We start from the raw sequence: 57671 nt of genomic DNA, 5'->3' as shown, positions 1-57671 counted from the left end.
GAGGACGGAGGGTCTTCGCGGCCTGCGGGTCGAGAAGCTCGACCTGCTCGACGCCTACGACGTCACGCGCGCAATCGGCTGGGACTTCGACATCCTGGTCAACAATGCCGGCATCGGCGAGGGTGGCCCCATCGCCGAGATTCCGCTCCCGCTGGTGCGCCACAATTTCGAGGTCAATGTGTTCGCGCCGCTTGCCCTTACCCAGCAGGTCGTCAAGAAATGGGTCGTCGGCAAGGTGCGCGGCAAGATCGTCTTCACCTCGTCGATGGGCGGTCTGTTCAGCCCACCGGGCTTCTCCGCTTATGCTGCAACCAAGCATGCGCTCGAGGCCATCGCCGAGGCGATGCAGCAGGAACTCAAGCCTTTCGGCATCCAAGTCCAGACGATCAACCCCGGCGCCTATCTCACGGGCTTCAACGAAGCGATGGCCGAAAATGCCTTCCGCTGGCTCGACGACGACCTCAACTTCACCAAGCGCGCCGCGATGCGCGGCATGGTCGAAGCACTGATCGGGTCGCCACAGGGCCGCCTCGATCCCGCCGACATGATCGCCAGAATGATCGAAGTCATCCCGGCGCACACCGGAAAATTCCGGAACATCCAACCTGCTTTCGTCGAGACGGCGCTGAAGGATCACCAGCGCGAGATGTTCACGCGGGAGATCTAGAAGGTCGCGTCGAGCTTCGGTCGTTGGCGATATCGTTTTGATTCCAAGATAAGATTCGGAGTTTGGCGAAACTGCCATGGCCCCAATCCTCGTCGAGGTCGCCGGACGGTTTCGGTGACAGCGCAATGAGGACATATCGAAATGAGCAAGCAAGAAGACAATAAGGCCGTCGTGGGCCGCTGGTTTACCGAATTCTGGGGCAAGGACGTCAATCTTGCGGTCATCGACGCGATCGCAGCACCGGACATGCTACTCAAATACTCGCTGCACGAACCTCGCCAGGGTCGTGCCGACATCAAGGCGTTCATGACCGGTTTCCGCACGGCGTTCCCGGATCTCAATTTCTGGGGAACGGCGGATCTGATCGCAGAGGGCGACTATGTCGTCGGCCAGTGGGAAGGTGGCGGCACCCACACCGGTCCGGCTTTCAACGACTTTCTGATCGGCGGTCTGCCGGCTGCGACCGGCCGCAAGATGCACTTCACGGGCACCACGGTGCTGAAGGTGTTCGAAGGCAAGATCGTCGAGGAGATCGGCCTCGACGATGGCGTAACCGCGTTGACGCAGTTGGGACTGATCAAACCCGCCTGAGCGTAGCCGATGGACAGCAAGCGAGGTCTGCATGGCGACGTGTGGACCTCGTCTGCTTTCGGCGTGCCGCATCGATATCGGATTTGAAAGCAAGAGCCGGAGCGTCAGTAGGCGTGGCATGAGGTTTCATCCCGACTGGGCAATCAGAGAGAGAGCCGATGTCGGAAGAAGTCGAAACCGTGCCAGCCGCGAGTAGCAGGCTAATGCTGCGCCTCCCGGAGACGCGTCGCGTCGAAAGTTTCAGCGACGGGGCGTTCTCGATCATCATCACGCTGCTCGTGCTCGAAATCCATCGTCCGAATGCGATGCCCGGCGCGCTGGGTCACGAACTCGTGGCGGAGTGGTCATCCTATTTGGCCTATGCGGTCGCGTTCATCTATGTCGGGGTCATCTGGCTCAACCACCATTATCTGTTCGAGCGACTCTGCCGGGTTGACTTGACCCTCAACTGGATCAATCTCGGCATCATTGGGACAGCGGCATTGATCCCGTTTCCGACGGGCGTGTTGGCAGGCGCCTTCCGGGACGGTGACCTCTCGGATCAGAAAGCGGCCGTCGCTTTGTACGCCGCGATTGCAAGTTTGATGTCGGCGGCGTGGCTGCCTGTGTTTCCGTACCTATATCGCCACCCTGAACTACTGAAGCCGCAATTGCCGGCAACCATCTTTGCGTCCGAGATTCTGCGACCGAGCGTCGGTATCGTGCTTTACGTCGTTGCAGCCGCCGTCGGCGGATTTGTCCACCCGATTCTTGCGGTTGGGATTTTTGTAGCTGTCGTCGGTTACTACGCATGGACCAGCCAAGGTATCCATTCCACGCCATGAGGTGATCTTCCGGCGGCTCAATCCGGATTTGAGCGCAAGGATCGGAGTGATGGCGGCGCAATTTGGGGGCACTCTCAATTGGCACAGCATGAGAAGCTAAGAAGATGACGAGAACCGGCACGATCCCGAAACTTGCGATGCGATCGGTGGTGGACGACCCGCGCTGGACCCGGATCGCCGCGCGCGACAAGAGCGCCGACGGCCACCTCTGGTACTCGGTCGCCACCACAGGCGTCTATTGTCGACCATCCTGCCCCTCACGTCTTGCCAATCCGGAGAATGTTCAACTTCACGACAATCTGGAAAGTGCCAAAGCGACCGGGTTTCGCCCTTGCCGCCGCTGCAACCCGGACGGACCCACGGTCGATGCCGAAAATGCTGCCCTGGTTGCCAAGGCGTGCCGGACTATCGAGCAAAGCGAAGAAGAACCTTCACTCGAACAGTTGGCGGACGCTGCCGGCCGCAGTCCGGGCTACTTCCATCGTCTGTTCAAGGCGACCACCGGACTGACGCCAAAGCAATATGCCGCCGCGCATCGCGCGAAGAAGGTTCGCCAGGGGTTGGCTTCCGGCAACAGCGTTACGGCGACGCTCTACGACGCCGGCTTCAATTCCAGCGGTCGTTTCTACGAGAAATCGACGGAGATGCTTGGCATGACGCCGTCGCAATATCGCGCCGGCGGCATCAACGAGGAGATCAAATTCGCCGTGGGGCAGACCTCGCTTGGCGCGATCCTTGTCGCCTCGAGTGGGAAGGGGATCGCGGCGATCCTTCTCGGCGACGATCCGGACAAACTCGTTCGCGATCTACAGGATCGCTTTCCGAAGGCGCGTTTCATCGGCGGCGACCGCACATATGAGGAGATGGTCGCTCGGGTCGTCGGTTTCGTAGAGGCACCGAAGATTGGCCTCGATCTCCCGCTCGATGTCCGCGGCACGGTCTTCCAACAGCGTGTATGGCAGGCGCTTCGGGAGATTCCCGCAGGCAAGACCGTCTCTTATGCCCAGATCGCCCAGCGCATCGGAGCGCCCAACGCGGTGCGCGCGGTCGCCGGCGCCTGCGCCGCCAACAATCTCGCCGTCGCGATTCCTTGCCATCGCGTGGTCCGGACAGACGGTTCTCCGTCAGGCTATGCCTGGGGCGCGGAGCGCAAGCGCGCGCTGCTCGATCGCGAAGCTCCCGGAAATGGGTGACCCGTGGCTCCCGATTCACGTCCTATGGGCCAAGACCCCGCCAGAGCACTCGTGATGACGTGTGTCGGCCAGTTCGTCGCCGATGGCGTCGCCGACTGGGACAAGCTCGACAATGGCGACATCCGGCTCCGCTTCAACACGGGCGAGACGTTTCTTCTCTCCAAGACGGCGATCATCCGCCTTGGCGAAGAGGCCTCTACATGAAAGCTCGATTGTCCGTCTTCTCCGCCGCTTCGGCGGTCGGATCCGTCGCGGATTGGGTCGCGGCCTATGACTGGCGCGCGGTCATAAACGAACTCGATAGCTTTGGCTGCGCCGTCTTGCCAAAGCTCCTCGCACCCTGGGAATGCAACGCGATTGCAGAACTTTATCCCGACGAGAAGCATTTTCGAAGCCACGTCCATATGGCGCGGCACGGTTTCGGCAAGGGCGAATATCGCTACTTCAAATATCCGCTGCCGGACCTTATCGGCGGCCTGCGAACCGCTCTCTATCCACATCTGGCCATAGTCGCCAACGAATGGAACGAACGAATGGGAATAGACGAACGCTATCCCCGGAATCATGCATCGTTCCTCAAGCAGTGTCATGACGCCGGCCAGACGCGCCCGACGCCGCTCCTCCTTCAATATATGGCAGGCGATTTCAACTGCCTGCATCAGGATCTGTACGGCGACCTCGCATTTCCCATTCAGGTCGCAATCCTGCTCTCTGAGCCGGGCTCGGATTTCACGGGCGGCGAGTTCGTCCTGACCGAACAGCGGCCGCGTATGCAAAGCCGGGCCGAGGTCGTGCCGCTTCAGCAGGGCGACGCCGTGGTCTTCGCCGTCCATAACCGTCCTGTGCGAGGCGCCAAGGGAAATTACCGCGTGAACTTACGCCACGGTGTGAGCCGTCTCCGTTCCGGCAAGCGCCATACCGTCGGGATCATCTTCCACGACGCAGCCTGACCGACGGCATCTTTCGACTTGAAGGGAACGGATCGGTCGCATCGTCGTCGGCGCGCGATATTCTCTATGTCGACAAAGCATGGGATGCATGCACCAGCGCGCGGAGAGAGACGAGGAGGTACAGTAAGAATTTAAGTCCCTGAATTTGCTATGAACGGTATTCAACGCGATTGAATGCAGAAGTCAGGACTTCTTTGGCTTTTTGGACGGGAGCCGTCTTGTCTTTTACGACATTGCGCGGGGCCGGCCCTCCGACCCACATCCACACATGCTCATCGCCGGTAACCGTTAATAGTAATCATAGTGATTGGTCGTGGATGCATTGCAGGCGCGACGATTATAGAAACGCACGGCGCGAGCTTTGGGCGATTGCGTAGCGTACGCGTCGTGACGTCGAAAGCTCCGCGCGGTGTGGGGGAATCAAGCAATGCTGCGCGTGTGCTGTGCGAATTTGCATAGCGAAGCCTGCATACTCGCGAGCGGTTCCCAGCACGGCACAGCCGATTTACGGCGTTTGAAAAAGCCACCGGCGCTTGGCGCCGCGGGCTCTCGATGGTGACACTATGGTGAACGAGAAGAAGTCCGCTCACAGACTAATGCGCTTGCGCGTCCGTACCGCCGTAATGCTCGGCGTTTCGCTGCTCGGCCTCCTGGCCTCGCCGGCGATGGCGGTCACGGCGACCTTTACCGGTAACGGCGCCTCGAACAACTGGTCAGACGCCAACAACTGGTCGCCGGCGGGCGTGCCGGGCGCCCACACCGATATCACCCTCGCGCAGAGCGGAACCCACGCGCCGTCCAACTTCGATATCAGCCAGACCTTCTCGTCGCTGACGATCCAGACGCCGTCCAATGCGACGACCCTGGCCAATGGCTATGTGGTTAACGACGGCGGCGGGATATTCACCATGATCGACAATTTCGTCCTCGTCGATCAGTCGAACACGTCGGCGGCCACGCAACTGAACATGAAGATGGTGCTCGGCGGAGAGACCGATGTCCATCTGACGACGAACGCGCACGATCTCATCCTGGGCGGCGATATCTCCGGCGGCGGCGGCCTCTTTATCTTCAGCGGCAGCAAAGACATCATCCTGAGCGGCGCCAACACCTATACCGGCGGCACGACCATCAGCCAGGGCACCCTGTCGGTCGGCGCCGATGCCAATCTCGGCGACGATGCGGGCGGCGTCGAGATCAAAAACGGCAGCACGCTCAAGCTCACCGCCGGCTTCACCACGTCGCGCAACATCGCCCTGGACACCGGCACGCAGAACATCGACACCGAGAGCGCCCCGAACGCCAGCTACATCGTCTCCGGCCTCATCTCCGGCGACGGCGGCCTGAACAAGACGGGCGCCGGCACGCTCGTGCTCACCAATGACGAGACTTATACCGGCGGCACCACGATCGCGGCCGGTGCGCTCTCGCTGGGCGACCTGGCCGGCGGCACGACCGGTTCGGTCGTGGGCAATATCGCCGACAACGGCACGCTGTTCTTCAACCACACCGACGACGTCACCTTCTCCCACGTCATCTCCGGCAGCGGCTTCGTGGTGAAGGACTTCGACAGCAAGCTGACCTACACCGCCGACCAGACCTATGCCGGAACGACGCTGGTCACGCTCGGCACGCTGCAGCTCGGTAATGGCGGCACCGGCGGCATGGTGGCCGGCGACATCGCGCTCGGCGGCACGGTCGATCCCGTCACCCATGTGGTCACCGACCCGTCGGCGCTGGTCTTCGACCACTCCAACGACATCACCTTCAGCCACAACATCTCCGGCATCGGCCGGCTCGAGAAGGACGGGTCCGACACGCTCATCCTCACCGGCAGCAATTTCTTCACCGGCGGCACCACGATCGCGACCGGCGCGCTGCAGATCGGCAATGGCGGCACGGCGGGCACCATCGCGGGCGATGTCGCCATCGCCAGCGGCGCTACCTTCGCCATCGACCTCGACAACGCGGTATCCGCCGGCCCGCCGCCGGTCATGATACCGACCGTGCTCATGCTGAACGGCACGATCAGCGGCCAGGGCACGCTCCATCAGATGGGCACCGGCACGACCGTCCTCACCGGCACCGACACCTATACCGGCGGCACGGTCATCGACCAGGGCACGCTGCAGATCGGCAATGGCGGCACGACCGGCTCCATCGTCGCCAACACCGACGGCTCCAATCCCGGCACCCTCACCGACAACGGCGCGCTCGTGATCGATCTCGGCAGCACGACCGTCTCGGCCGGCCCGCCGCCGGTCACGGCGCCCGTCGTGCTGACCCTCGCCGACGCCATCACCGGCACCGGCTCGCTGAGCCAGATCGGCAGCGGCACCACGATCCTGACCGGCGACAGCACCTATACCGGCGGCACCACGATCTCGGACGGCACGCTGCAGTTCGGCGACGGCGTCGCAGCGACAGGCTCCGTCACCGGCGACATCACCGACAACGCGGTGCTGGCGATCGACCGCACCAACGCGATCGACCTCGCCGGCGTCATTTCCGGTAGCGGCAGTGTCAGCATGATTGGCTCAGGCGTCCTCACGCTGGGCGGCGTCAACACCTATGCCGGCGGCACGAATCTTTCGAACGGCACGATCACCCTGGCGGCGCCGACGGCGCTCGGCACCGGCGCCATCACGATCACCAACGACGCGGTGCTGGCTTTCAATGGCGCCGCGGATTTCACCAACGCCATGGTGCTCGGCGCCGGCGGCGGCACCGTCGTCGTCAGCCCCAACACCGTCGATCGCTGGTCGGGCGCCATCACCGGTGCCGGCCTGCTGACCAAGGTGGACGCCGGCACGCTCGTCATCGACGGCGTCGACAGCGCCACTGGCGGTACGACGATCGCGGCGGGCACGCTCCAGATCGGCTTCGGCGGAACCTCCGGCTCCATCGCCGGCGACATCCTCGACAACGGCATCCTGAGCTTCGACCGCAGCGACAACATCGACTTCGGCGGCGTCGTCTCGGGCAACGGCGTGGTGGAGCAGGGCGGTGGCGGCGTGCTCACGCTGAGCGGCACCAACATCTACAGCGGCGGCACCAACATCGACGCCGGCACGGTCAGCATCTCCAGCGACGCCAATCTCGGCAATGGCGGCACGGTCGCGATGGCGGCGGGCACGACGCTCAGGATCACCGCCTCGGGCACCTACACCCACAACGCCACGCTCGACGGCGATCCGACGTTCAGCATCGCGTCGGGCACGACCTCGGTGTGGAGCGGCGAGATCGACGACGGCGCCACCCCCGGCACGCTCGAGATCGCCGGCGGCGGCACCTTCAATCCCACCAACACCGCGAACTCCTATTCCGGCGGCACGGTGGTCAAGGGCGGCAGCACGCTCCTGATCGATGCCGACGGCGCGCTTGGCGCGGCCACCGGCGGTCTCACGCTCGGCGACGCCACCACCAAGGGCACGATCGAAGCCGGCGCGGACGTCACGCTCGCAGCCGCCCGCACGGTGACGCTGGCTGCCGGCGGCGGCACGATTTCCACCGACGCCACGCATGTCTTCACCATCGGACAGGGCATCGGCGGCACGGGCGCGCTGACGGTGGCGGGCGGCGGCACGCTGGTCCTGACGGGCGCCAGCACCTATGCCGGCGGCACGACGGTCACCGGCAACCTCCAGCTCGGCGACGGCACGACCGCGGGCACGATCGCCGGCGATGTCGCCGACAACGGCACGCTGACCTTCGAGGAAAACTCGGACCAGACCTTCGCGGGCGCGATCTCCGGCACGGGCTCGCTGACACAGGACGACGCGGGCCACACCCTGACGCTGACGGGCGCCGACAGCTATACCGGCGGCACCACGATCACCGCCGGCACGCTCCAGGTCGGCGACGGCGCCACGAACGGTGCGATCGCGGGCGACGTGACCGACAACGGCGCGCTGGTCTTCGACCGCTCCGATGCCGTCACCTTCGCAGGCATCGTGTCGGGCGGCGGTATGCTCACCCAGGCCGGGACCGGCACGCTGGTCCTCACGGGCGATAGCACCGCGACGGGCGAGACGATCATCACGGCCGGCGCGCTGCAGCTCGGCAACGGCAGCACGAGCGGCTCTGTCGTCAGCACCGCCATCGTCGACGGCGGCACGCTGGCGTTCGACCGCTCGGATTCGTTGATCGAAGCCGCGCTCATCAGCGGCGGCGGCACCGTGCAGCAGGCCGGAAGCGGCACCACCATCCTCACCACCGACGAGACCTATACCGGCGGCACGACCATCACGGCCGGCACGCTGCAGCTCGGCAATGGCGGCACCTCCGGCTCCGTGCAGGGCGCCGTGACCGACAACGCGACTCTTGCCATCGACCGTTCGGATACGATCACGCTGGGCGTCGTCGCGGGCACCGGCACACTCAACCAGGCGGGCACGGGCACGACGATCGTCGACAGCACCGAGACCTATAGCGGCGGCACGACGATCTCGGCCGGCACGCTGCAGATCGGTGCCGGCGGCACCACCGGCGCGGTCGCCGGCGATATCGTGGACAACGCGACGCTCGCCTTCGACCGCTCGGACGCCGTGACCTTCGGCGGCGCGATCTCCGGCACCGGCGCGCTCCGCCAGATCGGCGGCGGCACGCTCATCCTGACCGGCAACGATACGTATACCGGCGGCACGACCATCGCGTCCGGCACGCTGCAAGTCGGCGATGGCGGCACGACCGGCGCGATCACCGGCGATGTCGCGGACGACGGCACGCTCGTCTTCGACCGCAGCGACGCCGTCACCTTCTCCGGCGCGGTCTCCGGCAGCGGCAGCCTGCGCCAGGCGGGCGGCGGCACGCTGATCCTCACCGGCGACGATACCGCCGCGGGCGGCACCACCATCGCCGGCGGCACATTGCAGATCGGCGACGGCGGCACGACCGGCAGCGTCAGCGGCGCCATCGCCGATGGCGGTGCGCTGGTGTTCGACCGCTCGGACGCGATGACGTTCGGCGGCGCGATCTCGGGCAGCGGCAGCGTCACCCAGCTCGGCATCGGCGTCACGACGCTCAGCGCGACCAACACCTATACCGGTCCCACCAATGTCAACGGCGGTACGCTGCTGGTGACCGGCTCGATCGCGTCGTCGGCCACGACGATCAACACCGGCGGCACGCTCGGCGGCACCGGCACGGTCGGCACGCTCACCTTCGGGGGCGCCGGCGCCGTGGCGCCCGGCGTGAATGGCATCGGCACGCTGCACGTCAACGGCAACGCCACCTTCTCCTCGTCGGCCATCTATCTCGCCGACGTGACACCGACCACGACCGACTTGCTCAGCATCTCCGGCCAAGCGGCGCTAGGCGGCACGCTGATGGTGAACCCGACGGGCTCGGGCTACACCTACGGCCAGAAGATCACCGTGCTGACCGCTGCCGGCGGCGTGACCGGCACCTTCTCGGCTCTTATCGCGCCGAGCTTCGGCCCCAATCTCGTGGCCCTCCTGGGCTATGACGCGGACGACGCCTTCCTGACGCTCGCGCCGGCCTCCATCGCGCCGTTGCTGCCGGCAGGCGCGACCAACAACCAGGGCAATGTCGCGAGCGCGGTCGATTTCGCCATCGCGCACGACAACGGTGCCGCGGCCTTCGCCGGCTTCGGCTCGCTCACCCCGGATCAGATCACGACCGTGCTGTCGCAGATGTCGGGCGAGGAAGCGACGCAGGCACAGCTCGCGGCGGTCCATGCCACGGACTCGTTCCTGGGCACCATGCTCGATCCGGCGGTCGGCGGACGCGGCGGCCTCGGCAATCCCGGCGGCGCGCTGACGCTGGCCGACAATGAGAGCTTCGACCAGCTGGCCTCCAACGGCGACGCACCGTACCAGCGCGCCAACCGGCGCGCCCTGATGCTGTGGGGTGCTTTCCACGGCGGCGTCGCCAAGTCGGGCGCCGATCCGCTCGCCGGCTCGCACAACAGCAACGAGACGGCCTATGCCGGCGATATCGGCCTCGACTTCACGCCGCGATCGGGTAACGCCGCGGTCGGCATCGCGGTCGACTTCGGCCAGCAGAACTGGTCGCTGTCCCAGGATCTCGGCAAGGGCAGGGCCAGCGGGATCCAGGCCGGCGCCTATTACTCGCGGCGCTTCGGCAGCGAGCGGAAATTCTACTTCGATGCCGCGGCGTCCTACGGGCACTTCGACGTGAAGACGGACCGCACCGTCGTGTTCGGCGGCACCAACGCCTATCACGCGGACTTCACGGCGCAGGACATCGCGGCACGGTTCGAGTTCGGACGCACCTTCGAGACCTCGGACGGGCTCCTCACGCCCTATCTGCGCTGGCAGGGCAGCGACATCGGCATGCCGACCTATGCAGAGTCGACGGTCGCGGGTTCGTCGGCCTATGCGCTGACCTACACCAGCCGCCACCACTTCGATTATTCGTCGGAGATCGGCTCGTCCTGGGATCAGCGCGTTGCCGAGGCCACCGACCTGCACGCGCGGCTGGGTTGGGTGCACGACTATGCCGACGGCATCCAGGACGTGGCGACGTTCTCAGCCTTCTCCGGCGCGTCCTTCACGGTGACCGGCGCGGCGCCGGCGCGCGACGCGGGACATATCTCGCTTGGCGTGCAGCATGACACGGACAACGTCTCGCTGTCGCTCAAGGCCGACGCGCTCGTCGGCGCACAATCGCAAAGCTACGGCGGCACGGCAGCCGTCTCGATCAAATGGTAGGTCCCGTGAAGCGCGGGTTGGAGGGGCATATGATGAAGATATCCATCGCAGAGCGTGTGGCTGGTTCGGACAGGCCGCAAAAGCTGCCTCGCGCGTTCCGTGCGCTGAGCCTGGGCACGGTGCTCACCGTGACGCTCTGTGCGCCCGGCTGGGCGGATACGGTGACCACGATGCCCGGCACGCCGTCCAGCGCGACCATCCACACGCTCACGACCTCGACGGCCGCCACCCATAACGCCGTCGGCCAGGGCGGTTGCGTCCAGCAATATCAGGGCGCGATCAATGCGCTGCAGGACGCCGCCAATACGGCCAATGACGTGGGCCTGGCGGCCCAGGCTGCCGGCGTCGCGACGCAGATCGGCGCGTTGACCGCGACCGCCGCGACGGCGGGCGCCAAGGTTCCCGAATTCCTCCAGATGGGCGCCGGCCTGGCCGAGACCGCGGCCTATGGCGTGGCGCCGGCGCCGACCGCGGCCGGCATTCCCGGTTCGGAGCTGGCGGCGGCCGCCGCGCTCGAGCTCGGCGCGGGCGAGGGGCTCGATGCCACGGAGTTCGGCACCGATGTTGCGGGCCTGGGCACCGATGCCGGCGGCCTCGCTTCGTCCATCGCGGCACAGGTCGACAACACCAAGGCGCAAGCGCTGGGCGAATACACCCAGGGGCTCCCGAACTGCGAGCAGGAGTTCTCCGGCACGATTACCGGCGACGCCAACCTCAATCTCGGCCAGGGCCTGTCGGCGTTCAACGGCGGTATCACCATCGGCAATCCCGACGGCGCGAGCTATTCGACCGGTATCGCGCTCGGCGGCGGCTCGCTCTCCGGCGCCGGCAGCGGCGCGCAGGCGATTGCCGACGACGCCACTGCGATAGCGCTCGGCAATGGCGCACATGCCGCCGGGGTTGGCGCCGTCGCGTTCGGGCAGGATTCGTTCGCCGACCTGGAGGGTGTCGCAATCGGCGATCATGCCACGGCGGGCATCACCGGCACGGCGCTTGGCGCCTTCGCCGCGGCCGGCAACGAAGCGGTCGCGGTCGGCGACTTCTCTGCGGCTTCCGGCGTGCAGAGCGTCGCCTTGGGCGAGTCCTCAACCTCCAGCGGTCTGGAATCGATCGCCATCGGCGCGCATTCGACCGCGGGAGCGGATTTCGCGATCACCATCGGCGCCGGTTCGTCGGCCAACGGCCAGGGGGCTGTCGCCTTCGGCACGAATGCGCAGGCGACGGCCGACTTCACGACGGCCGTCGGTTTCGGCACGACGGCGTCGGCGGTGAATGCCTCCGCCATCGGATTCAGCGCCACCGCCTCCGGCGCGAACAGCTCCGCCTTCGGCGACACCGCGACGGCCTCCGGCGACAACAGCACGGCAGCTGGCGTGAACGCGCTCGCCTTCGGCACGTCAAGCGCGGCCTATGGCGACACCGCAACGGCGACGGGCGCCAGCAGCGCCGCTTATGGCGATCATGCCACGGCCGGCGGCGATTTCAGCGTCGCGGCAGGCTTCGAAAGCAAGGCCAACGGTGCCGGCGACGCAGCCTATGGCGATCATGCGCAGGCCTTCAGCACCGACAGCACCGCGGTCGGCGCGGGAGCGTTCGCCGCCGGTACGACCAGTTCGGCCTTCGGCGCGTTCGCCGTCGCCTCCGCCGACGGATCGACCGCGATCGGCGAGACCAGTTCCGCCGGCGGCACGAACAGCGCCGCCTTCGGCGCCGGCTCGACCGCGAACGGCAACTTCAGCATAGCCGCCGGCTTCGGTTCGGTGGCCAGCGCCACCAACGCAGCGGCCTATGGCCAAGGCTCGGTCGCGAGCGGCACCAACGCGGCGGCCTATGGCAACAACAGCCTTGCGTCCGGCAACGCGTCGGTCGCGGTCGGCGACGGTGCGCGTGCCACGCAAGCCGGCTCGATCGCCATGGGCGAGGGTTCGTCCTCGCTTGGCCTGAACACGATCGCCATCGGTACCGGTTCGACGGCACTCGACTCGGTCGCGGTGGGCTACAAGGCATTCGCATCCGGCGGCTGCGCCGCGTTGGGCGACTTCGCGGTCGCGACCGGTCCCAATTGCGTCGCGGTCGGCCCTAGCGCCAGTGCGCCAGGCAACCAGTCCTACGCGGGCGGTTACCAGAGCACGTCGGGCGGCAATCAGTCGGTCGCGGTCGGCTCGCAGTCGAACTCGTCGGGCAGCAACTCGGTGGCGGTCGGCTCGAACAGCCTGTCGAGCGGCACGAACGCCGTGGCCATCGGTCCGAACGCGGCCGCGACGGGGAATAACTCGGTTGCCATCGGCGCCAACTCGGTCGCGTTGCAGGACAACACCGTGTCCTTCGGCACGCCGAACGACCCGCGCCGCCTCACCAATGTGGCGCGCGGCCGCGAGCCGCTGGATGCGGTGAACTTCAGCCAGTTCTCCGCGGCCATCACGGCCGTTGCCGCCGCACCGTCCATCGAGACGCCGTCGGCGCCGGGCAAGTCGACCTTCGCCTTCAACACCTCCTATTTCCGCGGCCAGGAGGGCTTCGGCATGGCGCTGGCGCACCGGTTTGACATCGAGACGCCTGCCATGGTGGATGCCACCGTGTCCGAGGGCTCCAGCAAGGAGTGGGTTGTCCGCGCAGGCTTCTCGGTCGAGTTCTAGCGGGCGGGAAGCAGATGGATAGTCTTCGGCGATTTGTCGCGTCGGCGTGGGTCGCCTGGGCATTGGTCGCTCTGCTTGCGGTTGTCGTTGTGCTCTCGGCGATGGGAAGGCTGAGGCCTCTCCCGGGCGGCGATGGAACCGACTATGTCGCGGCCAGCCAGCAGCTTGCCAATGGTGATCGTGCCCAGACCCCGCATATGCGGCTCGAGTCCCAGTATCCGGGTCCGCTCCAGGACACGACCATCGAGCGCTGGCGCGACCCGGTGGACAATACGGTGTGCTATATCTACCTGCCTATCGCGGTGGCGCACGCGCCTGGACCTGCGGGGCTTGTGCAGTACGGCGCCGCCAACATCGGCTCGATCAGTTGCTTCAAGGGTAAGTGATCCGGGCAGCGGCGCTGCGATATCGCGTTGCTCGTGAAAGACGGGAAGGCGTCGGACGCGAGAATCCGGAAAACGGGGATTGTCTAGCCCGCTCACTTGGCGGCAAGGCCAGCATTGACGATGGACTCCCTGTTCCCAGGTCAACGTTCCCTGTTACGCGTGATATCTTCGCTGTCGCTTGTCTGAACCGGTTGGAGGATTAGCCCGCTACTGCTGAGTCAGACGCAATTGCGAAGGAAGATCGCGCCAGCCGTCGAAGGTGCCGCTCTGAGAGACGCAGATGACGTATTTGGGCTTGCCGTCCGCCAGCGCCGAGCCGTTCAGGTGACAATGGTCTTCGGCGGCCGGCCGGCCGATGAAGGGTGGCCGCCACAGCGATGAAAATGGTCGATCGGTCGCCCGAACACGCACGCCGCGCGAGGAAGAGCACGATACCCATGTGATGCTTCTCACGAGCAGCGAGATGCCGGATCCGGGGATGAATGCGCCATGCGGCTCTACGGCCGTTTGATCGACATCGGCTCAGGCCTTGGACTTGAACCGATCGACGACGTCGAGGATTTGATCGAGGTCGCGATCGCTGACGTCGAGATGGAATACGAAGCGGACCATCCTGGGACCCATGGCGATGGCGCGGATGCCATGCTGCTCAAGAAAGGCGACGTAGGCGCCGGCATCCACACGAAGGTGCGCGATCACGAGATTGGTCTCGGCCGGCATGACGCGTTCGACATAGCCAAGGTCGCGTAGCGCAGCCGCCAGCTTGGTGGCCTTGGCGTGGTCTTCCGCGAGACGCTCGATATTGTGCTCGAGCGCATAAAGACCGGCGGCGGCAATATAGCCGACCTGGCGCATGCCGCCGCCCATCGCTTTGCGATAGCGGTGGGCCAGCGCGATTTTCTCGCGGCTGCCCAACAGAACGGAGCCTGCAGGTGTGCCGAGACCTTTGGAAAGGCAGATCGAAATCGTGTCGAACAGCGCGCCATAGCGCGCCGCCGTCTCTCCCGTCGCGACAAGGGCGTTGAACAGGCGGGCACCGTCGAGATGCAGCGCCAGCGCCTTGCTGCGGCATAGGGTGGCGATCGCCGCGATCTCACGGATATCCCAGCAGCACCCGCCGCCCCGATTCATGGTATTCTCGATCGAGACCAGGCGCGAATAGGCGAGATGCGAGTCCAGCCGGTTGTTGATCGCCGCCGCAACGTCCGCCGCCGCGAAGAGCCCCGTATCGCCGCGCAACAGTTTGACCGACGCGCCGGCATTGGAAGCGATACCGCCTCCTTCATAGACATAGACATGCGCATTTTCCGAGCAGATGACCTCGTCCCCCGGCCGCACATGCACGCGGATGCCGACCTGGTTGCTCATCGTACCGGTCGGAAAGAAGAGCGCCGCCTCCATTCCGAAAAGCGCCGCAGCCTTGTCCTGCAGTGCGTTGACCGTCTCGTCCTCGCCGAAGACGTCGTCGCCGACCTTCGCGCGCATCATCGCATCGAGCATGGCGGCCGTGGGGCGGGTGACGGTATCGCTGCGAACGTCGATCATGGCGGCCTCTGACAGGATCGCCGTTTCATACGCGCGACAACGCGGAAAGCAAGTGAAATGCCGCGCCGCGAACGAATCGTGAGCCGTGGCTCCATGCGGGGGAAGTCTACTCCGCCGCGGCGCTACCCTGTCGGGCGCGCAAGCGGCTCGGTGTCATGCCGTAATGGGCGCGGAAGGCCGTGGAGAAATTGCATTGATGGCGAAAGCCGATGGCAGCCGCGATCTCGCTGATGGGCTCGTCGGTGGTTGTCAGCAGGCGGTGACCGGTGACGATGCGCATTTCCTGCAGATGCTCGGAAATGCTGACGCCGAAAAGACTCTTGAAGCCGTAGAACAGCTTGTTGCGATTCAGCCCGACCATCTGGCTGAGATTGGCGACGGTCGGCGGATGGGCGAGGTTCTCGTCCAATATCTCCCGCGCCATTTGCAGGGCCGTTATGTCGCGCGCATTCAGCCGGATATGTTGCGACAATGCATCGGGCGACTGCTGGTTGAACATATAGTCCAGGCTCAGGATCAGAAGCTCTTGCGCCTTGGATGCGACATAGGAGGCGCGAAGTCCGCCCTGTGGCCGCTGGTTGATCATCTCCGCCGTGGCTTCCCGAAGGGCCGGCGTGAATTTGAACGGCCGATAGGCGAAGCCGTCGGCATCGGGCAGGTGCTCGCTTTCGCGCAGGGGCAAGTCGTCCGGGACCATGTCGGCGAGCTCGCCCAATGTCTCCGGCCGACAACATACGGTGACCCATTTCAGCGCGGCACCGGGCGCGACGCTTTCCACGGTCAGCTCGTCGGACGGCACCGACACGAACCGCCAGGAAGGCGACAGAACGGGAATGCTGCTGCGCTTGCCGAACGCCATGTCGACGGAAATGCTCAGGCTGAAATTCAGCCGAATCCATCCGTCGTCGATGACGTGGAATGTGTGCTCGCCGCGAAAGGCGCAGTCGAAGACGATCACGCGCAGAGAATCGCTGCAGAGATATTCGATCGAGCCCTTCCCATCCGCCTCGGACAGGTCGATGCGCCCGAATTCCGTCCCCGAAACGCTCTGGCGCAACTCCGCAGCTTCGGATTCGAGGGTCACGGCACCCACAAATTGTGCGAAATCGCCCCATTTGAAGAGCTTGCCGGCGGGTGGGGCAACAAGGGAACGCGACACGGATAGCTCTTTTTGCGGTATGCCGACCGGCAACGCTAGCACGCGGCCGGATTTTGGGTGCGCCGCAAAACAAATGCGTCCAGAAAAAAACTAAGTGTGACACCCAAAAGACAGCGCGTTCCGCGGCGCGATAACTTTCCGGCGGCTGTGTTCATGAGTTGAGGGTTAGGTGATGGCGCTGGGATCGAATTTTACCAGGTATTTCAATCGGGAATTGTACGCAACGGCGGCGATGACCGCGGCGATGCTGGCGATTTTGCCCGTTGCGGCTCAAGCCGACCCTATTGCGGCTGCGGGCCAGGTTGAAACCGTCACCGTCACCGCCCGCAAGGTTTCGGAGTCCCTCCAGAGCGTTCCGGCTTCGGTTTCGGCGCTTTCGGCGGCCGACTTGCACGGCGCGGGAGTCAGTTCCTTCTCCGACCTCATTACCCAGGTCCCGAATGTGTCCTTCGGTGGCGGCATTGCCGGCTCGCTGCAGGGGCAATTGGGCATCCGCGGCGTGTCCACGCTCGAGCGCAATATCGGCATCGAATCCGGCGTCGGCATCTATGTCGATGGCGTCTATCAGGGTCGCTCGGATAACTACAATCAAGAGCTGATCGATGTGTCGCAGGTCGAAGTGCTGCGCGGTCCGCAGGGCACGCTGTTCGGCAAGAACACGGTGGCCGGCGTTTTCAATATCACGACGATGAAGCCCACCGACCAGTTCGAGGGCGAAGCGCGCGCCGAAGTGGGCAATTACGGGCTTGTTCGGGCGCAAGGCTACGCCATGGGACCTTTGTCCGACACCGTCGGCGGCAAGATCTCGCTCGGTTACGTCTCCAGCAGCGGTACCTATAAGAACCTGAACGGCGGTCCGGATGGCGACGCGCTCAACCTGATGTCCTATCGCGGCTCTCTGTACTACACGCCGACGGACAAGATGTCCTTCGCCCTGTCGGTCGATGGTCTGCACGACCGCGGCAGGCCTGCCTATTTCCAGGTCACCGATTTGCCGGGCCTGCCCGGAAATCCGATGGCAACCCAGCCGCATACGATCGAACCCGACGGCCAGGATTACCTGCACCGCGACAATTACGGCATCTCGCTCACGGGTACTATCGATCTCGACTTTGCCACCCTGACCTCGATCAGCGCTTATCGCATGGCCGACTATCACGCATCGCTCGACGACGACCAGTCGCCGCTGATCTATCTGTCCAAGGATATCTGGTCCGACAAGACGAAGTTCTTTTCGCAAGAGCTCCGCCTGAACGGTGACATCGGCAGCGATCTCAGCTACGTGGCGGGTGCCTATTATTTCAGTCAGACCGTTTCCACCAGCCGCGAGCTCGACATCGGTTCCGGATTCGGAATCCCCGGCAATCCGCCGCTCTATACGCTTGGTGCGGTGACCACCAATACCTACGCAATCTTCGCCAATCTCGACTATCGCATCACCGGTGCACTGACCCTCTCCGGCGGTCTCCGCTACAGCGCGGAGGGCAAGAATGCCGGCTTCGACCAGGAAGATCCGTCCGGTATCTTCGCGCTTCTGTCGCTGCCCTCCCTTTCCTATGCGAAGAAGGTGACCAACTATGATCTGTCACCGATGGGTTCGCTCTCCTACCAGGTGATGCCGGATATCATGACCTATGTGCGCGTCGCACAAGGCTACAAGAGCTCGGCTTTCAATATCGATTTGGTCGGTTCGACCAACGGGCTGTTCGCCGGTCCAGAACATGCGACCACCTATGAGGGTGGCGTAAAGACCGAACTCTTCGACAACAGTCTGCGCGCGAACTTCGCCGTCTTCGACACCGAATACGAGAACATGCAGGTATCGCAGCTCCTGGGCAGCGGCGTGACGTTGAACAACGCCGGCGCGGCCACGATAAAGGGCGCGGAAGCCGAACTCGTTGGCTACGTCACCGACGCCTTCAAGCTCGAGGGCTCGCTTGGATATCTCGACGCACACTATACGCGCTACCAGGATTGCTCGATTCCCGCATCGCTCGGCGGCGGCACGACCGACTGCTCGGGCAACCGGATCATCGGCGCTCCCGCCTTCACCTTCCAGGCCGCCGGCGAATATACCTATCCGATTTCTTTCGGCACCTTGATCGGACGCCTGGAATATACCGGCCAGTCGCCGGTTTATTACGAGGCGACGAATTCCAAGCGCTTCGAGACCGATACCCGCAACATCGTCAACGCGCGTCTCAGCCTCGTCTCGGGCGATTGGGAAGCGACATTGTGGGGCAAGAATCTCATGGACGAGGTCTACACGACCTATCACGACGACCGGTCGACGGTCGGGGTGCTCCAGACCACCGCCTATGGCGACCCTCGAACCTACGGCATCAGCGTCGCGTTGCATTTTTGAGCCGCGAACCGGCCATGAGCACCAGATATTACAGTGAGCCCGCGCCGCCGGGCTTCGTCCTGCAAAAGGTGGAAACGCCGGCCGGCCGGCTTGCGGTGTGGGAGCGTCACGGGCGTGAGCCGGCGCTTGTCCTCATTCACGGCAACAGCGCGTCGAAGGCAGCCTTCCGGCCGCTGCTGGCGCAGCCCCTTTTCAATGGGCGGCGTGTGGTGGTTCTCGACATGCCCGGGGCCGGCGAGTCGGACGACGGACGCGAGCCCGAGAGGGACTATACGTTCACGGCGCTGGCGCAGGCCGTTCTTGTGGCGCTTGCGGACATGAAGATCGTCGCGCCGGTCGTACTCGGCTGGTCGCTCGGCGGGCATCTTGGTATCGAGGCCATCGGCCAAGGCGCCGATTTCCGGGCCTTGGTGCTGACGGGAACGCCCCCTTGCGGACCAGGCCGCGCCGAGGTCGACGAAGTCTTCTATCCGGGCGAACTGATGGCCGTCGTCACCGGCGAGTCGCCGTCGCCTGAACTGCTGAATGCCTATATCCGCGCACTCTACGGTGCGACACGGCCCATTTATTTCGAACTCTTCAATGCCGGCCGCCGGTTTGACGGCAGGCTGCGACGCATCTTTGCAGACAATATATTCGGCAGCGATCCGCCACGAGCCAAGCGTCAGCGTCAGGTCGTCGCCGAATGGAAGAAGCCGATCGCCGTCATCCAGGGCGACAATGAGCCCTTCTTCGATCCCCGGGGTCTTGATGCGCTGCGATGGGGCAATTTGTGGCGCGGCAAAGGCCAATTCGTGCCGGGAACGGGTCACGCGCCCTTCTACGAGCAGCCGGAAGCCTATGCCTCGCTGCTCGATGCCTTTCTCCGGGACATCGGTGCGTGAGCACCCTGCAGGTGCAGGGCGCCGATGTCGCCTGACGTGACGGACCGGCCACGGTTGCTCGATGCCCATGACCGGCTGATACTGGCCGAGCTCGCACGCAACGCGCGCCTTCCGAGCCAGACGATCGCCAATCGTATCGGACTTTCCCGAAGCGCGGTGACCTTGCGGATCCAGCGCATGGAGCAGGACGGAACGATCTCCGGCTACACGTTGAAGCGAGTGCCGCCGCCACGCGACTTCATATCGATCCTCATGATCCAACGGCGCGATCGATTGCGCGGCAGCGATGTGCTCTCCTTTTTGCGTGCGACGGCGGAGGTGCGCGGCTGCTGGGTACTGAGCGGGGAACTGGACATCCTCGCGATCGTGCGCGCCGCGACGCAGGAGCGGGTCGGTGAGATCTGGCGAAACCTCGCCCGCCTGAGCGGTGCCCGCGATACGGTTACCGCCATGGCTCTAGAAACCGTCGTCGCTCTCGACTGACGTTTCGCGCGCAGACGAACGGAACGATCGCGGTGGCGCGCACGGCGCACGTATCGCTTGCTCGCCCCAACGCGCGCGAACGCTATCGTCCGCTTGCCAAAGCGGAGCATAGCTCATGACAGATCCTAAAACCCTGCGGCTCGCGCTGGTCGGATATGGCGGTGTCGGTCGTGCTCTGGCCGAACTGCTTCATGCGCGGGAGAAGACGCAGGGGAACCGCTTTTGCGTGGTCGGCGTGACGGATCTGCGCTTCGGCTCGGCCTTTGCGCCCGCCGGCCTATCTTTGTCCGCACTGGCGGCGATGGGTTCTGAAAGTGGTGCGCTGAACGGTCTGCCCGGCGCCAGCCGCATCGACAACGAGGCACTCGCCGCGAGCGATGTCGTCGACGTGCTGGTGGAGGCGAGCTTTACCGATGTGGTCGATGGCGAGCCGGCCCTGTCGCTATGCGCGATGGCCTTGGCGGCCGGCAAGTCCGTCGCGACCACCAACAAAGGGCCGGTGACGTTCGGCCTTGCCCGCCTCGATGCGCTGGCGAAAGCGCGGGGCGTGTTGTTCCGCTTCGAGGGTGCGGTCATGAGCGGCACGCCCGTGTTGCGCACCGTACGGACGTGTTTCCCCGGTGCGCGCTTCACGGGGTTTCGCGGCATCCTGAACGGCACTTCGAACTATGTGTTGGGGCGAATGGAAGCCGGTGCATCGCTGCAGGACGCGGTCATCGAGGCGCAGGCCGCCGGCTACGCGGAGGCCGATCCGACCGCCGATCTGGAGGGTCACGACGTCCGGCTCAAAGTGGCGATCCTCGCCAATTCCCTCCTCGGGACCGACATCCGCCCTTCCGACATCCCCTGTCGCGGCATCGGAGCGATCGACGCGCAGGCGGTCCGATCCGCGCCTGCATCCGGTCTACGCTGGAAACTGATCGGCCAGGCCGGATGGGACGAGGATGGCGCGTTGCGCGCGAGTGTCGAGACCATGCTCCTGCCGCTCGCCGATCCGCTCGCGGCCGTCACGGGAGCGACCAACGCCCTGAGCGTGATGAGCGAGCCGCTCGGCGCGACGACGATCATCGGGCCGGGTGCCGGGCGTGTCGAGACGGCATACGCGTTGCTGTCCGACCTGATCGAGATCGCGGGGTCTATGTCATGAGCGCAGAACCGGCGGACCGCATCGTCGTCGCCAATCCCTATGACGGCACGTTGCTGGCGGAACTGCCGAGCGCTTCGCCGGCGGACGTCGATGATGCCGTCGCCTCGGCGCAGGAGGCGGCCGAGGTCTCCGCAGGCCTCAGTCGCGCCGCCCGTGGCGAAATTCTGGATCGGACGGCTTGGCTGCTCGAAGAGGAAGCCGAAGGGGCGGCCCGGTTGATCGTCCGGGAGGCCGGCAAGACAATCCGGCAGGCGCGCAAGGAGGTACGCCGTGCGGTCAACACGCTCCATCTTTCCGCTGCCGAGGCGCGACGCCTGGCCGGCGAAGTCGTGCCGTTTGACTCCTTTTCCGGCAATGAGGGGCGGATCGGCTATTTCACTTACGAGCCCTTGGGCCTGATCGCGGGCATCACGCCCTACAACGACCCGCTCAATCTGGTCGCGCATAAGGTCGGCCCGGCGATCGCCGGCGGCAATGCCATCTTGCTGAAACCGTCCGAACTTGCGCCGCTGAGCGCGATTCGGCTCGCCAAACTCTTTGCCGCAGCCGGTCTGCCTCCCGATATTTTCTCCATTCTCACTGGCGGACCGCTTGCTGCATCGCGTCTCGCCGGCGCACCCGCCGTCCGCATGGTCTCCTTCACTGGCGGCATGGCAGCGGCCGCCAAGATCGTCCAGGCAGGTGGGGTCAAGCGCTATGCCATGGACCTTGGCGGGAATGCACCTGTGATGGTCATGGCCGACTGCGATCTCGAAAAGGCCGTCGAAAATTCCGTCTCGGGTGCGTTCTGGGCGGCAGGACAGAACTGCGTCGGCGTACAGCGCATTTTCGTGGAGCAGAGCATCGCGTCGCGGTTCGTCGACGCATTTGTGGCGCGGACGCGGGCGTTGATGGTCGGCGATCCACTGGACGAAGCCACCGACATGGGACCGATGATCTCAGCCGCACATGCCGCGCGCGCGATGGAGCTTGTCGGCGACGCCGTTCGCCGCGGTGCCAGGCTGCTCGCGGGCGGCAGTGCAAGGGGAGCATTGATGACGCCGACGGTGTTGCTGGACACGCCGCATGCGGCGTCCGCCTGGCGCGATGAGGCGTTCGGTCCGATGGTTTCGATCGAATCCGTCCCCGATATAGACGCCGCGTTGGCGCTGGCGAATGCATGCGATGCAAGCCTGCATGCCGCGATCTTCACCACCGATCTGAACCGCGCCCTCACGGCCACAAAATCGCTTCAGGCGTCTGGCGTCATGATCAACGATTCGTCCGATTTCCGCCTGGACGCCATGCCCTTCGGCGGTTTCAAACAGGGCAGCATGGGCCGCGAAGGCGTGCGCTTCGCTCTTTCCGAAATGACCCAATCCAAGGTCGTGATGTTCGGTCCTTGACGCGCGGCTCCCAGGCGCGTGGGTCGTCAGAAAGCTTAGCTTGGCACCGCCGTCGTCGGGTCGCCGTCCAAGAGCGGCTCGTAAAGTGCGTCATCGGGATCTGGCCAGCCGAACTGTTCGCGCCGCTCGGCAAGGACGCGGCGATAGACCGCGACGTCGACATAATTGGCGTGCCTGGGTGAAGCGACGTAGTTCTTCGTCCCCCGGAGATTGGGGACATCCTCATGCTTCAGCCGGTCCCAATCCGCCCTGCCTTTGCCGCTCTCCGCGATCCAGGCATCCATCGCCGCCATTTGCGCCATTTCGTCGAAGCGCTGGTAGCCCGCCGAAGCGAACTCCACGAAGCCCACCACCGCCAGGCCATGCAGGCGGCGGTGGAAGATGTTCAGATAGAGCTCCGGATGTCCCTGCTTCCATGTGAAGAGAGACTCGTCCAGGTAGGGAATCTTGTAGTTGTAGCCCGTCGCGAAGAGGATGAGATCGAACGTCTCCTCGCTGCCGTCTGTGAATATTGCGCCGGTTTCCGTGAATGTCTTCACATCGCGTTTGGCTTTCAGGTCGCCATGCGCGAGATAGTGCAGAATCTGCGTGTTCATGATGGGGTGCGATTCCAATGCCTTGTGGTCGGGCGCGGGAAGGCCGTAGCGCGTCAGGTCGCCGACGACGGCGTCCAGCATTTTGCTCGGGTCGTCGGGTATCACCACGCCTTCGGGCGGGTGGACGCCGCTCAGGAAGACGTCGGTCGGCACACCGAAAATATGCTTGGGCACGAAGCGATAGCCGCGGCGCACGCTGATGAAGGCTGCGTCGGCCGCGCGCGCTGCATCGCAGGCGATGTCGACGCCGGAATTCCCGGCACCCACGATCAGCACGCGACGGCCGCGGAAGAGATCGGCGCTGCGATAATCCACGGTGTGCAGAACATCGCCCTTGAACCGTTCGAGGCCGGGATAGTCGGGCAGGCTGGCGTGCCAGGTCACGCCATTGGCGCAGATCATGCCGCGATAGAGACGGCTTTCGCCGGTCGAGAGCGTGACGCGCCAGCCCCCTTCGGCATTGGCGCCGACCGGCTCCGCATGACGGACCTCCGTATTGAAGGTAATGGCTTTCCGCAGGCCGAACCGTTCCGCGAAATCGCGGATATAGGCGAGAAGCTGGCGATAGCTGGGATAGTCCGGATAGTCGTCCGGCATCGGCAGCCCGTAGAAATTCGACGTGTATTTCGACGAGATGAAGTGCGCCGACTCGTACATCGACGTGCCGGGATTATCGATGTCCCAGATGCCGCCGACGTCGCTATGCCGCTCGAACTGATCGTAGGGAATACCGGCCAGGCGGAACGCGCGCGCAGCGAGCAGGCCGCAGGGGCCCGCGCCAACGATGCAATAGCGGCCTTCATAATGTACGTCGGTGGGAATCCGCCGCGCGCTTTCGGCTCTAAGGTCCGCCTCGGCCAGCACGCTGTAGTGAGCGGGCCTGTTGGCGCGCAACCAATAGGCAAAGACGACGCCGGCGGCGATCGCTGCGGGATAAATCGCGGGCAGCCATTTCACCCAGGACAGGTTTGCCGTGGCCAGAAGCGGAAAGTTGATCGAGACCAGAATGGACGCCAGAACGAGGCCACCGGCGCCGATCACCGATGCGACGAGCAGCCAGACGTTGACGAGCATCTTGCGCGACGCGAGCCAGGCGATGATTGCCAATGCCGCAAGCGCCTGGAGAACGATGATGCCCAACGTGCCCGTTCCGATCAGCACCGGAATTCCGGCCAGATAAGGATCCACCCCGCTCAGGGCGAAGGCTCCGACGCAGATCGTCGTCAGGCCGCTGACCGTAAGGCTCGCATTCGACGGGGCGTAGCGCGCAGGATGAAACTGGCCCAGGAAATGCGGCAGCAATTTCTCGCGGCTCAGCGCGAAGAGATAGCGTGCCGCGGCGTTGTGGATCGCCAGATAGGACGCCAAAATCGAGGTGCAGACGAGAAGTGCGGACACGGCTGACATCGTCTGGCCGCAATATCGCGTGAACAGGCTGAACATCAGCATGCCGCCGGCCGATGCCGCTTCGCTGGCGGCACGGTCGACCGTCAGCGCGCCGACGGTCGTCCAAGCGGTGAAGAGATAGAACACGCCGATCAGGAATACGGCAGCATAGGTGGCGAGCGGAATGCTGTGCTTCGGGTCTTTCGCCTCTTCCCCGTAGAGCGCAGCAGACTCGAAGCCGATGAAGGACGTGAACGCGAACATAAGCGCCACGCTGAAGCCCGGCGCGAAAATCATGCTGGGAGAAAAAGATCTCAGCGGGAAGGCCATCAAGCCCTTCTGGCCGATCACTGCAAGATCGAAGATCGCGAGAACGAGAATCTCCGCCGCCATCAACGCGCCCAGGATGCGCGACGACAGGTCGATGGAGCGATAGCCGAGAGCGCCGACGATCGCGATGCCCACGACGCCATAGACGAGCCAGGAAAGGGTCGCGCCCAGCGGCGCCAGGGCGAGTGCAAGGAAATAGCCAAAGAAGGCGGCCATGCCGATCGTGAAGCTTACATAGGCGATCATTGCGATGAATGCCGCGCCCACCCCGAGCGGCTTGCCGAGGCCGCGTGCCACATAGGTGAAGAAGGCGCCGGTGCTGACGATCCGGCGGCTGATCGCGGCATATCCGACCGAAAAGCAGATGAGTGTCAGTGTTGCGAAGAGGAATGCGGCGGGCACACCCCCGCCATTTCCGCGGCTGAGCGCGATCGGAAGATTTCCGATCATCGCGGCGAGCGGCGCGGCAGCGGCCACGACGAGAAAAATGATACGCGGCGTGGAGAGAATGCGCCGATGCTTACCGGTCTCGAAAGAGCGCGCGATGGCGCGAAGTGAGGTGTCCATGGTTTCCGTCTGCTATGCGTCGGCCTTGAGACCGCGGCTGTCGAGAAAGCGCTTGAGACCCTTCTCGCCTTGTTTCTGGAAAGTGGGAATCATCCGCGGCAACAGGCCGGGCGCGATCGAGACGAGTTTCGCCGTAACGCTGTCCCAGAACGGCAGATGCGTCTCCAGCTTCGTGCCGTCCATCGCGCGCAGACAGGCGGCGGCGACGTCATCGACGCTGAGCACATCCTTGTTGAGGAAGTTGAGCACCGAGCCGCCATGGGTCGCCTCATAGCGCAGCATGGGCGTATCGACTGCGCCGGGAAACACGCCGACGACCTTCACGCCTTTTGGCGCGAGTTCCAGGCTTGCGGCCGTAAGATAGCCGCGCAGCCCGAATTTCGACGCGCTGTACGCGGCGCTCCCGGGCAATGCGACGAGACCTGCGGCCGAAACGATGGACAGGATCGTCCCGCTTCCCCGCTCTGCCATCGTCCGCGCCGCTGCACGGGTGAAGCGCATCGGCGCGATCAAGTTGATCGCGATATGACGTTCCATCTCAGCGAAGGGCAGGTCGACGATATTGCCCGGCCGGATGATGCCGGCGTTGTTGACCAGCAGGTCCAAGCTTGGCTCGGCAATAATGAGTCTCTCGACGGCTTCGCAGCCGGGACTGCTGGACAAGTCTGCGATGACCGTCTGCGTCGTCTCGGGCAACTGCGCCTTGTTGGCCTCGAGGCGGGCCGCGTCCATATCCACCAATATCAGCGCATAGCCGCGCTCGGCGAGCCTTCGAGAGAGTGCGAGAGCAATTGCGCCGCCGCCGCCCGTGATGATTGCCGTCTTCGCCATGGCCGGTCCGCACAGAGGTTGATTGTCGGTACGTGATACATTATCACGTTTTGCATGACAAGGCAGCGATCAACCAAAAAAGCGAGGCGGCCATCCCGGCGTCCGAAGGCACAACAGGCGCGCTCGAAAGAGACGGTGCAGCGCATTCTCGACTCCGCCATGGCGCTGACGGCCGAAAAGGGCGACGCCGTTACGATGTCCGACATTGCGAGGCGCTCGGGCGTGGTCATCGGCGCCGTGTATCGCTATTTCGCAGACAAGCGGGCGATCAATCGCGCCATTCTGCTGCAGCACTTCGCCCAGGTCGAAGCGATGTTGCGCGAACATATCTGGCCGGCGGCCACGGCGGCGGAGTTCGTCCTCACCGTGCAATCGGTTTACGAGCTTTATTTCGAAATGCACCAGCGCGATCCGCTCTATCGCAATATCTGGTCATTGGTGCAGACGGACCCGGAATTGCAGGCGCTCGACATCGAGGATTCGCTGAAGAATGCGCAGATATTTTACGATATGGCGCGGCCGTTCTTTCCGGCCGCGGATTCCGAGGACCTGATGGCGGTCTGCGTTTTCCTGCTGCACTTTTCGGCTTCCAGCAGCAGGCTGGCGTTGGCGCTTCCCAAAGCGCTCGGGCTTCGAATGCGACCGATCTACAAAGATGTCATTGCCGACGCACTCCATGGTCTCGTGGGTACGAAGGGCAAGCGCGTGACCGGACGGTGAGGTGGCCTACAAGGCACCGCTCCGCGCGCGCGCGGGTTTGGCACGATAGTGGAGCGTCATCGATAGCGCGAAAACGGCCGCGCCGAGCGCCGTGAGCAGGGCCGCGATATAGAACGCGCCGCGCACGTCGCCGGGCGCCACGCCAAACGACGACAGGAACGGCCCCGCGCTCAGCCCGAAAATGGTGATGGCAGTGCCAAGCATCACCGCCCGGCGCGACGGCTCCATATCTATCAACAAAGCGACCTGGAACGGATTGAGCGCCAGCCAGAACAGTCCGAACAAGCCTGTCCCGATGAAGTAGACGGCATTCGACTGCGCGCTCGCGATGAGCACGATCACGATCGCTTGGCAGAGGGGGCCGACCACGGTGACGATGCGAAAGGGCAAGCGCCACGCGAAGCCCGCCACGGCAAAAGCTCCGGCAACCTGTGCCAGCAGGCTGACGGCGAGCGCAGAGCCTGCGATGTCCGCGGGAATATGGAACTGCGCCGCTATCCTCTCGGCATAGTCCCAAGCCCCGCCGATCGCAGCGTTCTGCAATGTGATGCCCAGCAGGATTCCAAGTACCGGCAAGGTCCATACCTTGCCGCCGGAAGGTGCCTGCGCAGCAATCGGCGGGACGCGCTCCGTCAACGCCAACGCCGCTGCAGCCGACAGCGCAGCAAGCACAGCCAAAATCGCAAATCCGCCGTCGGCGCCGATACGCGGCAAAAGATACGCCGGCAATGCATAGGCCAGCACCGCTTGCGGAATCGTCTGCAGCGCCAGGAACAATCCATTCAGGCGGTCGGGGCGTCTGGAGTGGGTTATGACGACGATCGCGGCACCCAGGATGAAGCCTTCGACGAAGCCGGCGGCGCCGCGCGTCAAGAAAAGCATGATGGAGCCATGCGAGGCGTAGATCGCCGCATCCAAGGCCGCGAGCAGGAGGGTCCCGATGGCCACCCTCGCCGCGATCTTGCCACGGCTGAGCACATGGGCTCCGACCGCCGATCCGATCGCCAAGGCGAGGACTTCGACGGTCGCGAGCCACCCGAGCGACGCTTCGTTGACACGCCCCTCCTGCGCCAGCGCTCCCAGCAGGATGGGCTGGATACCCAATATCATCAGCGCGACCGTGCCGATCACCATGCTGCTGCCGACGACGACCCAAGAATCGCTCGGCCCTTCCGGCGCGAAGCCGGCCTCGATCTCGAGGCCCGCGATACCTGTCGGAGCGGGACCTAGAGCCGGCGCGGCAATCTCGGAGGCGGGCTGCATGAGGACCTTCGCGTCGGCAGTTTTGGCTTGTGAAGGCTAGCAGCGAGAATCGCGCGGCGCCAGCGCGCCCTTCTCGGCCGTTGTGCGCGAGGAGCCGCGAATGGTAGCAGTAGCTACTCTATCGTTCCTTCGCGATGTTGCGGGCTTTCGCAGCGATGCGAATGACGACCTGTTGGGGGATATATGCAAAAGACTCGGAACCGTGTTGCTCGCCAGAAGGTGGAGAAGCGGCGGCCCACGAGACCCAAGGTTCGTCTCGATGCCAACGCCCGTCCACTCCAAGACCGCGCGCGTTCGACCTATGATTCGATACTCCAGGCCGCGGGCGAACTGCTTGCCGAGGTGGGCATCGAGCGCCTGTCGACCAATCTCGTCTGCAAGCGCGCCGGGCTGACGCCACCCGCTCTATATCGGTATTTCCCCAATAAATACGCGCTTCTCAAGGAGTTGGGCGCCAGGCTGATGTCGGCACAGGACAGCGTGGTGTTCGACTGGCAGGATAGAGGCGAGAACACCGGCCCCACCAGCATCCGAGGGATGGCAGACGCGAGACGCCATATACTTTACGACGTCAATCGCGTCACGAAGGCCTTTCCCGGCGGCGGCTGGGTGATGCGCGCCTTGCGTGCGGTTCCGACGCTAAGCGCGGTTCGCATCGCATCGCGCGAGATGGTGGCGGAGCGCGACTTCGCGGCTTTGGCGAAGCGCTATCCGCGTGCCGACCGGTGCGTATTGCGTATCGCGGCCACGCTGTGTGTCGAAGTCAGCTACGCCGCACTTGAACTCGTGACAGACCAGCCGGAGCTGGATGCCGATCTCGTGATGCAGGAAATCTCCCACATGGTCGCGCTCTACGTGGATTCGTTTGCGAAGCCGCGCGCCAAGAAATGACTTGCCAACTATAGCGATAGCTATCATATTTTTGTTGCACTTGCGACGGGGGATTTATGTTGCGTCTTCGCCTGCTGTCGGCAGTCTCATGTCTGCCCGTTCTATGTGCATTGGGGCAGGTTCATGCCCAATCGTCGGACAATGCGGGTGGCGTCGAGACCGTGGTGGTGACGTCGGAGAGGCGCGGCGAAGACGTTCAGACCGTTCCGATCACGATCCAGGCGATCACCGGCAAGCAAATCACGGACCTCGGAATCAAGTCTTCGACCGATCTCAGCCAGTATACTCCGAATGTCGCGATCGCCCTTCCGGCCGGGGCCGGCAACCAGCCGATCATCACGATTCGCGGCGTCGGCCTGAACGACTACGACACCAACAATGCCGGTCCGAACGGCATATACATGGACGAGGTCTATCTCGCCTCGCCTGCGTCGCAGACCTTTCAGGCCTTCGACCTTGAACGCATCGAGGTTCTAAAGGGGCCGCAAGGCACGCTGTATGGCCGCAACACCTCCGGTGGCGCGATCAATTTCATATCGGTCAAGCCGAGCGACGATTTCACCGGAAATCTTCATGCCGAATACGGCGCTTATGGCCAATATCAATTGGAAGGCGCGCTCGGGGGACCCATCGTCGACGGTCTCGATGGCCGGATCGCCATCGTCAAGAACGGGTCGGGTGGCTATACGTACAATGCGTTGACCGGTACGCGCGAAAACGGCGTCAACAACATTGCCGGTCGCGCGCAATTGCAGTGGAAGCCGACCGCCGATCTGAGCTTTCTTCTGAGCGTGCATGGCGGGTCCGTGGCGAACCGGCCGGCGGAGTATCGCCATCTCGGTGCGCTCGATCCCGCAACCTTTGCAGAGTGCAGCCCGCAACGGGTCGCCTCGGCGAACAGCGACTGCGTCGACCTGTTCGGCTATGGCACGCCGAACAAGTTCTATAGCGGCGCATATAACCGCCGCCAGCATCTGGATGTCCGCTCCGCCGGCGCGTCTTTGCAAGGCGAATATCATTTGGGCTCTCTTACCTTCACCTCGCTGTCGTCCTATGAGCGCGACGACAAGATCCATCCGGAGGACACCGACTCCGGTCCCAACCGGTTGCTGGAGATCGATTTCGGCGTCCATTCTTCGGATTTCACGCAGGAACTGCGCGTCTCGCAGTCCGGCGCGAACTACAATTGGCTGTTCGGGCTGTACTATTTGGGTGAGAATCTCCGGCAGGACCAGCCGATCTACGAGCTCCTCGATGTCGACAATTTCTTCGGCCCCGGCGCGGGCGATGCGTCGCCGGATCCCCTCAATCCCAATCCGCTGACCGCGACGATTCTCTACGATCGCAGCAAGCAGATAACGAATTCTTACGCCGCCTTTGGGCAAGGCGACTACAACATCACCGATGCGCTCAAGCTCACGCTCGGGGCGCGGTTCACCGGCGAGAGCAAGAGCTTTCGTTATGACTCGGCACAGCAGGTGCAGGTGGCCGGCATCGATAATTTCGGTCCGGTCATGCCGATCGTATCGAATTTCTTCAATAGGCTTTCGAACCAGTCCTTCAACTGGAAGGCGGCGCTGGACTATCGCGTGGCCGACAAGGCGATGGTTTATGCTTCCGTCTCGACCGGCTTCAAGAGCGGTGGGTTCAACGGCAGCTTCCTGTCGACGGATCCGGTGCAGGCAGCGGCACAGCTCCAGCCCGTCAAGCCCGAGAACGTCACCGCCTTCGAAGTCGGCACCAAGACCACGTTCTTCGACGATCGTCTCCTGTTCGACGCGTCGCTGTTCTACAACCAATATCGCGATCTGCAGATTTTCGTGCTTACCCCCGTTCTTGGCACGCTGACGGAGGCGAACGTGCTCGCCAACGCGCGCCATGCGCACATGATGGGCGCCGACATCAATCTCATCGGCAAGCCTATCGACAATCTGACGCTGAACGTCCAGCTCGGGCTCCTGCAGGCGAAGGTGGATTCGGGCGAGACGATTTCCGTCGATTTGCTGGGCAATCCGGTTACCGATCACGCCCATCAGCTCCCCTTGGCGCCGCACATGACCCTCTCCACCTCGGCCGACTATCGTCTTCCGCTGGCCGGCGGCAACTTGGATTTCCAGGTCAATGCCGCGTTCAAGAGCCATCAGTTCTTTGACATCGCCAACAGCCCCTATCTGACGCAGCGTCCCTATTGGATCGAGAATGCGCGTGTCGCGTATTCCTTCGACGACGAGCAATGGGAAGTGGCCGGCTATATCCGCAATCTGTCCGGCCAGAAGTACTATCTCGACATCTTCGACCTGAGCTCGATCGGCTTCTTCCAGGGCATCATGGGCGAGCCGCGGACATTCGGCGCGGAGCTGAACTACCGGTTCTGACGTTCGGAGCGCTTGCATGCGACAAACCAATTCGCAGGACCGTGCCCTTCGCGAGCGGGCTTTTGCGGTCATCCCCAACGGCATGTACGGGCATGAGTCGGTCCGCACGCAGCCGGAGAATTACCCGCAGTTCTTCGCGCGGGCAGACGCGGCGCGGCTCTGGGATGCGGACGGCAACGTCTATCTCGACCTCATGTGCGGGTTCGGGCCGAACCTTTTCGGCTATGGACATCGCCCGGTCGCCGAGGCGGCGGCGCGTCAGCAGCTTCTGGGAGATGCGATGACCGGTCCAGGGCCCGTGATGGTCGAGTTGGCCGAGAAGCTGGTATCGATGATCGGTCACGCCGAATGGGCCATGTTCTGCAAGAATGGGACGGACGCAACGACCATGGCGATGATGACGGCGCGGGCGCATACGGCCAAGCGAAAGATTCTCGCGGCCAAAGGCGCTTATCACGGCGCAGCCCCTTGGTGCACGCCCAACCCCGCAGGGACGTTACCGGAAGACCGAGCTCATCTCATCTATTACACCTATAACGACATCGGCAGCCTGGAGGCCGCGGTAAGAGCTGCGGACAACGACCTCGCAGGAATATTCGCCGCACCGTTCAAGCATGACGCATTTGTCGACCAGGAGCTGCCAGATCCAGGCTATGCGAAGCGGGTGCGCGAGATCTGCGACGAACGCGGCGCGCTTTTGATTGTCGACGATGTGCGCGCCGGATTCCGCATGGCGAGGGACTGCAGCTGGTCGCTGGTCGGCGTGAAGCCCGACTTGTCTTGCTGGGGAAAGGCGATCGCGAATGGCTATCCGATATCCGCGCTACTCGGCTCGGAGAAGGCCCGCGCCGCTGCCGGTTCGCTCTATGTGACGGGGTCGTTCTGGTTCGCGGCAGTCGCGATGGCTGCTGGAATCGCGACGCTGAATGAGATCGCGTCGACCGACTACCTGGAGCACACAATACGCATCGGCACCCGGCTTCGCAGCGGCCTTGCCGGTCTCGCCGGCGACCGCGGCTTTTCAATACGCCAGACCGGGCCGGCGCAGATGCCGCTGATTCTCTTCGATGACGACAAGGAACTGAAGACGGGTTATGGCTGGGCGTCCGAAATGCTCCGCAGGGGTGTATACGTCCACGCTTGGCACAACATGTTCATATGCGCGGCCATGACGGATTCCGATGTGACCCTGGTGCTGGAAGCCGCCGACGATGCATTCAAGGCCGTTGCCGGCCGCTGAGTCCCTATTGGATTGGTTCAGGGCTTCACAACGCATCGAAAATCGGTCATTGCGGCTGCCGCCGTGCCGATTTGGAGATAGCGTTTGTCCGATCTCATGTCCTGGGCCGCCGCCATCCGCGACGCCCATCTCCGCATCGCTCCCTATATTCACCGGACTCCGGTTCTCACGAACACGCATCTCGATAGCCGCGCCGGCGCGTCGCTGTTCTTCAAATGTGAGAACTTCCAAAAGGTCGGTGCGTTCAAAGCGCGCGGCGCCTTCAATGCCGTGATGTCCCTCGATACGGTCTCGGCCGCCGCGGGCGTTGTGACGCACTCGTCGGGCAATCACGCGGCCGCACTGGCCCTCGCAGCGCGTATGCGCGGCATCGCTGCCCATATCGTGATGCCGAGCAATTCGCCCACCTTGAAGAAGCAGGCGGTGGCCGGCTATGGAGGGCGTATTGTCTTCTGCGAACCTACCCTCGACGCGCGAGAGCGCACCGCCGAAGCCGTCCGAGCCGAAACCGGCGCGACTTTCATCCATCCCTACGACGACAATGCGATAATCGCCGGCCAGGCCACGGCGGCGGTTGAGCTGCTTGAAGAGGTCAAGGGTCTGGATACGGTGGTTTGTCCGGTCGGCGGTGGCGGCCTGCTCGCCGGCTCTGCGCTCGCGACGAAGTGGCTGCAGCCAGGAGCCCGTGTAATCGCCGCCGAGCCGGCCGGCGCCGACGACGCTTGGCGATCTTTCCATGCCCGCACGCTGATCCCGCAGTCGGGTGCAAAAACGATCGCGGATGGCCTGCTGACGTCGCTGGGAAAACGCAATTTTGCGATCATGCAAGATCACGTCGACGCCGTCCTCACCGTCTCGGAAGCTGAAATCGTGTCCGCGATGAAGATGGTCTGGCAGTACATGAAGATCGTGGTCGAGCCGTCGGCGGCCGTCGCGCTTGCCGCCGTGCTTTCGGCTAAGCTGCCGGACGCCGACCGGATCGGCATAATTCTATCCGGCGGCAACGTCGATCTCGATCACCTGCCTTGGCAAGCCTAGAATGCAATGGAGCGAACGGTGCCGCTGGCGATGGCCGCTTGCAGGATCGCTTCTGCGATCAGCACGTCCTGCATCGCGATGCCGGAGCTGTCGAAGATCGTGATTTCGTCGGGCGTCGTCCGTCCGGAGGCCGTGCCCGCCAGAACCGCACCGATAGCCGTGATCGCATCGGCGCGAAGCAAGCCTCGGGCTTGGGCATGCTGGAATTCTCCGATGCGGATCGACTGTTCCGGCTTGTCGGCGAACAGTTTGGCGTCCGCGACCAAGGCGATGTCGAGTTCTTGCTTTCCGGGCTGATCGCTGCCCATCGCCGAAATATGCGTTCCAGGCCGGACCGCGTCGGCGCGGACCAGGGCCGTGCGGGCGGCCGTGGTCGTGATGATGATATCGGATTTCAGCGCGTCCTCGATCTCGTCGACAACCGCAACCTCCAATGCCAAATCGGCCAAGGCGTCGCGGAGGCGGACGGCGCCGTCGGGCGTCCTGTTCCACAGGCGAATCGACTTGATCGGCCGGATATCGAGGATCGCGCGAATCTCGAATTCGGCCTGGTGGCCGCAGCCGACGAGGCCAAGCGTTTCCGCGTCCGGGCGGGCCAACGCTTCGGTGGCCACCGCATCCGCCGCGGCCGTCCGGAACGCGTTCAGCCGGCTCGCGTTGAGAATCGCGCGCGGCAGGCCTGTCTGCCCGTCGATCAATACGGTGAGCGAAGCATGGGCGGGAATATCGCGCGCGCGGTTGCCGGGCCAGTAGCTGCCGAACTTGAACCCTCCGATATCGCGCGAGGCGACAAGGGCGCTTTTCAAACTGAAGGAAGAGCCCTCAGGATTGCCGCGTCCCTGCGCGACGGCGAAGATCTCTCCATCGCCCGCGGCACTGGCGACGAACGCCTCGCGGACGGCGGCAAAGGCGAGCGTGCGAGTCAGTACGCCGGCCACCACCGCTTCTGAAAGGAGGAAGATCGACATCCGGTACCTATGGACGTTCCACACGTCGATTGACAACCGCCCGCAACAAATGGTTCATTTATTGATATTGAGCTCATACTCAATATTTCTCAAGAGGGGGGAAGTATCATGCGTCGGATTTTGCGCGGTTCGATGGCGAGCGCCGGATTGCTGGGCTCGCTGGGCCTGGCGGCAGCACAGCAAGCGCCGGATCCAGCCGGAGTGGCCGTCGTGGAGACCATCGTCGTCACGTCCGAAAAGCGCGCCGAGAACATCCAAGACACGCCGATCTCGGTCACGGCCTTTACCGCCGATGCCATGACACGTGCGGGGATCAACAATTTCTCCGACATCGCGAGGACGACGCCCGGCCTGCAATACGGCGACTACGGCGACGTGAAGCTGTCTCCGACCTCCTTGCGCGGCATCATCGGAAATGCCGGCTCGGCCGGCGCCGATCCTGCCGTGGGCTTTTACGTGGACGAGATCTATGAAGGCCAGGGCGCGGGCGTAAACACCGATCTCTATGATATCGAACGAGTCGAAGTTCTGCGCGGCCCGCAGGGCACGCTGTTCGGCCGCAATACCATCGGCGGCGTCATCAGCATCACGACCCAGAAGCCGAGCGACGATTTCACGTTTTCAGGTACGGCCGGTTATGGCAGCTACGACGCCGTGCGGCTCGGCGGCACGGTGTCAGGTCCGATCCTGCCCGGCTTTCTCGACGCCAAGCTGTCCACGGTCTGGGACAAGCGTGGCGGCTTCGACTATAACGCCGTGCTGGGAAATCACGTCAACGATCACAATGCCTGGTCGTCGCGCGGCCAGTTGCTCTTCAAATTCGACGACGCCACCGAATTGCTTTTGACGGGCGCTTACCAGCATGTCGACCAACACCCGTTGGTATTCGAGACCAAGGCATACGACAACACGGCGCTGTTACCGAATCTGCTCGACGGCGCTGGATTGCCGCGCAATCTCGACCCCTACGACCGTGTGGTCTATTCCGATACGATCACGCAGGAAAAGCTCAACGGCTACGATCTCGCGGCACGGTTCACCACCCGGCTTGGCGGCGTTGGCATCACCGACATCGCCTCCTACCATCGGCATGGCTATTACGACCGCGACGACACCGATCGTTCGCCGCTGAAAATGGCCTATGACGGCGATCCGGAAAAAGTCTGGCGCTACGCAAACGAATTGCGCGCGGATTTCTCCACCGGGCCGGTCGATTGGCTCGCCGGCGTCTATTATTTCCGGCAATACACCAACAACCAGAGCTTCGACGAAATCGGCTCGGACCTTGCCGATGTATTGGGCGACCCGACCCTCACCGGCCTGCTGATCGGTTCCAACGCGGTGATGCATACCTCCAGCACGGCGGTCTTCGGGAGTGCGACTTGGCATGCCACCGACGCACTCACATTCACCGCCGGCGCGCGCTACACCGAAGATCGCAAGGAGATCGACTATTCGCAGTTCGACCCCGTCGGACTCTTGGGCGGCTCCGTCAGCCATCTCAAGGCGCACGATTCCTGGCCAAGCTTCACGCCGAATTTCAACGCCAGCTACCACATCACCCCGGACGTGATGGGCTATGTGACGGTGTCGAAGGGCTTCAAGAGCGGCGGCTATAACGACGCGCTGGGCGATGCCAACGGCATTTCGTTCGGGCCGGAGTCGCTGTGGAACTATGAAGGCGGCCTCAAGACGGAGTGGTTCGATCATCGCCTCGTCTTGGATGCTGCGGTTTACTACATGGACTGGACGAAGATCCAGGTGACCATGGACAATCCACTTACGCCGGTGTTCGATCCCATCATTTTCAACGGCGGTTCCGCGCACTCCACGGGCGTCGAGCTCGAGTTTACCGCTCGCCCGACCGAAGCGCTGTTGGTCGGCGGCAATCTATCCGTTCAGGACGCGCGCTACGACGGCGGCACGTTGCCGACCGGCCAGCCGCTGAACCATATCCCCTATGCACCGAATTACACCGCCGCGCTCAACGCCGAATATACGCTGCCGGTCTATGGCTTCGGCAGTTTGTCGCTGTTCGGCGAGTATCTCTTCCGGGGCGACAGCTATCTTACCGCGGACAATCAGGAAGATGGGCACGTGCATCCGTATGGTCTGTTGAACATGCGCATGTCGCTGACACCGGATGAGGGGAATTGGCGCCTCAGTCTCTGGGGCAAGAACCTCACGAACACGATCTATGAGGAACGTCTGTTCGATCTCTCAGGCCAGACCCTCGTCGGGCAGAAATTCATCGTTCTGGGAAATCCGCGCACCGTCGGTGTCGAACTGAAGATCGATAATTGAGGTGAACCGCTCCGATGCGCTCAAGTGCAGTCAAGCACTTCTGATACGCATCGTCCGCGTCGTCGTTCGGACGATGCGCATTATTCCGGATTGTTGAAAACGCCGCGGCGGCCGGCGCCGCGACTCTAGGACCGCAACGCCGCGCTGGTCCTGTCGCGCACCGAAGCATCGAGCGCCGATTCCACGCAGCACGCGGCCTCGAAATCGAGCGCTCGCTCCAGCCGCGCGCGGATGTCGTTGGCCCTGGCCTCCTTGAAGCGCCGGCGCGAGCCTTCGGGCAGCGCGCGAATCGCCTGCGCCAGCGCGAGCGCTTCTTCCGCCATCTCGGCGCGAGGCACCACGCGCGATACCAGCCGCGCCGCCAGCAACTCCGCGGCGTTCAGTTTCTTCTTCAGCCAGAGGATTTCATTGGCAAGCGCCGGTCCGCATCTTTCGGCCATCAGGATCGTCACGCCACCGGAGGGAAACAGGCCAAATCCCGCTTCAGGGCAGAACAGTGTCGCATCGTCCGCTGCGACACAGAAGTCGGCATTGAGCGGCCAGGCCGCGCCGCCGCCCACGATCCAGCCCTGGGCCGCACACACCACGGGTTTGGGCCCCAGCATGAGCTGTCGCGTAACCAGCTGCAGGCGTTCGTTGAAGCGTTCGATGATCTGTCGATTGATGGGAAGGGTCTCAAACTCTTCGAGGTCGTCGCCCGCACAGAACGCCCGGCCGCTGCCTTCGAGCAAGATGACGTCGACATCGGGCGCCTCGGCCGCATGCGCCAGCGCCGCATTCAATCCCTCGAGCAGGCCTGTATCGATTGCATTAAGTCGCGACGGCCGGTTGAGCGTAACGGTCGCTATGCCGTCCTTCACGGCGTACAGGACGCGATCCATCTCAGTTATTCCCTTCCGCCAGCGTCTTGAGAGCGCGGCGATCGACTTTTCCTATGGGAAGCAACGGCAATTCGCCGGTGATCACGAAGCGCTTCGGCACCTTGTAATTCGCCAGATGCGCCCGGCAATGGGATTCCAGCGCGGCCGCGCTCACGGCTTCGCGTGGCACGACATAGGCCACCCCGACCTCGTCCCAAAGGGGATCGGCGATGCTCACGACCGCCGCCTGACCGACGGCCGGATGCGCTTCGAGCGCCGCTTCGACTTCACGTGGATAGACGTTATAACCGCCGGATTTGAACATCTCCTTGAGACGCCCAACGATGCGGTAGCGGCCGTCGGGCCGCCGCACCGCGAGATCTCCGGTCTTGAAGAAGCCATCCGCTGTGAAGGCATCTTTCGTGGCGTCGGGCCGCCGCCAATAGCCGAGCAGATTGTAGCGCGAGCGCGTCTGAACTTCGCCTTCCGTGCCGTCGGAAACCGCCCTGTCTTCGCCGTCCGCGAGCCGTATCTCGACGCCGGGAAACGCGACTCCCACGGAACCGGCCAGTATGTCGAAGTCGCTGGTCGGCTCGACGATCGTGATCGCGCTTGTCGTCTCCGTCATGCCGTAATTCGTGGCCATGCGGGGGCAGATCTCTATGAGCCGCTCCAACAGTTCGCTGGGCATCGCAGCCCCCTCCCACAGGATGAGCTGAACGGCGCCGAGATCGTATCTCGCGAAGTCTGGAAGCGTGAGCTGCATCCGGAACACCGTCGGCACCGAACCCCAGATCGTGATGCGCTCCTCTGCCATCAGGGCGAGGCATTCGGACGGGCTGAAATGCTCCAGGAAGACGAGCTTGCCGCCGCCGACGAAGCAGGGGCTGGAGCAATCGATGACGCAGCCGATGTGGTTGATCGGGAAATAGTTGATCATCGACTGGGGATCGACCGGCCAAAGGCGGTTTTGCTCCAGGCTGAATTCGACGATTCCTTCGTGATGCAGCAACGCGCCCTTGGGCTTTCCCGTCGAGCCGGACGTGTAGACGATGAGGCACGGATCACGGCCGCCACACGCCTCCCGCGCCGCCGACAGCTCCGCGCCGGCGATGCCATCGCCTTCCCGCAGGAACTCTTCCATGGCCTGAGCGGCCGCGATCATGGGATTGCCGTCGAACACGACGACACGATCCATCATTGGCACGGCGCTTCTGAATGCCGCGATCTCGTCCGCATAGGAGCGACCTTCGATTTGCGTGCGCGTCAAAAGCACGACCGGCTCCGCATCTTTGACGACGTGCAGCAACTCTTCGACGCGATATTTCGGATTCAATCCCACCCATATGGCGCCGATGGAGGCAGTCGCGAGAAATGCGATGAAGAATTCGGGCGTCGGATTCTGCAACGTCGCGACTCGGTCGCCTTTCTTGACGCCGGCTGCGAGGAGCGCACGGGCCGTCCGATCGACAGCGATGTCGAGTTCCGCATAGGTGATGCGCCGCGCGCCGAGCACCAGTGCGTCCGCATCAGGCTGGTGACGGGCTTGCCAGGCGGCATAATCGCTGATGCGCGGCAGGACGGGCGGGCGGATCATGGCTGAAACTCTGAAGTGGAGACCAAAGGCACCGGCCGCGTGCGCAACAGCGGCAGGGATAGAAGGGCCAGCACGAGCGGTCCGCCCATGACGAACAGCGTCAGGCCGCGTGGAATATCGCCATGCGCGACGGCCAGCGCGACACCGGTGAGCGCCGGGCCGATCGCAAGTCCGAGTTTCTCCGAGGCGGTCCATACGCCGGTGAAGGATCCTTCTGCGGGCGAGCCGCGCCGCCCTTCTTCGTGGATCAGGTGCGCGATGATGGTGAAGGGCAGGACCTGCATTCCGGCGAACGGGATGCCGACGGCGACGAAGCCCACCAGCGCCAACGGCCAAGCGATATCGACGCGCGCAAGCAGGCCCAACAGGCAACTGGCGACGCCGAATGCGATGACGGCTCCGATCAGGGCTTGGCGCTCGCCGAACCGGCGGCCCGCCCATGCCCAGGCCGGCACCGTTACGGTCGTTGCCAGGAGCATGACCAGCAAGGCGATTCCGATATCGCCCTCGCTGCGGCCAAAAGCATGGGTCACAAGATACGGCGCGGACGCCGACACGATTCCAACTGCCGTCAACTGCAAGACGTAAGCGAGCGTAAGCACGACGAATTCGCGATGGCGGAGCGCTTCACCAACCTGGCGCAGAAGGCCGGGCTCTCTCGCCTCCGTAGAGGACGATGAGATGTCGCGGCCGCGCAGCATGACGATCGGCGCGGTCATCGCGATGAGGCAGGCGATTGCAACCCATTCGGACATGACGGCATAGCCGGCACGACCACCGCCACCGGCTTCGACGATCAGCGGCGCGATTCCGGCGCCCGCGAGGACGCCGATCATGGCGACCGTCATGCGCCAGGACACCAATTGGGCTCGCAGCCCCTGTGTCGTGCCGATCTGCGCCGGCAGAGCGACATAAGGAACTGCGAACAGGGAATAGAGAGTGGCAAGCGCGAAATAGGCGATTGCCACCCACGCAAAGGTCGCGCCAGGACTGAGTGGCGGTGGCGTGAAAACCGCGACAAATGAAATCGCAACGCCGATCGCGCCGGCAAGCAAGAACGGACGTCGGCGACCGAACCGGGTGTGCGTCCGGTCCGACCATATTCCCACCAGAGGATCCCAGACGACTCCCCAAGCCTTCGGAGCGAATACCGCCATCGCCGCCCACGCGGCGGAGATATGCAGCACCTCGGTGCAGAAATAGAGCAGCAGAACGGAGGGCACGGTCGAAAACACGCCAGTGCCAAATGAGCCCGCCGCATATGCGGCGATACCCCCACCGCTCGGCGGCTGTGCCGGATTTTTCATCTGCGCATCCATCAGCTGGCGTCGGGCGGGACCCAAACGCTGAGCCATTGCCCCACGAGAGCGGGGCGGTCTGCATTTTCGATCTCGATGGTGCTTTCCATGGTGTTGATCCATCGGCCATGATCGTCCTGGCGTCTTTCCCCGACTCGAAAATGGCCGCGGATCCGGGCGCCGACTTTTACGGGCGAGACGAGGCGGACCTTGTCGAAACCATAGTTCAGGTAGTGACCATGAACCGCGGGATCGCGACCCGGCTGGGTTTCCAGTACCTTGTGCAGGAAGTAGGTCAGCAGCGAGATCGTCTGGAAGCCGAACGCGATGGTGCCGCCGAACGATCCATTCTTCGTTGCCCAATCGGGATCGATATGCATGGGATCCGGGTCGAGCGTGGCCGCTCCGAATTGATCGATCATCGCCTGGGTAACGGTCAGCCAAGGCGATGCGCCGAGGTCCTCACCGGGCTTGAGCGCCTGGACGGTACCTATAATGTCGGCGCTCATGGCGTACCTTTCGGTCTCCCCTTGGGGATGGCATTATTGAGAGTGACCTCAATTTTATAGGCTCTTTGGATGGCACGTCAACTCGCAACTCTTTCGTCGACGAATACACCAGCAGGCACGATGCGGGAAACGCTGTCCTTCGCCGCATACCTGGAAAACCGCTTGCGCGACGACGCACCCAAATTGAAGGGAGAGCGCACGCGTGCGCGCCTCAAGATAGCCGCGGCGAACGTACTTGGCGAGAAGGGCTATCACGCGATGCGTGTGTCCGACGTCACGGAGAGGGCCGGCGTGGCGGAAGGCTCTTTCTATGTCTATTTCGACGACAAGAAGGAGATATCCCTCACGGTGTTGAGCGCCTTGCTCGAGGATTTTTTCAAGTTGAGCGCGCCACCGGAGACCGCGCGATCACCGTTCGATTCGATCCGGGCTTCCAACCGCCGCTGGATCGCGCTCTGCCGCGCGAACGCCGGCTTGATGCGCTGCATTTTCCAGCTCGGCGATGAGGAGCCCGATTTCAGCAGGTTGGTGCAGCGCACCAATCGCGAATGGTACGGCCGTGTGTCGCGCAGCGTCCTGCGTCGCCACAAGGATCTCGCGCAAGAAACGGCACTGCTGGCGATCTACTTCCTGGGTGCGATGATGGACGAGGTCGTCCGCAAGCTGGTCGTCTATCCCGATCCGGAGTTCATCAAAGTCATCAAATCGATGCGAGCGAATGACGATGCCGTTGCCGACGCGGCGAGCATCATTTGGCTCCGGATTCTCGATGCAGGCATGATGCCGCCGGACGACTTGCCTCCCACGGCCGCCAAGCTCGCCAAGATCATGTGGGTGTAGCGCTCTTAGCCCAGAAACCGGGCCGGCGACAGTGCGGCGGTGATCTCACCACTTACGGCCTCCTGGCGGATGATCAGCGCGGCGGCCAGGGCGCCGAGCGCAGGTGCGGTCTGTACCCCATAGCCTCCCTGTCCCGCGAGCCAGAAAAAGCCCTGTGCACGGGGATCGAAGCCCACGACCGGCGTACGATCGGGTGCAAATGTGCGCAATCCTGCCCAGCGGTGCAGCACGCGTCTCACGCGCAAAGTCGTCGCTCGTTCCACACGCTCCACCGCATAGGCGACGTCGATTTCCTCCGCCTGTGCGTCGCACGGTTCGGATATCGTCTCGTCGGCTGGCGACAGCAGCAAGGCGCCGGCTTCCGGCTTAAAATAGAAGAGCTCGTCGACATCGATCGCCATGGGCCAGGACGCCATGTTCCAATCCTGTCCTGCCGCAACCGTGAGCGCCGTGCGCCGCATCGGCGCAAGGCCCAGGGGCTTCAATCCGGCCAGCGCGGCCAAACTGTCCGCCCAGGCGCCGGCAGCGTTCACGACAAGCGGCGCCGCACAATCGAATTCCGCCGTAGCCATATGCCACAAGCCGTCTTTGTGGTGCATGGCAGTTGCGCGTCCGCCACATCGCAGGAGACAGCCGGATCTGCGTGCTGCCCGCAAGAAACCCTGCAGGAGCGCATCGACATCTATGTCGCCGCCGTTCTCGTCGAGCAGCGCAGTGGCAATGTAGTCGTCCCGCAGGATGGGCACCTGCTCGATGGTCTCGGTGACGTCCAGCCGCCTTGCAGTATCGCCGAGCTCTGCTTCCATGCGCTGCAGCGAGCCGGCTTGATCCGGACGCGCGATGAACATGGCGGCGCGGCGACGCAAGAGCGGCGTTTCGGTGAAACCATCGGGCGGTACGCGGAAAAACCGTCCAGACTCGGCCGTCAGGGTACGAACGACCGCATTGCCGTAACCCGGGGCGAAGAAAGCCGCAGACCGGCCGGTGGCGTGAAAACCTGGCTGCGCTTCGGCCTCCAGCATCAGCACACCGTATCCACTTTCGGCGAGCGGCATGGCGAGCGACGCCCCTGCGATTCCCGCACCGATGATGATGACGTCGAACCGTTCCATATCGCGCCTATATATCCCAACTCACGTCGTCCAGCGGCCAAATCGGTCGCGCGATGCGCCGATAAGGCAAGCTGCGGAAGTCGAGCTGCAACGCGCCCGGCGTCCCGACATACAAGATCTCTTCCGCGAGCGGCGCAAAGCCGGCGTGGAAATGCTGGCTGGATTTGACGACGACCACCCGTCGTGCGCGGGGATCGATGCCGATATTGCTGAAAAGATCCGGCCCGAGCCCTTGCTGCCGCTCGCTGACCAACACGACGTCTATGCCGGCGACGTGGACCGCCGCGGCTGGGCCGAGCGACGTCGCTTGGCCGGCAAAGGTCTGTGTCAGCCTGTTGCTCAACGCTGTCACGCGCGCGCTCAGGTCGAGCGGTTCGCCGGACATTGCGCCCACTTTGCCGCCGACGCGCAGCGCCAGCTCGGCGCCTTCTCCGGCAGCGTGGCAGAATTTGACCGCCTGCGGATCCCAGAGCGGCCCCAGGCAGACCGCTCTCGCGCTACACTCCAACAAGGCCTTCAGAAGAAAGGTCGAATCCCCTGGGGCTCCGCCGCCGGGATTGTCCGAAATGTCGGCCAGCACGATCGTGCCGCTGGTGCGCGCTGCAGCCTGACGGACCGCCTCCTTCATGGAAACCGGGACGTTCATGGTCGTGCCGCGGACGGCTCGCAGCATATGCTCTATTATGTCGGCCACCTGTTCGCCCAACACCGCATCGCCGTCGGTCACCACGAGGACGCGCGTGCCGCTTTCGGGCACATCGCACCATGGAAAGCCATGTGCGATGGAGACCGATAGGATTCCTGTCTGCTTTTCAAGGGCATGCATCCGCGCCACGATCTCCATCATCGGCGAGCGTGTCGTGTGATACACGCCGATCATGCGGCAGTCGCGCAAGGTCATCACGGGCCTGATTTTGCGCGCATGTGCGGAAGCGACGAGATCGACCAGTCGATCCGAGCACTCGACGAAATCGGTGTGCGGATATTCCTTCATGCAGACGATGATGTCCGCCTTGTCCACCATGAGTTCGCTCAGAACGCAATGCGGGTCGAGGTGGACGCCGATGACTGCGTGCGGACCTGCGCAGGCGCGGATGCGCCGCAGCAGCTCGCCCTCGCAATCGTCGATTCCCTGCGCCACCATCGCGCCGTGCAGCGACAGCACCACGGCATCGACAGGCAATGCTGCGGCCAATTGCGTCAGGATCTCTCCCGCGATGGTCTCGAATGCCGTACGCACCAACGGGCCGGCAGGTCCGGCCCAGGCACAGGTACCTTCGATGACGTCCCATCCTTGTGCACGGCCACGCTGGCGCACTGCCCAATTCGGCGCCAAGCCCGACACGGCATGATCGGGGTGCTCCCCGGGACGCAGCAAGAGTTGCTCAGCGAAAGAAGTCAGCGACGTCGGAATCGGCGAGAAAGTATTCGTCTCCGCGCCGAACGCCGCTGTGAAAATGCGCATGCCGTTCCCCTCGATCACTGCATCGAAAACCGGCGAACGGCGTCGCCGTTGCCCAAAAATCTGACGCATCCATCATATTGGCGCAGCCGCGCCGCATGCGAAGTGGAGTGCACCGACCGGTCACAAGAACCGGTAACTTGCAATTATGTCACGCCGCGCCCGGAAAGCGCGGATTTCCATGATCCGAAATAGCAGAAACTGATATTGATGTCATACTTATTTCTGTTACGGTTTTTGTCGCAGGGACATCGGCGAAAAAGGGGCTGGGCATGGATTCGCGTTGCGTAAGGTTATTGACGGTGTTGCTGATGGGTGGAACCGCGCTGGGCACGCTGGCCCCCGCTTTCGCAGCGGAAGTGGAAACCGTCGTCGTCACCGCCGAGAAACGCTCGCAGGATATTCAATCCGTCCCGGCGTCGATTTCCGCGCTGTCCGCCGAAGACATCAAGAACGCCGGCATCACGCGCTTTCAAGACTTCGCGGCCACTCTGCCGAACGTCTACATCGACGAACGCAATCTGCGTACCACGGCCATCAGCATCCGCGGCATCGTCTCGGAGACCAACAACCCCGGCATCGATCAGGCGGTCGGCGTCTTCGTCGATGGCGTTTACATGGGGCGCCCGACGACGATCAATACCAGCCTGGCCGACATCGATCGCGTCGAAGTCATCCGCGGACCGCAAGGCACGCTGTACGGCAAGAATACCATTGCGGGCGCCATCAACGTGATCACCGCGCTTCCGGGTGATGCGTTCGACGCGCGCGCCACCGTCGACGGCGGCGACTACGGCTATTTTCTGGGAACGGTATCCGCGGGCGGGCCGATCAGCGACACGGTGGGCGGACGGATCAGCGGCACCTATGAGCGCCGTGACGGCTTTGTGAAGAATACGGTCACCGGCACCAGCCTGGACGACGTCAATTCGCTGAGCGCGCGTGCGGCCTTCACCTACAAGCCGGCCGACGATCTCGAATTCATCCTGCGCGGCGACATTGCAAAGGATCGCACCAATTCGGGCGCTTACGACGTGCTGAACAACGGCGCTCTCGCCGGCTCGCCGCTTGCCGACTCGAACCCCAACGACCGCAAGATTGCGGAGAATCTCGACACGGTGCAGAATCGAGACGTCTGGGGCACGTCGCTCGAGGCGAACTGGTCGCCCGGCTTCGGCACGTTGACGTCGATCACCGCCTATCGCGGTTTCGAGTGGCGCAACTTCGCCGACAACGATTATACGGTCCTCGATCTCGAAAGCTCCGGCATCAACGAACGCCAGACGCAATTCTCCGAAGAGCTGCGCTTCGCCTCGCCCACGGGAGAGGCGTTGGAATACATTGTCGGGTTATACTATTTCAATCAGCAGCTCGACACGGACGCACTCGCCACGGCAGGCCCCGATCTTGCGGCGCTCATACCGGGCTATCCCTACACCAACCCGGAAGACATCACGATCACCGGCAATGTCGGAACGCGCGAGTTCTCCGTCTTCGGACAGTTGACCTATAATGTGACGGATGCCCTTTCCGTCACTGCCGGACTGCGCTACGCGGATGAGCATAAGACGCTGATCCACAGCGAGATTGCCGACCCTTTCCAGATATTGGCACAAACCCAAGCGGTGCGGGCCATCAAGATGCCCGAAAGCAATCTCTCGCCATCCGCAAATGTCGCCTACAAGATCGACGACGATCTTCGGGTCTATGCATCCTACGGGCGCGGCTTCAAGTCCGGCGGGTTTAATGCGTTTTCGGTCACTCCCACCGACGATGCCCGCTACAAGCCGGAGCAGGTCGACAGCTACGAGGTCGGCGTGAAATCGGAATGGTTCGACCGCAAACTGCTGTTCGACGTGTCGGCGTTCCATATGGATTACCGCAATCTGCAGGTGAATCAGCTCCTAAACGTCGGCGGTCTGCCGCAATTTGTGACCTCGAACGCTGCCAAGGCGGTAAGCCAAGGCGTAGAAACGCAAGTCACGGCGCAACCCTATGATTGGCTTGGCCTTACGCTCGGCTATGGCTACCTCGATGCGCATTTCTCGGACTACCGCCATGCGACGCCGGCCGATGACGACTATACCGACAATCGACTCGTCAAGGCGCCTGGCCACACGTTGAGCCTGGCGAGTCAGATCCAGGCGCCGATCACCAGCGGCCTCGACTTCACCTGGCACACCGAGCTGACCTATCGCAGTCGGTATTTCTTCGACACCGCCAACCAGTACGACCAAGGCCCGTTGACGCTCGTGAACATGCGCATCGGCCTGGCGGATAGCGACGGCCAATGGGAAGCCACGTTATGGGCCCGCAATCTGTTTGACACGGAGTATGCGATAGATCGCACGGCCGGCGCGATCGTGCCGGGCCAGGTCATCCAGGCCTTGGGTGCGCCGCGCACGGTCGGCATCGAAATCCGCACGAAGTTCTGGTGAGTTGAAGACGCCGCGATCCGTCCCATAGCAAAGGAGCTTTTCATTTGTTGGGCGTGATTGCGGCGCTTCTGTTCGTGCTCCTCCTCGCGGCGGGCGCCGGTCTTGCCTATGTGATGGGTGCCGGTGCGGTCCTTGCCTACGTCGCGAGCGGCAACGGTGCATTCCTCGCCGCGCTGCCGCAACGCATTTTCTCCAGCGTGGATGTCTTCGCCTTCATGGCGATCCCGCTCTTCGTTCTTGTCGGAGAGCTGATGAATCGCGGCGGCATCACCCGGGCTTTGGTCGACCTCGCCGTCGCACTGGTAGGACGGCGCAGGGGCGCGCTAGGCTATGTCAACGTGCTGGCGGGGCTGTTCTTCGCCGGAATTTCGGGTGCGGCGATGGCGGACGCCGCAGCGCTGTCGAGCACTCTCGTTCCCGCCATGCGGGAGCGCGGTTATAAGGACACCTATGCGGGCGCGATCACCGCCGCGTCGGCAATCCTGGGCCCGATCATCCCGCCCAGTATCATCCTCGTGTTCTACGGCGCGATCATGAATGTCGACGTTGCCGCGCTTCTGGCCGCGGGCGTTGGACCCGGTGCGCTGCTCGCCGTCATGCTGATGCTCGCGAACTGGTACTTCGCAAGGCGGTACGGCCATCCCGGCGGGCTCAGCGAGGATCGGGTTCCCTTCTGGCCCGCACTGTGGCGCGCCCTGCCGGCGCTGTCGCTGCCCGTGGTAATCGTCGGTGGAATCGTGTTCGGCTGGATGACGCCTACGGAGGCGGCCGGCATTGCCGTCGCCGCAGCCGTAGCGGTGGGCTATTTCTATCGCACGCTGGATGTCTCCAGCGTCGGCGAGAGCATCGTTCGCGCAACCATTCTTTCCGGTTCGATCTTCGCCATCATCATTGCCGCGTCAGGCATAGGCTTCGTTGCGACCCTGACTGGGCTGCCGGCGGCGATTTCCCATCTCGCGATCGATCTTGGCCTGGGGCTTTGGGGCTATATGGCCGCTCTGACGGTGCTGTTCCTGATCGTCGGCGTCTTTCTCGATACTCAGATCGGTCTCGCCCTGATTGCCCCGATCGTCGTCCCCGTCGCCATCGCCCAGGGCGCCAACCCCGTCCATATCGGGGTGGCGATCTGCCTCAATCTGTCCATCGGCTTGCTGGCGCCGCCGGCGGGCGGCGTCCTGATCGTCACTGCGACGACGGCCGGCATTCCCTATTGGCGGCTGGTGCGCGCCACGCTGCCGTTCCTCGTCATCGAAATCGCTGCGCTCCTGCTCGTGGTATTTGTTCCGGAGATAAGCCTCCTCATCCCGCGCCATTTCGGCCTGCTGCATGGAGGTGGATAGGGATGCGTCTCGCCCCCCTGATTTTGTCCGCACTTTTCGCCTGGACGGGAGCGGCCCTTGCCGATCCCATCCGCATCGGGATGTCGAGTAGCGCGGATCCGCAGCGCTCCGGTGTCTATGTCTGGTTGAAGGCGTTCGCCGACGTGCTCGAGAAGCATGGCCAGGCAGTGGTTTTCTATCCCAACAGTGCGTTGGGCGGCGAAGACGAAAGGATCGAACTCGTCCGGCTCGGTCTGCTGGCGGTGAATGACACAGGGGGCAATGAGGTCGCGGCGGTAAGTCCGCCGTACGACGGCCTTTCCCTGCCGTTTCTATTTCGCGACGACGCGGAGCTCGACAAGCTGCTGCACGCCGGCCGCTTTCTGGCGCGTATCAATGCGGAGGCGGAGCCTCGCGGCGTGCGTGTCGTTGACGTCGCCTTTCTCGGCGGTATGAGCGGCGTGTTCAACACGCGCAGACCGGTGCGCACGATGGATGAGGTGAGCCGATTGCGCCTGCGTGCCATGGATCATCGCGACCTGACCTTGCTGAGCGCATGGGGCGTTCACGGAGTTCAGGTCGCATGGGAAGAGGTCCCGCAAGCGCTGGGAACCGGCATCGCCGAAGGCTACATGAATGCGCCGCTTGTGCCGGTGATCTTCGGGCATACTTCGAACATCCACTACTTTCTCAACTTGCGCATCCAGCCGTCGGTCCGGACCATCACCTTTTCGCAGCGCTGGTATGACGGCCTGGCGCCGCCCACCCGACGCATTGTCGATGTCGCCGCCGCACAAGCGCGAGCCGCCAACCGGCGCTGGACAGCGGCGATCCAGAAGAAAGAGTTCGACATCCTGCGAGCGCATGGCGTCACGATCGCCGAACCGACGCCGCAGGCGCGCGCCGCCTTTGTCGCGCGCTCGGCCGCGATTTATGCTCAGTTGGTCACGTCCAAAGCGGCGACCTCCGTGGTCACGGATATGATGAAAGGGCGGAAGCCGTGATGCTGCGTGCCTTTTGCAGGCTGACCGTGCGGTTGAGCCATGCTATCGATCGTCTCTGTCTCCTGGCGGCTTGCGTCTTCATGCTCGTGATGATCGTGATGGTCGCGATCCAGGTCGTGGCACGCTACGGCTTTTCCGCGCCGCCGCAATGGACAGAGGAGATCGCGCGCTATGCGATGGTGTGGAGCGCGCTGTTGGGCGCGACGGTTTCCTTCCGGCGTGGCGCCGATCCGGTTCTCGTATCCTGGGTGGGCCCTTCGCGTACCGGGCGGCGGCTTCTGCCGGTGCGGATGGCCGCGGTGTTGATCTTCGTCGCTCCGTTCATCTATTTCGGCCCGGATTTCCTGGAGCGCGCGTCCATCCGCGTGACCGAATCGACGCGGCTGCCGCTGGCGCTGGTCGAGTCGATCGTGCCGCTGATGGCGGCGATCATCGCGTTCCATGCCGTGGCGAAGCTCGTCCAGCCCTTTTGCGAGGAACAGCCTGTCTGAGCGGCCCTATCGCGCCGTGCCGGGCTGGAGGACGATCTTCCTCAGTTTCTGCGCGGTCGGGGATTTGAGCGCGTCCGGTGGGTTGGCGCCATAGATCGCGCGATACCAGAGCACCGAGATGAACTCGGCCAAGTCGTCGTCGCTCAACCTCTCGTCTTCCAGAGCGGCGAGGAAGTGCGGATCGGGATAGACGACGAGCTTGCGCGCGATCTCGTCGAGGATGGCGCCGAGGCCGTAGGCCGCCAGCAGGACGACGGACTCGCCCGGATCCGCGCCAGGAAAGCGTTTGGCGACACTCGCGGCCACCCGCTTGTACCACCGGAAATTGGCGCGCTGCATGAGTTGGTTGAATTCGGGAATTTCGTCGCCGAGCTGGTAGACACAGCGGAACAGACCGGAATTGGCGCGCGCGGCCCGCAGCCAACGCCGGTTGGCACTGCAGATCACGCCGAACGCGGTGTTCACCGTGCCGGGTAGCTGCTCCATGTCGTATAACGCGTCGAGAAACTCGGTAAGCACCTCCACGGTGATCACCGTCTTGTTCTCGAAGTAGATGTAGAAAGTTGCCGGAGAGACCTGCGCCCGTTCGCAGATGTCACTGAGACGCATGTCGTGATAGCCGGTATCGCCCAGGACTTCGATCGCCGCGAGTTTCAAGGCGTCACGCGTGCGCTCTCCCTTACGGCGGTTTGGCAGTTCGCGCTGACGCCGCGCTTCGACGTCGCTGAATTTGAATGCATCGGCCCTCATGCCGGCACCTTGCACGGCGAGGGTGGCTGGGCGCGGTTTTCTATCCGTCATAGTGGGCGATCACCTGCAGAAACGGGAGATGCGGATGACGCGATCCGCGCCGTGTTCGAGTCGCTGTTCATAGCACTTGGCTTGACAGAAAAGAATATGACGTCACAATCATCTATTGTGAGGCTAGCCTCACTTTCGTTGTTCAACACTTTGAACGCACATATGAAAATTCCCGGCCGCGGCGGGAGGTCCTGTGGCGTGCAAAGCAATCTGGGAAAACTGAATTCCGGAGGCCATATGAACGTTATCGACGATGCCGCGCGCACGGCCTATGAAACCGATGGCGTGGTCTGCCTGCGCAATGCCTTTGCCGCGCACTGGATCGAGACGCTCCGCGAGGCGACCGAAGTTGCGATGGCCGAGCCGGGGCCGCATGCGGGCGAGTATACCGCGCCCGGGGCGCCAGGCCGTTTCTTCGGCGATCTGGACATCTGGCGGCGCCATGAGCCGTTTCGCCGCTTCGTGTTCGAAAGTCCCGCCGCTGAAATCACGGGCCTCATCATGCGCGCGAAGCGGGTGAATTTCTTCTACGACCAGTTGCTGGTCAAGGAACCCGGCACTGGCGACAAGACGCCTTGGCACCAGGATCAACCCTATTGGGCTGTCTCGGGCCGGCAAGTGTGTTCGATCTGGCTGCCTCTCGATGTCGTCGATCGCGAAACCAGCGTCGAGTATATCGCCGGCAGCCATCGTTGGGGGCGGGAATACATCCCTCAGCACTTCAAGGACGGGTCTCCCTACGAAGGTCGCGATCTGCCGAAGCTGCCGGACATCGATGCCGAGCGAGACAAGCACCGTATTCTCTCCTGGGACATGGAGCCGGGTGATTGTCTTGTATTCCAGGCGATGATCGTTCACGGCGCACGCGGCAATTCCAGTCTCGGACGCCGGCGGCGCGCATTGGCAACGCGCTGGACCGGCGACGATGCGCGCTATTGCATTCGGGAAGGTGAGACCGCCATTCCGACGACGGACCCCGGTCTGAAACACGGCGATCGCATGGATTGCGAATCGTTTCCACCAATATGGTCGAGTCCAGACGCGTGAGGGTCTACATTTCCGCCGACATCGAGGGCATTGCAGCGGTGACCTCGCGTGAGGAGACCGGCACTGTGGGCTTTGATTTCCACAGGGCCCGCGAGCGCATGACGGGCGAGGTGCTGGCCGCGATCGCAGGCGCTCGCGCGAATGGGGCGACGGGTTTTGTCGTCAGCGACTCGCATGGCAGCGGCCTCAACCTCATCCCGGAGCGCTTTGCGGAGGACACGGAACTGGTGCGCAGCTGGCCGCGCCCGCTCGGCATGATGCAGGGCATCGAAAGCGGCACCTTTGCCTGCGCCTTCCTTCTCGGCTATCACGCAGGAGCTGCGTCGCCCGGCGGTACGCTGGCGCATACATTGTCGAGTCGGGGGCTGCACGCGCTCAAGATTAACGGCCTAGATCTGTCTGAAGCCGGTCTCAGCGCTGCCGTCGCCGGTCAGTTTGGTGTGCCCATCACCTTGATGAGCGGTGACGACGTCTTCATCGCCGAGACCGCTCGGTTGCTCGGCGGCCTCGAATCCGTGGTGACCAAGCGCTCGACCGGATATTTTTCGGTGCACTCGAAAACGCCCATGCTCGTCGAACGCGAGCTGCGGGCCGCGGCAGGTGCCGCCCTGCGCCGGTCGACGGACACCAAACCTTTTTCGCCGGAACCACCCTTTCACGCGGAAGTGACGTTTAAGGCACCGCTGGCTGCCGAGCTCTTTTGCTATCTGCCGGGGTTTGTGCGTGTCGGCGCTTGCGGTGTGCGCTTCGATGCGAAGGATGCGGTCACCCTCAACCGCATCATGCAATTCCTCACGACGCTGGCGCCGACGCTGGGATAGAAGATGCCCGCTCGCGCGGGCTTTCCTCTTCAGTTGCTGCTGTCCAGCTTTACGCCCGGATTTTCGGCGTCGTAGTAAGTCATGACCACGCCGGATTTGCCGTCCGCGCGACGTGCGAAGACGAAGCTGTCTTCGCTATTTTGGGGCGACAGGAACACACCATTGCCCTGATAGCGCAGCGGAATGGTCGGTCCGCCGCCACCAAGCCCACCTAGAGTCACTGCCAGCTTGCCGTCGGCATAGGCAAAGCCCAGCTTGGCGGCGCCGAAATGCAGAGCCAGCGCGTAATCGCCTTCGAAGGCCTTTGCTTCGTCCGCCGTCAGCGGCAAGTCGGCCGACCTGCGCGCCGGGATGCCGAGCATCACACGGGCAATCTTTCGTTCGATGGTCGACGGTGGAAAGCTTGCGCCTTGGTGATTGGTCAGCACAACGATGGTGAGATCGTCCTTGGGATAATACGCATAGTGCGCGGCGAAGCCGAAGATGTCGCCGGAGTGCGAAATCTTCCGATGTCCCTCGAAGTCGCCCAGCACCAGACAGCCCAGCGCGTAGGGCAGCGGGGTGCCGTCAGCCAAGGGGTCGAGCGTGAGGATCAGGTCGCGAACGTGCTGTGACGTTGCGGCCGAGGCGAAGACACCGTGGCGATATCTGATTAGATCGCCCGCGGTCGAGGCGATGGCGCCCGCCGAGAAGGGAACGACCCAATCATAACGTTGCGCGTTCTGGAACACCTTGCCGTCGAAGCTGTACCCGGCCGCGCGGCGCTTCAGCACGGTCTGCCAGTCCGGAATGGACGTCGAGGTCATGCCGAACGGCTCGAAGACATGCGTCCGCAGATATGTCGGGTAGTCGACGCCGGAGACCTTCTCGATCACCAGGCCAAGCAGGTAGAGGCCGGAATTGGAATAGCTCCAGCCCGTCCCGGGCGGAAACAGAAGGTCCTTCGTCGCGAAGGCGGCGACCATCTTGTCCCGCGTCGTGGGGTCCTGCGAGTGCAGCGGGAAATCCTTCAGCTCCGTATAGTTCTGAAGCCCGGACGTATGGTTGAGCAGATTTCGGATTTTCAGGTCGTGCGCCGGCTGCGGCAGAGCAGGCAGGACATCGCCGATCTTCGCATCCAGTGAGAGCTTGCCGGCATCTACCAGCTGCATGATGGCAAGGGCGGTGAAGGACTTTGTGATCGATCCGATCTGGAAGATCGTGTCGGCACGCACCGGCACGTTACGCTCGAGATCGGCGAAACCGTAGCCCTTATCGGCAATGATTTTGCCATGCCGCTCGATGGCGATCTCGACGCCGGGATAAGGCCCCTGGACCAGCGCATCGGCAACGATCGCGTCGATGGCCCCCAGCGATGCGTCATCGCCTTTCTGCTTGTTCTTCAAAGGAGCGGCGCCGGCCGCACCGACAGCAAGCACCGTCACCAGCAGGGCGGACAACCGCAAAAGGCGGAAATTCATGATGGATCCTTTGCTCAAAAGGCGGCGTCTGGGACAGAAGACGTTCGTACCACCCAAAAACTGACATAACAATCATGTTTCTGGCATATTGCGTCGGTATGAGCCGGGCCGTCGGATAGGTATTGTTCTACCTGCGTGGCGGCTCGGCGTAGTTGGCACCGCATTGACAAAGAGCCCCGTGGTCTCCCACACTTATGAAAGTGAGTTTAGTATCATATTTGGAGGGCGAGATGTCGCGCCAGGGCCGGAAATTTGGAGCACTCCCGTTGCTGGCCGCGAGTCTCCTGGTGTCGGTGGCGTGGTTGGGCGCCAGTTTCGCCAATTCCGTGAGCCCCTCTTCGCCGGTCGCCGCTGTCGCACATCCGGATGGTTGGTCGGACCGCGCCTATTACCTGAAAATGCCCGACGGCACGCGCATCGCGATCAGCTTGTACTTTCCAGGCGGTAAGCCACCGTCCCAAAGGGTCCCGGTTATCTTGATCCAGACGCGTTACGGTCGCGCCGGAATCTACGGCCACAGCGAAGGCGGTCGCTACAAGGACTTTGTGGCGGCCGGCTATGTCGTTGCGATGGTTGATACTCGCGGGTCGACCGCGTCTTTCGGCAAACGGCGTGTTGAGATCGGTCCGGACGAAGTCGCGGACATGAACACCATCGTGGCCCATCTCAAATCACAGCCTTGGTCGAACGGTCAGGTGCTCGCCACGGGGGTGTCTTATATGGCCGACACGGCCGACATCGCGACCGGCGCGCGTCCCCGCATCTTGGGCGCCGTGGTCCGCGAAGCGGATTTCGATGCCTATCTCGATCTGTTCAATCCCGGCGGCGTCTACAACGAATTGATGATGCGCGAATGGGGTGGCGAGACCTTGCGCCGCGATCTCGGCCGTTCGATCGACCCGTCGCTCAACCTGGACTGCGCCTTGCGGGTCGGCGACTGCGCCAAACTCTGGCCACGCCTGCAGCAGGTCGACGGGGACGACGACTTCAATCTCATCCGCGAGGCGATCGCCGGGCGCGAGCGCTGGTTGCCCGACGACTATAAAGACGCGGAATTCCGCGATGACCTTGGCCGCAACGGCTTTTCGATGTTCGATTCCTCGTCCGGTGCTCACCTCGCTGCGATTCGCGCTCGGAAAGTGCCTACACAGTATTGGGGAAGCTGGATGGACGCGGGCACTGCCGAATCCGTCTTGGCGCGCTACCGCTCGTTGCCGAATGTGCCGATGGATGTCTGGCTCAGCGGTCACGCCCATGGCGCCGATATGCTTACCGATCCGCTGCTGCCCGACCAGCATGCACCAATTCCATCCTTTGACGACCAAATGGCCGGGATCGGAAAATTCTTCGCCGAGGTTCGCGCCGGCAAGCCGATCGGGCGCCAGATCCACTATTACGTATTGGGCACCGGACGGTACAAGACGACCAAGGCTTGGCCCCCGACGGACGTCACGCGGGAAGTTTTGCGCTTCGCGCCTTCCGGTGCGCTTGCTGCGTCCGGCGCCGACGCGAGCGACGGTGAAGATGCCTATGCCGTGGACTTCACGGCCACGATGGGCCTCAAGACCCGCTGGACGACCCAGATCGGAGAGCCCGCGGCCTATCCGGATTTGCGCGACGCCGATAAGAAGTTGCTGCTCTATACAGGTGACGCCATGACGGCCGACACCGAGATCGTCGGCACGCCAACGGTCTCGCTCTATGTCTCGACCCAGAGCAAAGACCCCGCCTTCTTCGTCTATCTTCAGGATGTCGCGCCCGACGGGCGAGTCAGCTATCTGACGGAAGGTGAATTTCGTGCCGTAGACCGCAAGCCTGCGACGGCTGCATCGTTGCCCTATGCGCAGTCTGCGCCTTTCCACAGTTTCCGCCGGGCCGATGCCGAGCCCGTTATTCCAGGTCAAGTGTTCGAAGCCAGCTTCGCGCTCTTTCCGGTTGCCGCGCGGATTCGCGCCGGTCATCGCTTGCGTGTCGCGATCGCCGGCGCGGACGCCGACACCTTCCGCCGCTATTCCGACGGCGGCAGCGACGTTTTCAGGGTTCAGCGGTCCGCTCGCCATCCCAGCGCCATCACGGTCGCGCTACGCCCCTGGCGCGATTGAGCGCGCCATGGACGACGACTCGCTTCCGCGCGAATTGGCGTCGCGCCGCGCAAAAGCACTCGCCATGGGCGGCTCCGAGCGGGTCGCGAAACAGCATGCGCGCGGAAAGACGACGGCACGCGAGCGTATAGCGATGCTCGCAGATCCGAGCAGCTTTCGCGAATACGGCCAGTTGGCGTCTCATTCGGGCGCGCAGGGACGGCCGCAGGCTATCGAGGATATCAGCGCGGCCGACGGGGTTGTCACAGGCTTTGCGACGGTCGATGGCCGCCCGGTCTGTATCGTCGCGGAAGACTTTACGGTGCTGGGCGGCACGTTCGGCATCGTCCATGGGCGCAAGAAATTGCGCGCGATCGAAATGGCAAGCCGCGAATTGCTGCCCGTCGTCTGGATACAGGACGGCGCGGGCGCTCGGGCCCAGGAGATGATCGGCGAGGGATTGCCGGAAGGCCCTCACTATTTCGCCATTGCGCGCCATTCCGGGATCGCGCCGCAGGTTGCGGTCGTGGCCGGCCCTAGCGCCGGTGATTCGTCGCTGATCGCCAGCCTGTGCGAATTCATCATCATGGTCGAAGGAACCAGCATGCTTGCGGCAGGCGGCCCGCCGGTGGTGAAGGCGGCGACAGGTCAGGACGTCGAGAAGGAAGAACTCGGCGGCGCCTCGATCCATTGCCGCATCTCCGGCCTTGCCGACAACGCCGCACCGGATGACGCGAGCGCTATCGCGATGGCGAAAAGGTTTCTGTCCTATCTGCCGACCAATGCGTGGTCTTGGCCGCCTTCCAGCGCAAATGAAGGCCCGGATATGGATGCTGCGGCGAATCTCGCGACGGTCATTCCCGCGGATATGCGTCGGCCCTACGATGTAAAGCGCGTGATCGCTGCGATCGTCGACAAGGCCAGCTTTTTTGAGATCGGTCCGGAATTCGCCGGCATGCTGGTTGTCGGTTTCGCACGCATCGAGGGCCACCCGGCGGGAATCCTGGCCAATCAGCCTGTCGTGCAGGCGGGCGCGATCACGGCTGCGGCGGCGCGCAAAGCACGGCGATTCATCGACTTGTGCAATGCCTATCATCTGCCGCTGATCTTCC

44 protein-coding genes (2 of these 44 running past the window's edge) are annotated in these 57671 nt (G+C 63.4%); 29 read left to right on the top strand and 15 right to left on the bottom strand.

Features of this window, described 5'->3' with window-relative positions:
* The 9 genes from WDM91_13585 to WDM91_13545 form a co-directional block, all read left to right on the top strand.
* Nucleotides 1–667, top strand: the 3' portion of a protein-coding gene (locus WDM91_13585) for an SDR family oxidoreductase (protein MEI9995623.1). The gene continues 131 nt to the left of window position 1, outside the view; the window shows 667 of its 798 coding nt (coding positions 132–798); its start codon lies beyond the left edge, outside the window; it ends in the stop codon at nucleotides 665–667.
* 141 nt (nucleotides 668–808) lie between these two features.
* Nucleotides 809–1258, top strand: a complete 450-nt coding sequence (locus WDM91_13580; protein ID MEI9995622.1) for an ester cyclase — start codon at nucleotides 809–811, stop codon at nucleotides 1256–1258.
* A gap of 158 nt (nucleotides 1259–1416) precedes the next feature.
* The gene (locus WDM91_13575) at nucleotides 1417–2082 is read left to right on the top strand and encodes a TMEM175 family protein (GenBank protein ID MEI9995621.1); all 666 of its coding nucleotides are present in this window, start codon (nucleotides 1417–1419) and stop codon (nucleotides 2080–2082) included.
* Nucleotides 2083–2186: 104 nt separating this feature from the next.
* Nucleotides 2187–3275, top strand: coding sequence for a bifunctional DNA-binding transcriptional regulator/O6-methylguanine-DNA methyltransferase Ada (gene ada / locus WDM91_13570; GenBank protein MEI9995620.1), 1089 nt, complete (start codon nucleotides 2187–2189; stop codon nucleotides 3273–3275).
* Between the two features lie 54 nt (nucleotides 3276–3329).
* Entirely contained in the window at nucleotides 3330–3479 is a 150-nt protein-coding gene (locus WDM91_13565) for a hypothetical protein (GenBank protein MEI9995619.1), read from the top strand.
* Nucleotides 3476–4225: a 2OG-Fe(II) oxygenase gene (locus tag WDM91_13560; protein MEI9995618.1), complete on the top strand. Its 750-nt coding sequence runs from the start codon at nucleotides 3476–3478 to the stop codon at nucleotides 4223–4225. The genes WDM91_13565 and WDM91_13560 overlap by 4 nt, the downstream gene beginning before the upstream one ends.
* 602 nt (nucleotides 4226–4827) lie before the next feature.
* A complete protein-coding gene (locus WDM91_13555) occupies nucleotides 4828–10920 on the top strand; it encodes an autotransporter-associated beta strand repeat-containing protein (GenBank protein MEI9995617.1) in 6093 nt (2030 codons plus the stop codon).
* A 29-nt stretch (nucleotides 10921–10949) separates the two neighbouring features.
* Nucleotides 10950–13556, top strand: a complete 2607-nt coding sequence (locus tag WDM91_13550) for a hypothetical protein (GenBank protein ID MEI9995616.1) — start codon at nucleotides 10950–10952, stop codon at nucleotides 13554–13556.
* Nucleotides 13557–13570: 14 nt separating this feature from the next.
* The gene (locus tag WDM91_13545; protein ID MEI9995615.1) at nucleotides 13571–13942 is read left to right on the top strand and encodes a hypothetical protein; all 372 of its coding nucleotides are present in this window, start codon (nucleotides 13571–13573) and stop codon (nucleotides 13940–13942) included.
* Between the two features lie 207 nt (nucleotides 13943–14149).
* On the opposite strand, the gene WDM91_13540 is transcribed toward WDM91_13545, so the two are convergent.
* The 3 genes from WDM91_13540 to WDM91_13530 form a co-directional block, all read right to left on the bottom strand.
* Nucleotides 14150–14353, bottom strand: a complete 204-nt coding sequence (locus WDM91_13540; protein ID MEI9995614.1) for a DUF4915 domain-containing protein — start codon at nucleotides 14351–14353, stop codon at nucleotides 14150–14152.
* A gap of 111 nt (nucleotides 14354–14464) precedes the next feature.
* Nucleotides 14465–15487: a GntG family PLP-dependent aldolase gene (locus WDM91_13535; protein ID MEI9995613.1), complete on the bottom strand. Its 1023-nt coding sequence runs from the start codon at nucleotides 15485–15487 to the stop codon at nucleotides 14465–14467.
* Nucleotides 15488–15593: 106 nt separating this feature from the next.
* Complete coding sequence (locus tag WDM91_13530; protein MEI9995612.1) at nucleotides 15594–16646, bottom strand: AraC family transcriptional regulator; 1053 nt, start codon at nucleotides 16644–16646, stop codon at nucleotides 15594–15596.
* A gap of 172 nt (nucleotides 16647–16818) precedes the next feature.
* Between WDM91_13530 and WDM91_13525 the strand changes: the two genes are divergently transcribed.
* The 5 genes from WDM91_13525 (at nucleotide 16819) to WDM91_13505 (ending at nucleotide 22910) form a co-directional block, all read left to right on the top strand.
* Nucleotides 16819–19011, top strand: a complete 2193-nt coding sequence (locus tag WDM91_13525) for a TonB-dependent receptor (GenBank protein ID MEI9995611.1) — start codon at nucleotides 16819–16821, stop codon at nucleotides 19009–19011.
* Complete coding sequence (locus WDM91_13520) at nucleotides 19008–19895, top strand: alpha/beta hydrolase (protein MEI9995610.1); 888 nt, start codon at nucleotides 19008–19010, stop codon at nucleotides 19893–19895. Before WDM91_13525 ends, WDM91_13520 begins: the two co-directional genes overlap by 4 nt.
* A 24-nt stretch (nucleotides 19896–19919) precedes the next feature.
* Complete coding sequence (locus WDM91_13515; protein MEI9995609.1) at nucleotides 19920–20378, top strand: winged helix-turn-helix transcriptional regulator; 459 nt, start codon at nucleotides 19920–19922, stop codon at nucleotides 20376–20378.
* A gap of 115 nt (nucleotides 20379–20493) precedes the next feature.
* Nucleotides 20494–21525, top strand: a complete 1032-nt coding sequence (locus tag WDM91_13510) for a homoserine dehydrogenase (protein ID MEI9995608.1) — start codon at nucleotides 20494–20496, stop codon at nucleotides 21523–21525.
* On the top strand, nucleotides 21522–22910 hold the full coding sequence (locus WDM91_13505; protein MEI9995607.1) for an aldehyde dehydrogenase family protein: 1389 nt from the start codon (nucleotides 21522–21524) through the stop codon (nucleotides 22908–22910). Before WDM91_13510 ends, WDM91_13505 begins: the two co-directional genes overlap by 4 nt.
* 35 nt (nucleotides 22911–22945) lie before the next feature.
* On the opposite strand, the gene WDM91_13500 is transcribed toward WDM91_13505, so the two are convergent.
* Both WDM91_13500 and WDM91_13495 read right to left on the bottom strand, forming a co-directional pair.
* Complete coding sequence (locus WDM91_13500; GenBank protein ID MEI9995606.1) at nucleotides 22946–25789, bottom strand: amino acid permease; 2844 nt, start codon at nucleotides 25787–25789, stop codon at nucleotides 22946–22948.
* A 12-nt stretch (nucleotides 25790–25801) separates the two neighbouring features.
* Nucleotides 25802–26620, bottom strand: a complete 819-nt coding sequence (locus tag WDM91_13495; GenBank protein ID MEI9995605.1) for an SDR family NAD(P)-dependent oxidoreductase — start codon at nucleotides 26618–26620, stop codon at nucleotides 25802–25804.
* 54 nt (nucleotides 26621–26674) lie between these two features.
* On the opposite strand from WDM91_13495, the gene WDM91_13490 reads away from it, so the two are divergent.
* Nucleotides 26675–27340, top strand: a complete 666-nt coding sequence (locus WDM91_13490) for a TetR/AcrR family transcriptional regulator (protein MEI9995604.1) — start codon at nucleotides 26675–26677, stop codon at nucleotides 27338–27340.
* Nucleotides 27341–27346: 6 nt separating this feature from the next.
* On the opposite strand, the gene WDM91_13485 is transcribed toward WDM91_13490, so the two are convergent.
* Nucleotides 27347–28603 (bottom strand): hypothetical protein, encoded by a 1257-nt coding sequence (locus WDM91_13485; GenBank protein ID MEI9995603.1) that lies wholly within the window; start codon nucleotides 28601–28603, stop codon nucleotides 27347–27349.
* 183 nt (nucleotides 28604–28786) lie between these two features.
* Here WDM91_13485 and WDM91_13480 point away from each other — a divergent pair, with 183 nt between their 5' ends.
* From WDM91_13480 to WDM91_13465, 4 genes are all read left to right on the top strand, one after another.
* Nucleotides 28787–29494 carry a helix-turn-helix domain-containing protein gene (locus WDM91_13480; GenBank protein MEI9995602.1) on the top strand — a complete coding sequence of 236 codons (708 nt, stop codon included), beginning with the start codon at nucleotides 28787–28789 and terminating at the stop codon, nucleotides 29492–29494.
* Nucleotides 29495–29550: 56 nt separating this feature from the next.
* On the top strand, nucleotides 29551–31869 hold the full coding sequence (locus WDM91_13475) for a TonB-dependent receptor (GenBank protein ID MEI9995601.1): 2319 nt from the start codon (nucleotides 29551–29553) through the stop codon (nucleotides 31867–31869).
* A 16-nt stretch (nucleotides 31870–31885) separates the two neighbouring features.
* A complete protein-coding gene (locus WDM91_13470; GenBank protein ID MEI9995600.1) occupies nucleotides 31886–33109 on the top strand; it encodes an aminotransferase class III-fold pyridoxal phosphate-dependent enzyme in 1224 nt (407 codons plus the stop codon).
* 84 nt (nucleotides 33110–33193) lie between these two features.
* Nucleotides 33194–34147: a pyridoxal-phosphate dependent enzyme gene (locus tag WDM91_13465; GenBank protein MEI9995599.1), complete on the top strand. Its 954-nt coding sequence runs from the start codon at nucleotides 33194–33196 to the stop codon at nucleotides 34145–34147.
* Here WDM91_13465 and WDM91_13460 read toward each other — a convergent pair.
* Nucleotides 34144–35115: an ornithine cyclodeaminase family protein gene (locus tag WDM91_13460; protein MEI9995598.1), complete on the bottom strand. Its 972-nt coding sequence runs from the start codon at nucleotides 35113–35115 to the stop codon at nucleotides 34144–34146. The genes WDM91_13465 and WDM91_13460 overlap by 4 nt on opposite strands.
* A gap of 108 nt (nucleotides 35116–35223) precedes the next feature.
* Between WDM91_13460 and WDM91_13455 the strand changes: the two genes are divergently transcribed.
* Nucleotides 35224–37419 carry a TonB-dependent receptor gene (locus tag WDM91_13455; protein MEI9995597.1) on the top strand — a complete coding sequence of 732 codons (2196 nt, stop codon included), beginning with the start codon at nucleotides 35224–35226 and terminating at the stop codon, nucleotides 37417–37419.
* A gap of 125 nt (nucleotides 37420–37544) precedes the next feature.
* On the opposite strand, the gene WDM91_13450 is transcribed toward WDM91_13455, so the two are convergent.
* From WDM91_13450 to WDM91_13435, 4 genes are read right to left on the bottom strand one after another with little or no spacing between them, the layout of a single operon-like run.
* Nucleotides 37545–38300: an enoyl-CoA hydratase/isomerase family protein gene (locus WDM91_13450; GenBank protein ID MEI9995596.1), complete on the bottom strand. Its 756-nt coding sequence runs from the start codon at nucleotides 38298–38300 to the stop codon at nucleotides 37545–37547.
* Nucleotide 38301: 1 nt separating this feature from the next.
* Entirely contained in the window at nucleotides 38302–39876 is a 1575-nt protein-coding gene (locus WDM91_13445) for a class I adenylate-forming enzyme family protein (GenBank protein ID MEI9995595.1), read from the bottom strand.
* A complete protein-coding gene (locus WDM91_13440) occupies nucleotides 39873–41195 on the bottom strand; it encodes an MFS transporter (GenBank protein MEI9995594.1) in 1323 nt (440 codons plus the stop codon). Before WDM91_13440 ends, WDM91_13445 begins: the two co-directional genes overlap by 4 nt.
* Nucleotides 41195–41683: a MaoC family dehydratase gene (locus WDM91_13435; protein MEI9995593.1), complete on the bottom strand. Its 489-nt coding sequence runs from the start codon at nucleotides 41681–41683 to the stop codon at nucleotides 41195–41197. The genes WDM91_13440 and WDM91_13435 overlap by 1 nt, the downstream gene beginning before the upstream one ends.
* Nucleotides 41684–41752: 69 nt before the next feature.
* Here WDM91_13435 and WDM91_13430 point away from each other — a divergent pair, with 69 nt between their 5' ends.
* Nucleotides 41753–42523 carry a TetR/AcrR family transcriptional regulator gene (locus tag WDM91_13430; GenBank protein MEI9995592.1) on the top strand — a complete coding sequence of 257 codons (771 nt, stop codon included), beginning with the start codon at nucleotides 41753–41755 and terminating at the stop codon, nucleotides 42521–42523.
* Nucleotides 42524–42528: 5 nt separating this feature from the next.
* Here WDM91_13430 and WDM91_13425 read toward each other — a convergent pair whose 3' ends face one another.
* Both WDM91_13425 and WDM91_13420 read right to left on the bottom strand, forming a co-directional pair.
* A complete protein-coding gene (locus WDM91_13425; GenBank protein MEI9995591.1) occupies nucleotides 42529–43635 on the bottom strand; it encodes an FAD-binding oxidoreductase in 1107 nt (368 codons plus the stop codon).
* A 7-nt stretch (nucleotides 43636–43642) separates the two neighbouring features.
* Nucleotides 43643–45100 (bottom strand): M81 family metallopeptidase, encoded by a 1458-nt coding sequence (locus WDM91_13420; GenBank protein ID MEI9995590.1) that lies wholly within the window; start codon nucleotides 45098–45100, stop codon nucleotides 43643–43645.
* Between the two features lie 269 nt (nucleotides 45101–45369).
* Between WDM91_13420 and WDM91_13415 the strand changes: the two genes are divergently transcribed.
* From WDM91_13415 to WDM91_13400, 4 genes are read left to right on the top strand one after another with little or no spacing between them, the layout of a single operon-like run.
* Entirely contained in the window at nucleotides 45370–47535 is a 2166-nt protein-coding gene (locus WDM91_13415; protein MEI9995589.1) for a TonB-dependent receptor, read from the top strand.
* Nucleotides 47536–47588: 53 nt separating this feature from the next.
* The gene (locus WDM91_13410; protein ID MEI9995588.1) at nucleotides 47589–48875 is read left to right on the top strand and encodes a TRAP transporter large permease; all 1287 of its coding nucleotides are present in this window, start codon (nucleotides 47589–47591) and stop codon (nucleotides 48873–48875) included.
* 2 nt (nucleotides 48876–48877) lie between these two features.
* A complete protein-coding gene (gene dctP / locus WDM91_13405) occupies nucleotides 48878–49858 on the top strand; it encodes a TRAP transporter substrate-binding protein DctP (protein ID MEI9995587.1) in 981 nt (326 codons plus the stop codon).
* Nucleotides 49858–50349, top strand: coding sequence for a TRAP transporter small permease subunit (locus WDM91_13400; protein MEI9995586.1), 492 nt, complete (start codon nucleotides 49858–49860; stop codon nucleotides 50347–50349). Before dctP ends, WDM91_13400 begins: the two co-directional genes overlap by 1 nt.
* A gap of 6 nt (nucleotides 50350–50355) precedes the next feature.
* Here WDM91_13400 and WDM91_13395 read toward each other — a convergent pair whose 3' ends face one another.
* Nucleotides 50356–51150, bottom strand: coding sequence for a TetR/AcrR family transcriptional regulator (locus WDM91_13395; GenBank protein ID MEI9995585.1), 795 nt, complete (start codon nucleotides 51148–51150; stop codon nucleotides 50356–50358).
* Between the two features lie 237 nt (nucleotides 51151–51387).
* Between WDM91_13395 and WDM91_13390 the strand changes: the two genes are divergently transcribed.
* Nucleotides 51388–52197 (top strand): phytanoyl-CoA dioxygenase family protein, encoded by an 810-nt coding sequence (locus tag WDM91_13390; protein MEI9995584.1) that lies wholly within the window; start codon nucleotides 51388–51390, stop codon nucleotides 52195–52197.
* The gene (locus WDM91_13385) at nucleotides 52194–53018 is read left to right on the top strand and encodes a M55 family metallopeptidase (GenBank protein ID MEI9995583.1); all 825 of its coding nucleotides are present in this window, start codon (nucleotides 52194–52196) and stop codon (nucleotides 53016–53018) included. Before WDM91_13390 ends, WDM91_13385 begins: the two co-directional genes overlap by 4 nt.
* Nucleotides 53019–53047: 29 nt before the next feature.
* Here the strand turns inward: WDM91_13385 and WDM91_13380 are convergent, their stop codons facing one another.
* Entirely contained in the window at nucleotides 53048–54457 is a 1410-nt protein-coding gene (locus WDM91_13380; GenBank protein MEI9995582.1) for a serine hydrolase domain-containing protein, read from the bottom strand.
* A gap of 251 nt (nucleotides 54458–54708) precedes the next feature.
* On the opposite strand from WDM91_13380, the gene WDM91_13375 reads away from it, so the two are divergent.
* The gene (locus tag WDM91_13375; protein ID MEI9995581.1) at nucleotides 54709–56580 is read left to right on the top strand and encodes a CocE/NonD family hydrolase; all 1872 of its coding nucleotides are present in this window, start codon (nucleotides 54709–54711) and stop codon (nucleotides 56578–56580) included.
* A 7-nt stretch (nucleotides 56581–56587) separates the two neighbouring features.
* Nucleotides 56588–57671, top strand: partial view of a carboxyl transferase domain-containing protein gene (locus tag WDM91_13370; protein MEI9995580.1) — the 5' portion only. 476 nt of this gene lie beyond the right edge of the window; 1084 of the gene's 1560 nt are visible here — the first part of the coding sequence; the start codon lies at nucleotides 56588–56590; its stop codon lies off the right edge, out of view.

The sequence above is a fragment of the Rhizomicrobium sp. genome (genome assembly GCA_037200385.1).
Classification (GTDB): domain Bacteria; phylum Pseudomonadota; class Alphaproteobacteria; order Micropepsales; family Micropepsaceae; genus Rhizomicrobium.
Note: the sequence above shows the minus strand (reverse complement) of the source record. Positions and strands in the feature narration are given on the sequence as shown.

Excerpts from the sequence above, each read along its gene's own strand:
- WDM91_13580 (MEI9995622.1), top strand. The coding sequence starts at position 809 with ATGAGCAAGCAAGAAGACAATAAGGCCGTCGTGGGCCGCTGGTTTACC.
- WDM91_13575 (MEI9995621.1), top strand. The coding sequence starts at position 1,417 with ATGTCGGAAGAAGTCGAAACCGTGCCAGCCGCGAGTAGCAGGCTAATG.
- ada (MEI9995620.1), top strand. The coding sequence starts at position 2,187 with ATGACGAGAACCGGCACGATCCCGAAACTTGCGATGCGATCGGTGGTG.
- WDM91_13565 (MEI9995619.1), top strand. The coding sequence starts at position 3,330 with ATGACGTGTGTCGGCCAGTTCGTCGCCGATGGCGTCGCCGACTGGGAC.
- WDM91_13560 (MEI9995618.1), top strand. The coding sequence starts at position 3,476 with ATGAAAGCTCGATTGTCCGTCTTCTCCGCCGCTTCGGCGGTCGGATCC.
- WDM91_13550 (MEI9995616.1), top strand. The coding sequence starts at position 10,950 with ATGATGAAGATATCCATCGCAGAGCGTGTGGCTGGTTCGGACAGGCCG.
- WDM91_13545 (MEI9995615.1), top strand. The coding sequence starts at position 13,571 with ATGGATAGTCTTCGGCGATTTGTCGCGTCGGCGTGGGTCGCCTGGGCA.
- WDM91_13535 (MEI9995613.1), bottom strand. The coding sequence starts at position 15,487 with ATGATCGACGTTCGCAGCGATACCGTCACCCGCCCCACGGCCGCCATG.
- WDM91_13525 (MEI9995611.1), top strand. The coding sequence starts at position 16,819 with ATGGCGCTGGGATCGAATTTTACCAGGTATTTCAATCGGGAATTGTAC.
- WDM91_13515 (MEI9995609.1), top strand. The coding sequence starts at position 19,920 with ATGTCGCCTGACGTGACGGACCGGCCACGGTTGCTCGATGCCCATGAC.
- WDM91_13510 (MEI9995608.1), top strand. The coding sequence starts at position 20,494 with ATGACAGATCCTAAAACCCTGCGGCTCGCGCTGGTCGGATATGGCGGT.
- WDM91_13505 (MEI9995607.1), top strand. The coding sequence starts at position 21,522 with ATGAGCGCAGAACCGGCGGACCGCATCGTCGTCGCCAATCCCTATGAC.
- WDM91_13500 (MEI9995606.1), bottom strand. The coding sequence starts at position 25,789 with ATGGACACCTCACTTCGCGCCATCGCGCGCTCTTTCGAGACCGGTAAG.
- WDM91_13495 (MEI9995605.1), bottom strand. The coding sequence starts at position 26,620 with ATGGCGAAGACGGCAATCATCACGGGCGGCGGCGGCGCAATTGCTCTC.
- WDM91_13490 (MEI9995604.1), top strand. The coding sequence starts at position 26,675 with ATGACAAGGCAGCGATCAACCAAAAAAGCGAGGCGGCCATCCCGGCGT.
- WDM91_13485 (MEI9995603.1), bottom strand. The coding sequence starts at position 28,603 with ATGCAGCCCGCCTCCGAGATTGCCGCGCCGGCTCTAGGTCCCGCTCCG.
- WDM91_13480 (MEI9995602.1), top strand. The coding sequence starts at position 28,787 with ATGCAAAAGACTCGGAACCGTGTTGCTCGCCAGAAGGTGGAGAAGCGG.
- WDM91_13475 (MEI9995601.1), top strand. The coding sequence starts at position 29,551 with ATGTTGCGTCTTCGCCTGCTGTCGGCAGTCTCATGTCTGCCCGTTCTA.
- WDM91_13470 (MEI9995600.1), top strand. The coding sequence starts at position 31,886 with ATGCGACAAACCAATTCGCAGGACCGTGCCCTTCGCGAGCGGGCTTTT.
- WDM91_13460 (MEI9995598.1), bottom strand. The coding sequence starts at position 35,115 with ATGTCGATCTTCCTCCTTTCAGAAGCGGTGGTGGCCGGCGTACTGACT.
- WDM91_13455 (MEI9995597.1), top strand. The coding sequence starts at position 35,224 with ATGCGTCGGATTTTGCGCGGTTCGATGGCGAGCGCCGGATTGCTGGGC.
- WDM91_13450 (MEI9995596.1), bottom strand. The coding sequence starts at position 38,300 with ATGGATCGCGTCCTGTACGCCGTGAAGGACGGCATAGCGACCGTTACG.
- WDM91_13445 (MEI9995595.1), bottom strand. The coding sequence starts at position 39,876 with ATGATCCGCCCGCCCGTCCTGCCGCGCATCAGCGATTATGCCGCCTGG.
- WDM91_13440 (MEI9995594.1), bottom strand. The coding sequence starts at position 41,195 with ATGGATGCGCAGATGAAAAATCCGGCACAGCCGCCGAGCGGTGGGGGT.
- WDM91_13435 (MEI9995593.1), bottom strand. The coding sequence starts at position 41,683 with ATGAGCGCCGACATTATAGGTACCGTCCAGGCGCTCAAGCCCGGTGAG.
- WDM91_13430 (MEI9995592.1), top strand. The coding sequence starts at position 41,753 with ATGGCACGTCAACTCGCAACTCTTTCGTCGACGAATACACCAGCAGGC.
- WDM91_13425 (MEI9995591.1), bottom strand. The coding sequence starts at position 43,635 with ATGGAACGGTTCGACGTCATCATCATCGGTGCGGGAATCGCAGGGGCG.
- WDM91_13420 (MEI9995590.1), bottom strand. The coding sequence starts at position 45,100 with ATGCGCATTTTCACAGCGGCGTTCGGCGCGGAGACGAATACTTTCTCG.
- WDM91_13415 (MEI9995589.1), top strand. The coding sequence starts at position 45,370 with ATGGATTCGCGTTGCGTAAGGTTATTGACGGTGTTGCTGATGGGTGGA.
- dctP (MEI9995587.1), top strand. The coding sequence starts at position 48,878 with ATGCGTCTCGCCCCCCTGATTTTGTCCGCACTTTTCGCCTGGACGGGA.
- WDM91_13400 (MEI9995586.1), top strand. The coding sequence starts at position 49,858 with ATGCTGCGTGCCTTTTGCAGGCTGACCGTGCGGTTGAGCCATGCTATC.
- WDM91_13395 (MEI9995585.1), bottom strand. The coding sequence starts at position 51,150 with ATGACGGATAGAAAACCGCGCCCAGCCACCCTCGCCGTGCAAGGTGCC.
- WDM91_13390 (MEI9995584.1), top strand. The coding sequence starts at position 51,388 with ATGAACGTTATCGACGATGCCGCGCGCACGGCCTATGAAACCGATGGC.
- WDM91_13375 (MEI9995581.1), top strand. The coding sequence starts at position 54,709 with ATGTCGCGCCAGGGCCGGAAATTTGGAGCACTCCCGTTGCTGGCCGCG.